The organism is Actinophytocola oryzae, assembly GCF_004364325.1.
In the GTDB taxonomy this organism is placed as follows: Bacteria; Actinomycetota; Actinomycetes; order Mycobacteriales; family Pseudonocardiaceae; genus Actinophytocola; species Actinophytocola oryzae.
This window is the reverse complement of the sequence record NZ_SOCP01000005.1, coordinates 53488-108596: the sequence shown is the minus strand read 5'-3', so window position 1 is coordinate 108596 and position 55109 is coordinate 53488. Positions and strand designations below refer to the sequence as shown.

The 55109-nt window shown below is 69.6% G+C and carries 56 protein-coding genes and 1 pseudogene (2 of these 57 only partly in view); 27 read left to right on the top strand and 30 right to left on the bottom strand.

Annotation, left to right across the window (positions count from 1 at the left end):
- On the top strand, positions 1-165 hold the final stretch of the coding sequence (locus CLV71_RS15185; protein WP_133903405.1) for an NPP1 family protein. The gene continues 591 nt to the left of window position 1, outside the view; the window shows 165 of its 756 coding nt (coding positions 592-756); its start codon lies off the left edge, out of view; the stop codon is at positions 163-165.
- Positions 166-208: 43 nt separating this feature from the next.
- Here the strand turns inward: CLV71_RS15185 and CLV71_RS15180 are convergent, their stop codons facing one another.
- Together CLV71_RS15180 and CLV71_RS15175 are read right to left on the bottom strand one after the other, a co-directional pair.
- On the bottom strand, positions 209-985 hold the full coding sequence (locus tag CLV71_RS15180) for an ABC transporter permease (RefSeq protein ID WP_243866474.1): 777 nt from the start codon (positions 983-985) through the stop codon (positions 209-211).
- Complete coding sequence (locus CLV71_RS15175; RefSeq protein ID WP_133903404.1) at positions 978-1940, bottom strand: ATP-binding cassette domain-containing protein; 963 nt, start codon at positions 1938-1940, stop codon at positions 978-980. Before CLV71_RS15175 ends, CLV71_RS15180 begins: the two co-directional genes overlap by 8 nt.
- A gap of 106 nt (positions 1941-2046) precedes the next feature.
- Here CLV71_RS15175 and CLV71_RS15170 point away from each other — a divergent pair, with 106 nt between their 5' ends.
- Genes CLV71_RS15170 through CLV71_RS15160 form a run of 3 tightly spaced genes read left to right on the top strand, consistent with a single transcriptional unit; the run spans position 2047 to position 4145 of the window.
- The gene (locus CLV71_RS15170; protein ID WP_243866473.1) at positions 2047-2793 is read left to right on the top strand and encodes a TetR/AcrR family transcriptional regulator; all 747 of its coding nucleotides are present in this window, start codon (positions 2047-2049) and stop codon (positions 2791-2793) included.
- Between the two features lie 51 nt (positions 2794-2844).
- The gene (locus tag CLV71_RS15165) at positions 2845-3507 is read left to right on the top strand and encodes a DUF998 domain-containing protein (RefSeq protein ID WP_133903403.1); all 663 of its coding nucleotides are present in this window, start codon (positions 2845-2847) and stop codon (positions 3505-3507) included.
- On the top strand, positions 3504-4145 hold the full coding sequence (locus CLV71_RS15160; RefSeq protein ID WP_133903402.1) for a LysE family translocator: 642 nt from the start codon (positions 3504-3506) through the stop codon (positions 4143-4145). Before CLV71_RS15165 ends, CLV71_RS15160 begins: the two co-directional genes overlap by 4 nt.
- On the opposite strand, the gene CLV71_RS15155 is transcribed toward CLV71_RS15160, so the two are convergent.
- Positions 4142-4348, bottom strand: coding sequence for a hypothetical protein (locus tag CLV71_RS15155; RefSeq protein ID WP_133903401.1), 207 nt, complete (start codon positions 4346-4348; stop codon positions 4142-4144). The genes CLV71_RS15160 and CLV71_RS15155 overlap by 4 nt on opposite strands.
- Before the next feature lie 203 nt (positions 4349-4551).
- On the opposite strand from CLV71_RS15155, the gene CLV71_RS15150 reads away from it, so the two are divergent.
- Positions 4552-4911 carry a DUF6319 family protein gene (locus CLV71_RS15150; protein WP_243866472.1) on the top strand — a complete coding sequence of 120 codons (360 nt, stop codon included), beginning with the start codon at positions 4552-4554 and terminating at the stop codon, positions 4909-4911.
- Here CLV71_RS15150 and CLV71_RS15145 read toward each other — a convergent pair.
- A complete protein-coding gene (locus tag CLV71_RS15145) occupies positions 4908-5594 on the bottom strand; it encodes a DUF1361 domain-containing protein (RefSeq protein WP_133903399.1) in 687 nt (228 codons plus the stop codon). The genes CLV71_RS15150 and CLV71_RS15145 overlap by 4 nt on opposite strands.
- Before the next feature lie 45 nt (positions 5595-5639).
- Here CLV71_RS15145 and mgrA point away from each other — a divergent pair, with 45 nt between their 5' ends.
- Both mgrA and rbsK read left to right on the top strand, forming a co-directional pair.
- Positions 5640-6683: an L-glyceraldehyde 3-phosphate reductase gene (mgrA, locus tag CLV71_RS15140; protein ID WP_133903398.1), complete on the top strand. Its 1044-nt coding sequence runs from the start codon at positions 5640-5642 to the stop codon at positions 6681-6683.
- Positions 6680-7558: a ribokinase gene (rbsK, locus tag CLV71_RS15135; RefSeq protein WP_133903397.1), complete on the top strand. Its 879-nt coding sequence runs from the start codon at positions 6680-6682 to the stop codon at positions 7556-7558. The genes mgrA and rbsK overlap by 4 nt, the downstream gene beginning before the upstream one ends.
- Here the strand turns inward: rbsK and CLV71_RS15130 are convergent.
- From CLV71_RS15130 to CLV71_RS15095, 8 genes are all read right to left on the bottom strand, one after another.
- Positions 7551-8537: an o-succinylbenzoate synthase gene (locus CLV71_RS15130; RefSeq protein ID WP_133903396.1), complete on the bottom strand. Its 987-nt coding sequence runs from the start codon at positions 8535-8537 to the stop codon at positions 7551-7553. The two genes, rbsK and CLV71_RS15130, sit on opposite strands and share 8 nt — an antisense overlap.
- A 12-nt stretch (positions 8538-8549) precedes the next feature.
- Positions 8550-9029 (bottom strand): gluconokinase, encoded by a 480-nt coding sequence (locus tag CLV71_RS15125; protein ID WP_133903395.1) that lies wholly within the window; start codon positions 9027-9029, stop codon positions 8550-8552.
- A 96-nt stretch (positions 9030-9125) separates the two neighbouring features.
- The gene (locus CLV71_RS15120) at positions 9126-11591 is read right to left on the bottom strand and encodes a LamG-like jellyroll fold domain-containing protein (RefSeq protein ID WP_243866471.1); all 2466 of its coding nucleotides are present in this window, start codon (positions 11589-11591) and stop codon (positions 9126-9128) included.
- A 12-nt stretch (positions 11592-11603) separates the two neighbouring features.
- Entirely contained in the window at positions 11604-12605 is a 1002-nt protein-coding gene (locus CLV71_RS15115; RefSeq protein ID WP_133903394.1) for an ABC transporter permease, read from the bottom strand.
- Positions 12602-13543, bottom strand: a complete 942-nt coding sequence (locus tag CLV71_RS15110; RefSeq protein ID WP_133903393.1) for an ABC transporter permease — start codon at positions 13541-13543, stop codon at positions 12602-12604. Before CLV71_RS15110 ends, CLV71_RS15115 begins: the two co-directional genes overlap by 4 nt.
- Positions 13540-15048, bottom strand: coding sequence for a sugar ABC transporter ATP-binding protein (locus tag CLV71_RS15105; protein WP_133903392.1), 1509 nt, complete (start codon positions 15046-15048; stop codon positions 13540-13542). Before CLV71_RS15105 ends, CLV71_RS15110 begins: the two co-directional genes overlap by 4 nt.
- Entirely contained in the window at positions 15048-16130 is a 1083-nt protein-coding gene (locus CLV71_RS15100; protein WP_133903391.1) for an ABC transporter substrate-binding protein, read from the bottom strand. Before CLV71_RS15100 ends, CLV71_RS15105 begins: the two co-directional genes overlap by 1 nt.
- Positions 16131-16379: 249 nt before the next feature.
- Complete coding sequence (locus tag CLV71_RS15095; RefSeq protein ID WP_208297574.1) at positions 16380-17162, bottom strand: DeoR/GlpR family DNA-binding transcription regulator; 783 nt, start codon at positions 17160-17162, stop codon at positions 16380-16382.
- A gap of 191 nt (positions 17163-17353) precedes the next feature.
- On the opposite strand from CLV71_RS15095, the gene CLV71_RS15090 reads away from it, so the two are divergent.
- Both CLV71_RS15090 and CLV71_RS15085 read left to right on the top strand, forming a co-directional pair.
- Complete coding sequence (locus tag CLV71_RS15090; protein ID WP_133903389.1) at positions 17354-19405, top strand: PQQ-dependent sugar dehydrogenase; 2052 nt, start codon at positions 17354-17356, stop codon at positions 19403-19405.
- Between the two features lie 5 nt (positions 19406-19410).
- The gene (locus tag CLV71_RS15085) at positions 19411-20331 is read left to right on the top strand and encodes a LamG-like jellyroll fold domain-containing protein (RefSeq protein WP_243866470.1); all 921 of its coding nucleotides are present in this window, start codon (positions 19411-19413) and stop codon (positions 20329-20331) included.
- 59 nt (positions 20332-20390) lie between these two features.
- On the opposite strand, the gene CLV71_RS15080 is transcribed toward CLV71_RS15085, so the two are convergent.
- The 5 genes from CLV71_RS15080 to CLV71_RS15060 all read right to left on the bottom strand — a co-directional run bounded on the left by CLV71_RS15080 (position 20391) and on the right by CLV71_RS15060 (position 23126).
- On the bottom strand, positions 20391-20840 hold the full coding sequence (locus CLV71_RS15080) for a YybH family protein (protein ID WP_133903387.1): 450 nt from the start codon (positions 20838-20840) through the stop codon (positions 20391-20393).
- Between the two features lie 35 nt (positions 20841-20875).
- On the bottom strand, positions 20876-21325 hold the full coding sequence (locus tag CLV71_RS15075) for an SRPBCC family protein (protein WP_133903386.1): 450 nt from the start codon (positions 21323-21325) through the stop codon (positions 20876-20878).
- Complete coding sequence (locus CLV71_RS15070; RefSeq protein ID WP_133903385.1) at positions 21322-21687, bottom strand: ArsR/SmtB family transcription factor; 366 nt, start codon at positions 21685-21687, stop codon at positions 21322-21324. Before CLV71_RS15070 ends, CLV71_RS15075 begins: the two co-directional genes overlap by 4 nt.
- Before the next feature lie 188 nt (positions 21688-21875).
- Complete coding sequence (locus tag CLV71_RS15065) at positions 21876-22157, bottom strand: hypothetical protein (RefSeq protein WP_133903384.1); 282 nt, start codon at positions 22155-22157, stop codon at positions 21876-21878.
- Positions 22158-22421: 264 nt separating this feature from the next.
- Positions 22422-23126, bottom strand: coding sequence for a histidine phosphatase family protein (locus tag CLV71_RS15060; protein ID WP_133903383.1), 705 nt, complete (start codon positions 23124-23126; stop codon positions 22422-22424).
- A 58-nt stretch (positions 23127-23184) separates the two neighbouring features.
- Between CLV71_RS15060 and CLV71_RS15055 the strand changes: the two genes are divergently transcribed.
- The 6 genes from CLV71_RS15055 to CLV71_RS15030 all read left to right on the top strand — a co-directional run bounded on the left by CLV71_RS15055 (position 23185) and on the right by CLV71_RS15030 (position 29927).
- On the top strand, positions 23185-23850 hold the full coding sequence (locus CLV71_RS15055) for a PadR family transcriptional regulator (RefSeq protein ID WP_133903382.1): 666 nt from the start codon (positions 23185-23187) through the stop codon (positions 23848-23850).
- Between the two features lie 225 nt (positions 23851-24075).
- Positions 24076-25056, top strand: a complete 981-nt coding sequence (locus CLV71_RS15050; protein ID WP_133903381.1) for an ABC transporter ATP-binding protein — start codon at positions 24076-24078, stop codon at positions 25054-25056.
- A 94-nt stretch (positions 25057-25150) separates the two neighbouring features.
- Positions 25151-25927 (top strand): ABC transporter permease, encoded by a 777-nt coding sequence (locus CLV71_RS15045; RefSeq protein ID WP_133903380.1) that lies wholly within the window; start codon positions 25151-25153, stop codon positions 25925-25927.
- Between the two features lie 18 nt (positions 25928-25945).
- Positions 25946-27124 (top strand): methyltransferase, FxLD system, encoded by a 1179-nt coding sequence (fxlM, locus tag CLV71_RS15040; protein ID WP_166664105.1) that lies wholly within the window; start codon positions 25946-25948, stop codon positions 27122-27124.
- Between the two features lie 41 nt (positions 27125-27165).
- Positions 27166-28491, top strand: coding sequence for an MFS transporter (locus tag CLV71_RS15035; RefSeq protein ID WP_133903378.1), 1326 nt, complete (start codon positions 27166-27168; stop codon positions 28489-28491).
- A gap of 17 nt (positions 28492-28508) precedes the next feature.
- Complete coding sequence (locus CLV71_RS15030; protein WP_133903863.1) at positions 28509-29927, top strand: pyridoxal phosphate-dependent decarboxylase family protein; 1419 nt, start codon at positions 28509-28511, stop codon at positions 29925-29927.
- Here the strand turns inward: CLV71_RS15030 and CLV71_RS15025 are convergent.
- Positions 29924-30433, bottom strand: a complete 510-nt coding sequence (locus CLV71_RS15025; RefSeq protein WP_133903377.1) for an Lrp/AsnC family transcriptional regulator — start codon at positions 30431-30433, stop codon at positions 29924-29926. The two genes, CLV71_RS15030 and CLV71_RS15025, sit on opposite strands and share 4 nt — an antisense overlap.
- 95 nt (positions 30434-30528) lie before the next feature.
- Here CLV71_RS15025 and CLV71_RS15020 point away from each other — a divergent pair, with 95 nt between their 5' ends.
- On the top strand, positions 30529-31710 hold the full coding sequence (locus CLV71_RS15020) for an MFS transporter (protein ID WP_243866467.1): 1182 nt from the start codon (positions 30529-30531) through the stop codon (positions 31708-31710).
- On the opposite strand, the gene CLV71_RS15015 is transcribed toward CLV71_RS15020, so the two are convergent.
- The gene (locus CLV71_RS15015; RefSeq protein ID WP_133903375.1) at positions 31622-32596 is read right to left on the bottom strand and encodes a transcriptional regulator; all 975 of its coding nucleotides are present in this window, start codon (positions 32594-32596) and stop codon (positions 31622-31624) included. The two genes, CLV71_RS15020 and CLV71_RS15015, sit on opposite strands and share 89 nt — an antisense overlap.
- A gap of 129 nt (positions 32597-32725) precedes the next feature.
- On the opposite strand from CLV71_RS15015, the gene CLV71_RS15010 reads away from it, so the two are divergent.
- The gene (locus tag CLV71_RS15010; RefSeq protein WP_133903374.1) at positions 32726-33514 is read left to right on the top strand and encodes an IclR family transcriptional regulator; all 789 of its coding nucleotides are present in this window, start codon (positions 32726-32728) and stop codon (positions 33512-33514) included.
- On the opposite strand, the gene CLV71_RS15005 is transcribed toward CLV71_RS15010, so the two are convergent.
- On the bottom strand, positions 33511-37365 hold the full coding sequence (locus tag CLV71_RS15005; protein WP_133903373.1) for a leucine-rich repeat domain-containing protein: 3855 nt from the start codon (positions 37363-37365) through the stop codon (positions 33511-33513). The genes CLV71_RS15010 and CLV71_RS15005 overlap by 4 nt on opposite strands.
- A gap of 27 nt (positions 37366-37392) precedes the next feature.
- Positions 37393-39072 (bottom strand): leucine-rich repeat domain-containing protein, encoded by a 1680-nt coding sequence (locus CLV71_RS15000; RefSeq protein WP_166664104.1) that lies wholly within the window; start codon positions 39070-39072, stop codon positions 37393-37395.
- A 578-nt stretch (positions 39073-39650) separates the two neighbouring features.
- On the opposite strand from CLV71_RS15000, the gene CLV71_RS14995 reads away from it, so the two are divergent.
- Complete coding sequence (locus CLV71_RS14995) at positions 39651-39926, top strand: hypothetical protein (RefSeq protein ID WP_133903371.1); 276 nt, start codon at positions 39651-39653, stop codon at positions 39924-39926.
- A 5-nt stretch (positions 39927-39931) separates the two neighbouring features.
- Here CLV71_RS14995 and CLV71_RS14990 read toward each other — a convergent pair whose 3' ends face one another.
- A complete protein-coding gene (locus CLV71_RS14990; protein ID WP_208297573.1) occupies positions 39932-40804 on the bottom strand; it encodes an NmrA/HSCARG family protein in 873 nt (290 codons plus the stop codon).
- A gap of 55 nt (positions 40805-40859) precedes the next feature.
- Between CLV71_RS14990 and CLV71_RS14985 the strand changes: the two genes are divergently transcribed.
- Complete coding sequence (locus CLV71_RS14985) at positions 40860-41321, top strand: MarR family winged helix-turn-helix transcriptional regulator (RefSeq protein ID WP_133903370.1); 462 nt, start codon at positions 40860-40862, stop codon at positions 41319-41321.
- Here the strand turns inward: CLV71_RS14985 and CLV71_RS14980 are convergent.
- Positions 41318-42490 carry an alginate lyase family protein gene (locus CLV71_RS14980; protein ID WP_208297572.1) on the bottom strand — a complete coding sequence of 391 codons (1173 nt, stop codon included), beginning with the start codon at positions 42488-42490 and terminating at the stop codon, positions 41318-41320. The genes CLV71_RS14985 and CLV71_RS14980 overlap by 4 nt on opposite strands.
- Positions 42491-42634: 144 nt before the next feature.
- Between CLV71_RS14980 and CLV71_RS14975 the strand changes: the two genes are divergently transcribed.
- The gene (locus CLV71_RS14975) at positions 42635-43117 is read left to right on the top strand and encodes a hypothetical protein (RefSeq protein ID WP_133903368.1); all 483 of its coding nucleotides are present in this window, start codon (positions 42635-42637) and stop codon (positions 43115-43117) included.
- A 98-nt stretch (positions 43118-43215) separates the two neighbouring features.
- On the opposite strand, the gene CLV71_RS14970 is transcribed toward CLV71_RS14975, so the two are convergent.
- Entirely contained in the window at positions 43216-43743 is a 528-nt protein-coding gene (locus CLV71_RS14970) for an RNA 2'-phosphotransferase (protein WP_133903367.1), read from the bottom strand.
- A gap of 32 nt (positions 43744-43775) precedes the next feature.
- Here CLV71_RS14970 and CLV71_RS14965 point away from each other — a divergent pair, with 32 nt between their 5' ends.
- Together CLV71_RS14965 and CLV71_RS14960 are read left to right on the top strand one after the other, a co-directional pair.
- The gene (locus CLV71_RS14965; RefSeq protein ID WP_166664103.1) at positions 43776-44627 is read left to right on the top strand and encodes a class I SAM-dependent methyltransferase; all 852 of its coding nucleotides are present in this window, start codon (positions 43776-43778) and stop codon (positions 44625-44627) included.
- On the top strand, positions 44624-45355 hold the full coding sequence (locus CLV71_RS14960; protein WP_133903365.1) for a dienelactone hydrolase family protein: 732 nt from the start codon (positions 44624-44626) through the stop codon (positions 45353-45355). The genes CLV71_RS14965 and CLV71_RS14960 overlap by 4 nt, the downstream gene beginning before the upstream one ends.
- A gap of 342 nt (positions 45356-45697) precedes the next feature.
- Here the strand turns inward: CLV71_RS14960 and CLV71_RS14955 are convergent, their stop codons facing one another.
- A complete protein-coding gene (locus CLV71_RS14955; RefSeq protein ID WP_133903364.1) occupies positions 45698-46099 on the bottom strand; it encodes a histone-like nucleoid-structuring protein Lsr2 in 402 nt (133 codons plus the stop codon).
- A 348-nt stretch (positions 46100-46447) separates the two neighbouring features.
- Here CLV71_RS14955 and CLV71_RS14950 point away from each other — a divergent pair, with 348 nt between their 5' ends.
- A complete protein-coding gene (locus CLV71_RS14950; protein WP_133903363.1) occupies positions 46448-47389 on the top strand; it encodes an acyl-CoA desaturase in 942 nt (313 codons plus the stop codon).
- Positions 47386-48504 carry a glycosyltransferase gene (locus tag CLV71_RS14945; RefSeq protein ID WP_133903362.1) on the top strand — a complete coding sequence of 373 codons (1119 nt, stop codon included), beginning with the start codon at positions 47386-47388 and terminating at the stop codon, positions 48502-48504. Before CLV71_RS14950 ends, CLV71_RS14945 begins: the two co-directional genes overlap by 4 nt.
- On the opposite strand, the gene CLV71_RS14940 is transcribed toward CLV71_RS14945, so the two are convergent.
- Both CLV71_RS14940 and CLV71_RS14935 read right to left on the bottom strand, forming a co-directional pair.
- Entirely contained in the window at positions 48471-49241 is a 771-nt protein-coding gene (locus tag CLV71_RS14940; protein ID WP_133903361.1) for an SGNH/GDSL hydrolase family protein, read from the bottom strand. The genes CLV71_RS14945 and CLV71_RS14940 overlap by 34 nt on opposite strands.
- A gap of 78 nt (positions 49242-49319) precedes the next feature.
- Entirely contained in the window at positions 49320-50096 is a 777-nt protein-coding gene (locus CLV71_RS14935) for a pentapeptide repeat-containing protein (RefSeq protein WP_133903360.1), read from the bottom strand.
- Between the two features lie 150 nt (positions 50097-50246).
- On the opposite strand from CLV71_RS14935, the gene CLV71_RS14930 reads away from it, so the two are divergent.
- Positions 50247-51143 carry a serine hydrolase gene (locus CLV71_RS14930; protein WP_243866464.1) on the top strand — a complete coding sequence of 299 codons (897 nt, stop codon included), beginning with the start codon at positions 50247-50249 and terminating at the stop codon, positions 51141-51143.
- 61 nt (positions 51144-51204) lie between these two features.
- On the opposite strand, the gene CLV71_RS14925 is transcribed toward CLV71_RS14930, so the two are convergent.
- Entirely contained in the window at positions 51205-51993 is a 789-nt protein-coding gene (locus CLV71_RS14925) for an SGNH/GDSL hydrolase family protein (protein WP_133903358.1), read from the bottom strand.
- Between the two features lie 95 nt (positions 51994-52088).
- Here CLV71_RS14925 and CLV71_RS49290 point away from each other — a divergent pair.
- Both CLV71_RS49290 and CLV71_RS49285 read left to right on the top strand, forming a co-directional pair.
- Positions 52089-53120 (top strand): annotated as a pseudogene (locus CLV71_RS49290) (glycerophosphodiester phosphodiesterase family protein); the annotation flags it as partial.
- The gene (locus tag CLV71_RS49285) at positions 53106-54110 is read left to right on the top strand and encodes a glycerophosphodiester phosphodiesterase family protein (protein WP_279588738.1); all 1005 of its coding nucleotides are present in this window, start codon (positions 53106-53108) and stop codon (positions 54108-54110) included. The pseudogene CLV71_RS49290 and the gene CLV71_RS49285, both read left to right, overlap by 15 nt.
- Here CLV71_RS49285 and CLV71_RS14915 read toward each other — a convergent pair.
- A complete protein-coding gene (locus CLV71_RS14915) occupies positions 54088-54597 on the bottom strand; it encodes an HdeD family acid-resistance protein (protein ID WP_208297571.1) in 510 nt (169 codons plus the stop codon). The two genes, CLV71_RS49285 and CLV71_RS14915, sit on opposite strands and share 23 nt — an antisense overlap.
- 145 nt (positions 54598-54742) lie before the next feature.
- Positions 54743-55109: the 3' portion of a response regulator transcription factor gene (locus CLV71_RS14910; RefSeq protein WP_133903355.1), read on the bottom strand. The gene runs 278 nt beyond the window's last position; 367 of the gene's 645 nt are visible here — the last part of the coding sequence; its start codon lies off the right edge, out of view — the gene reads right to left on this strand; its stop codon occupies positions 54743-54745.

Below are 55109 nucleotides of genomic sequence, written 5' to 3'. Positions count from 1 at the left end.
CAGTACCCGGACCTGGTCAGCTGGGACAACTTCCCCGCCGGCATCCGTGACCGGCTCGTGGCCGCCAACTTCGGCAGCGCGAGCCTGGCCATCAAGGACGGTGCCTTCGCCGACAACCTCACCAAGGCCAAGCCTGCCGGCATCACGTTCAACCCGAACGCCTGACCCGAGAAAGGGGGCGGCCCCTCGTCCGCCCCCTTTCCCTTCCTCACCTGGTCCGGCGACGGAACAGGCGACCGGTCGCCGCGACGGCCACCCCGAGGATCCCGACGCACCAGGCGAGGGCGATCCACGGGCTGTCGCCGACCGGCGTGCCGAGCAGGAACCCGCGCAGCGACTCGATGAGCGGGGTGAACGGCTGGTTGTCCGCGAAGCCGTGGATCCACGACGGCATGGTCTCCACCGGCACGAACGCGCTGCTCGGGTAGGGCAGGAACATCACGAAGAACGTGAACCCGCCCGCCGCCTCCGGGGTCCTCGCCAGCAGCCCGACCGCCGCTGCCGCCCACGACAGCGCCACGATCGCGACGACGAGCAGCCCGACGGCGGCCAGCCAGTCCACGAAGGACGCCGACGGCCGGAAGCCGATCAGGAACGCTACGCCGAGCACGATCGCCGTCGAGACGAGGTTGCGGGCGGTGCTCGCGGCGACGTGCCCTCCCAACACGGCCGCGCCCCGCACGTCCAGCGACCGGAACCGGTCGATGATCCCGCCTGTCATGTCGTTCGTGACGGCCACCGCGGTGAGCGAGGCGCCGAACGACGCGCACAGCATGATCACGCCGGGCACGACGTAGGTCACGTACTCGGTGCCGGTGTCGATGGCGCCGCCGAACAGGTAGACGAACAGCAGCATCAGCATGATCGGCAACGCGAGCGAGGTCAGCAGGGCGTCCCCGTTGCGCATGGTCAGCCGGGTCGACCGGCGCACCATGACGAGCAGGTCGCCGACCGGCGAGGCCGGCCGCAGGGCGAGGTCAGACACCGGCGGGCTCCTTGTGCGCGGTGGTCGCGTGCCCGGTCAGCGCCAGGAACACGTCGTCGAGGGTCGCGGAGTGCACGGCGAACCGGTCGATCACGCGCCGAGCGGGGTCCAGGTCGTCGAGCAGCGCGCGGACGTGCGCGGCGCTGCCGTCCGTGGCGACCGACAGCGTGAGCCGGTCGCGGTCGGGCACCAGGGCCCGCTCGCCGAGGTAGCGGGTCATCATGTCGAAGCCGGTGACGTCGGTGAGCGAGAGGTCGAGGCGGTGCTCGGCCACGCGCTGCTTGAGCTGCGCGGACGTGCCCTCCGCGACGATCCGGCCGCCGTCGACCAGGGCGATCCGGTCGGCCAGCCGGTCGGCCTCCTCCAGGTACTGCGTGGTGAGGAAGATCGTCACGCCGGAACGGGTCAGCTCGGTGATCACCCGCCACATCTCGGCGCGGCTGCGTGGGTCCAGGCCCGTGGTCGGCTCGTCGAGGAAGATCACGGCAGGCGGCACGATCAGGCTCGCGGCCAGGTCCAGCCTCCTGCGCATGCCGCCGGAGTACGTGCCGACCCGCCGCGTGCCCGCCTCGACCAGGTCGAACCGCTCCAGCAGCTCGTCGGCGCGCCTGGCCGCCACCCGGCTCGACAGCCGGCACAGCCTGCCCATCATCTGCAGGTTCTCCCTGCCGGACTGCAGCTCGTCGAGTGCCGTGTCCTGGCCCGTGAGGCTGATGGCCCGGCGGACCAGGCCCCGCTCCCGCACGATGTCGTGCCCGGCCACCCGTGCCGTGCCCCCGTCCGGCGCGATCAGGGTGGTGAGGATGCGGACCGTGGTGGTCTTGCCCGCGCCGTTCGGGCCGAGCAGCGAGAACACGCTGCCCCGCGGGACGTGCAGGTCGACACCGGCCAGCACCCGCACCTCCCCGTATGACTTCGTGAGGCCGGTAGCCTCGATCGTTGGTTCCTCGGGCATGGGTTCTCCCTGAGAAGGTCGAGGAGCTTCTGCGTACGAGATAAACCGTATTGCGTAGGACATAAACAGTAAATCAGGGATGTCCCTGGTTGAGGGGTCAGGGTTGATGACCGACGACACGGGTCTGCCGGCCAGCTTCGAGATGGCGTGGGGCATCCGCGACCGGCCGAGGAAGGGGCCGAGGCGCGGGCTGTCGCTGGAGCAGATCGTCGACGCCGGTATCCGGGTCGCGAATGCCGAGGGCATCGGCGGTGTCTCGATGAGCCGGGTCGCGAACGAGCTGGGCACGTCGGCGATGTCGCTCTACCGGTACGTGGCGGCGAAGGACGAGCTGCTGTGGCTGATGATCGACGGCGCGTTCGGCCAGGTCGAGTTCGAGGTGCCGGTCGAGGGCACCTGGCGGGAGCGGCTGGAGGAGTGGGCCGCGATCGAGCTGCGCGCGTACCGCCAGTTCCCGTGGGTCGTGCGCATCCCGGTCAGCGGCGCGCCGATCATGCCCAACCAGCTGCGGTTCATGGAGTGGGGCCTGCGCGCGCTCGGTGACACGAAGCTGGCGGAGGGCGAGAAGCTGTCGGTGATCCTGCTGCTCACGAGCTTCACCAGGAGCTTCGCACTGCTCAGCGGTGATCTCGCCGCCGCGTTCGAGGCAGGCGACCCCCTGGCGCGCGCCGCGGCGGGTTACGGCAGGTTGATCAAGACATTGACCACCGTCGAGGAGTTCCCGGCACTGCACGCGGTCGTCGACTCGGGTGTCTTCGAGGACGACGAGTTCGACGGCCTCGACAGCGACTTCCACTTCGGGCTGGAACGCATCCTCGACGGCGTCGCGGCACTCGTCGCGCTCCGCGAATGACCGGTATGTCTTCTTACGCTGTTCATAGGTTCGCTCGCTAGCCTCGGTCGTATGCACTCCAGAACCGCGCTGGCCGGCGTCGTCGCGCTGGTGGCGGGCTGCGTGTTGATGCTGGTACTGCACGTGATCCCGCCGACGAACGAGATCAGCCCGCTGCGCAGGACGCTGTCCCAGTACGCGCTGACCTCCAACAAGTGGCTGTTCGACGTCGCGGTGCTGCTGGTGGCGCTCGGTTCGGTGCTCGTGTTCGTCGCGGTGGTGCGTGCCCGCGAGGTGCCGCTCTACTCCGGCGCGGTCCTGCTCGGCGTGCTGTGGGTCGCGAGCCTGCTGGCGATCGTCACGTTCACCAAGACGAACTGGACGGTCGGCCCCAGCATCGGTGGCATCGTCCACCGGTACGCGAGCGCGGTGGGGTTCGTGTCGCTGCCGCTCGCGGTGCTTCTCCTGGCGGGCAAGGCATTGCCTGATCGTCCGCTGTGGCGGACGGCGTCGCGCGGGTTCGCCGTGGTGTCGCTGGCGTGGTTCGGCGTGATCGTCGTCGGGGTGGTCCGGATGGCCGCCGGCTACGGGCCGTGGTGGCTGTTCGCGCCGCTCGGCCTGGTCGAACGCGCGATCGCGTTGACCGCCGTGGCCGCGATCACGACGCTCGCGCTGGGCCTGGCCCATAAACCACGCGACGAGGCACGGACGGGAGACCTAGTCTCGGCGGCATGATGTCGCTCGGTCAGGTCCTCGCCTTCACACTGCTGTCGGTGGCCGTCATCGCGGTGCCGGGGCCGAGCGTGCTGTTCACCGTCGGCCGCGCGCTGACCGTCGGGCGCAGGCAGGCGCTGCTGTCCGTCCTCGGGAACGCGCTGGGGGCGTACGTGCAGGCGGTGGCCGTCGCGGTGGGTGTCGGCGTGGTCGTCGAGCGGTCCGTCGCCGTGTTCACGGTGATCAAGCTGGTCGGCGCCGCGTACCTGGTGTTCCTCGGCGTGCAGGCGATCCGCCACCGCCGCAAGGTGACCGAGGCGCTGTCGGCCGGCATCCCGACCGTCATCCCGTCGCGGCGCGCGCTGCGTGACGGCTTCGTCGTCGGCGTGACCAACCCGAAGGTGATCGTGTTCTTCGTGGTGGCGCTGCCGCAGTTCACGAACCCCGTCGCGGGAAACGTGCCGATGCAGATGCTGGTGCTCGCCGCGGTGTTCCCGGTCATCGCGCTGGTGATGGACAGCATGTGGGCACTGCTCGCGTCGACGGCGAGGACCTGGTTCTCCCGTTCGCCCCGACGGCTGGAGATGGTCGGCGGCACCGGCGGCCTGATGATGATCGGGCTGGGCGCCACGATCGCGGTCACCGGCCGCAAGGACTAGACAGCCGGCAGGAGTTCCCACGCGGCCGCGGCGAGGTCGCGGGCCTTGGGGCCGTGCGGCTCGTAGGCGGCCTGGCCGGTGAGGCTGCACGGGTCGACCTCGTCGCGGACGTTGGTCTGGCTGTCGAGGCTGACCGGCTTCTCGTCCGCCGGCACGGCCGACCGCTGCACGCACGCCGTCAATACCAGGGCGGCTGCCAGCACGCACAGGCCGACCCGAAGACGAGGCCCGACGGCCAGCCGCGATGATGACTGACGCGTGTCGTGGACCGGCTCCCGGAGCGGTCGGCGAACGCATGTTCTAATATGCCCGCCCAGCGGCGTCCCCATGACGAAGGAGCGTAACGGTGTCCCCAACTACCGAGGACAAGCCGGCGGACCAGCCTGTCGAGGCGGCTGAGAAGGCTGTGCCAGCAGAGACCGCCGCCGCCCCGACGGAGTCCACCCCCGCACCGGCCAAGCGTGGCCGCAAGCCGGGCAGCACGGCACGCAAGACCCGCACGGTCGAGCTGACCCTGACGGTCACCGGCACGTTGGACGGTGAGTGGCAGGCAGAGCTGTCGCACTCCGGCAGCCGTGTGGTCCAGGGTCTGGCGATCCCGGCCGCCGCGGTGTCCCGCGCGGCCGCCGAGCTGCACGAGGACATCTCCAAGGCCATCGAGTCGGTGCTCGACGTGGCCCGCGAGCAGCACCAGGCCCGCCTGGCCGAGCTGGAGGAGGAGCTGACCAAGGTCAAGCAGGCCCTGGCGGACCTGCAGGAGGGCTAATCCCGGTTTTTGTGTGAAGTCTGCGCCTGAGCAACAGTCAGCTCAGGGGAACGTGACGGCACCCAGCCACAACCCACCTCGGCAGCTGGACCTGCGCCGGGACGCAGCCCACACATGAAATTTCGGAGAGGCGGACTAGTTCTGGCCAGGGCCGCGCCGCCCGCCAGGATCGCGAACAGGATGAAGAGCACGGCGAACGTCCTCGGCTGGGGGACGCGGACCAGGTCGAGCAGCCCACCGGGGTTGGTGACCAGGTCCCACGAGTTGAACCGGAACACCCGGCCGAGGACGATGCCGACCGCGCACAGCGCGTGCAGGGACAGGTCCGTGAACAGGACCGCCCGCCGTGACACGCCGTGATCGGCCAGCCAGCGTTCGAACCGGACGAGTGACAGCACGTAGGCGGCGAACCCGGCCGCGAACAGGCACACGTACTGGCCGACGAGAGCGGCCGCGAGCCACTGGTGGCCGTGTGCCACGGACAGTTCCCTCGGCAGGTGGAGGACGTCCGTCAGCACGTATGGCGCGTTCGGCAGGAACGCGACGAACACGGCGCCACCCGAGACCAGCACCCATCTGGGGCGGTCGTGCCGGCCGAACAGGACGCGGGCGAGCGCCAGCGGAACCAGGGCCAGCACCAGGTTCCAGCCCATCCATCCGACGTTGTTCACCAGCGCGGACATAACATCACGGTACCCGCGATCACAGATCACAGGAGGCCGAAGAGCATGAGCGTCCCGCCCGCATACGAGGCAGCGCAGGACCGCTACGACACGAACATGTCCTACCGCAGGTCCGGGGACTCCGGGCTGCGGCTGCCGGCGATCTCGCTGGGCCTGTGGCAGAACTTCGGCACCGAGGTGCCCCTGGAGCAGTGCCGGGCGATCCTGCGCCGCGCGTTCGACCGGGGCGTCACGCACTTCGACCTCGCCAACAACTACGGCCCGCCCTACGGCTCCGCCGAGTCCAACTTCGGCGCGCTCTTCGCCCAGGACTTCCGCCCGTACCGGGACGAGCTGGTCATCTCCACCAAGGCCGGCTACGACATGTGGCCCGGCCCGTACGGCCAGGGCGGCGGCTCCCGCAAGTACGTGCTCGCGAGCCTCGACCAGAGCCTGTCCCGCATGGGGCTGGACTACGTCGACATCTTCTACTCGCACCGCTTCGACCCCGACACGCCGCTCGAGGAGACGATGAGCGCGCTCGCGTCCGCGGTGACGCAGGGCAAGGCGCTCTACGTCGGCATCTCCTCGTACTCGCCGACCAAGACCCGCGAGGCCCACGCGTTGCTCGCGGGCATGGGTGTGCGGCTGCTCATCCACCAGCCGTCCTACTCGATGCTGAACCGCTGGATCGAGCCCGACCTGCTCGACACGCTCGGTGAGCTGGGCGTCGGCTGCATCGGCTTCTCCCCGCTCGCGCAGGGCATGCTGACCAGCCGCTACCTCGACGGCGTCCCTGCCGACTCCCGCGCCGCCCGTGAGGGGTCGCTGTCGCAGTCGATGCTCTCGGAGGACAACCTCGGCCGCATCCGCGCGCTGAACGAGATCGCCGGCGGCCGTGGCCAGACCCTCGCCCAACTCGCGCTGGCCTGGACGCTGCGGGACAGCCGGATGACCTCGACCCTGATCGGCGCGTCGAGCGTGCGTCAGCTCGACGACAACCTGGGCGCCCTGGACAACGCGGAGCTGACCGACTCCGAGCTGGCCGAGATCGACAAGTACGCGGTCGAGAGCGGCATCAACCTGTGGGCGAGGTCGAGCGCGGAGTGACCATCACGGTCATTGGGAGCTGCAACGTCGACTTCGTGGTCCCGGTGGCGGAGCTGCCGGGGCCGGGGGAGACGGTGCTGGGCCGTGACCACCTGAAGACGCCCGGCGGTAAGGGCGCCAACCAGGCGGTCGCGGCGGCCAGGCTCGGCTCGCGGGTCGTCTTCGTGGGCTGCGTGGGCGATGACGACCTCGCCACCACCATCCGTACCGCCCTCACCGACGCGGGTGTCGAGCTGACCTGGCTGCACACGGCCGAGGACACGCCGAGCGGCATCGCGTTGATCACGGTGGCCGACGGCGGCGAGAACACGATCGCGGTCAGCCCCGGCGCGAACGCCCGGCTGAGCCCCGAGCACCTCAACACGTCGCTGCTGGAGTCGACCGACGTGCTGCTGGCCCAGCTGGAGATCCCCCTCGAGGCCGTGCAGGCGGCGGTCGAGGCGGCCCACGGCCGGGTGCTGCTCAACCCGGCCCCGGCGCGGGAGCTGCCACCCGAGCTGCTGGCGCGGGTGGACGTCCTGATCCCGAACCGGTCGGAGCTCGGCGTGCTGGCGGGCGCGCCGGAACCCACCACCACCGACGAGGCCGCGGCCCTGGCACGGTCGCTGACCGGCCCGTCCGCCGTCGTCGTCACCCTCGGCGCGGACGGCGCGCTCGTGGTGGCAGACGACGAGGTCACACACGTCCCGGCCGTCGAGGTGGACGCCGTCGACGCCACCGGCGCGGGTGACGCCTTCTGCGGTGCCCTCGCCGACGCACTGGACCGGGGCTCGACGCTGGTCGAGGCGACGCGGTGGGCGGTACGCGTGGCCGGCATCTCGACCACGCGACAGGGCGCGCAGACGGGCATGCCCCGTCGCGAGGACGTCAGTTGAGCACGCGGCCCTGCTCGACCAGCCGCGCGAGCCGGTCCCGCCACCACTGAACCTGTGCCGGGTCCCGCAGCTCGTAACGGTCGAGCAGCGCGGGGTCCGGCGTGGGGGTGACGGGCGCGACGGGCAGGTACCCGTCGACGGGGGTCAGCGCACGCGCGGGCCCGACCACGTCCCCGGCGAACAGCGACAGCGTCCCGAGCCCACAGGCGAAGTCCAGCTCCGGCAGGGCCCCGGCGAGCGCGAGCCCGGCACTGAGCCCGACCGACGTCTCCAACGCCGAGGACACCACGACCGGCAGCCCGCAGGCCTCGGCGACCCGCAACGCGCGTCGCACCCCGCCGAGCGGCGTGCACTTGATCACGGCCACGTCAGCGGCCCCGGCGACCGCGACCTTCATGGGGTCCTCGGCCCGCCGGATCGACTCGTCGGCGGCGATCCGCACCGAGGTCCGCCGCCGCACCAGGGCCAGCTCCTCGATCGTGGCGCAGGGCTGCTCGACGTACTCGAGCCCACCGGCGGCCCGGTCCAGCAGGGGAATCGTCCTGACGGCCGTGTCGACGTCCCACAGCCCGTTGGCGTCGACCCGCACCTGCCCGTCCGGCAGGGCGTCCCGCACGGCCTCGAGCCGCGCGATGTCCTCGTCCAGCGAGCCGGGGTGGTCGGCGACCTTGACCTTGACCGTCCCGCAGCCGGACGCGGCGACGATCTCGTGCGCCACCTGCGGCCCCACCGCGGGAACGGTGGCGTTGACGGGGATCCGCCCACGCACGGGGTCGGGCCAGCCGACGGTGCACGCCTCGATCGCGGTGGTCAGCCAGGACGCGGACTCGCGGTCGTCGTACTCGGGGAACGCGCAGAAGTCGCCCCACCCGGCGGGGCCCTCGATGAGCATGCCCTCGCGCACGTCGATGCCGCGGAACCGCGTGACCATGGGGATCGCGTAGGCCCTGGCCTGGTCGAAATCGATCATCGTCTTCATCAGTGACCGAAGCTACTCCAGAAACCGCGCCACGATGTCATCGACCGGCAGTGCGAGGTCGACCACGACGCCGCGCTCGTCGTCGCCGAGGGGTTCCAGCGCGTCGAACTGCGACCGCACGAGCGACTCGGGCATGAAGTGCCCCTCCCGGGAGGCCACCCGCTGCCGCACGGTCTCCTCGTCACCATCCAGGTGCAGGAACGTGACGTCCGGCGCCCTGTCCCGCAGGGTGTCGCGGTAGACGCGCTTGAGTGCCGAGCAGGTGACCACGCCGCCCATCTGCCGGTGGGCACGCAGCCAGTCCCCGATGGCCCGCAGCCACGGCAGGCGGTCCGTGTCGTCGAGGGGCGTCCCCGCCCGCATCTTCGCCACGTTCTCGAGGCTGTGGAAGTCGTCGGCGTCGGCGTACGGCACGCGTAACCGCTCCGCCAGCGCCATGCCCACTGTGGACTTTCCCGACCCCGTAACCCCCATCACCACAACAAGCGCCATGCGCCCATGCTGTCATCCCGAGGGCCGCAGCCCTACCCCTCGGCCCAAGTCCGGCGAGGGTCGGGCAGCACCCGTGGCACTGCCCGACCCCGTTCGTCACCTGCCGGAGGAGTACAGCTCGGTCACCTCCGCGTCGGTCAGCGCCCGGTCGTACACGTGGACCTGGTCGATGGCGCCACGCCAGAAGTCGACCTGGCCGCCGTTGTACTTCGCCCTGCCGATCACCGTGTCACCCGTCGCGGGCGAGCCGACGCAGCCCGACGCCGATCCGGCCGGCGTGCCGTCCACGTACAGCTCCAGCGTGCCTGCCGCGGCGTCGCGGACACCCACGAGGTGGTACCACTGGCCGGGGTTGGGCGGGGTGGATGCCAGCGCGCGGACTCCCACGAAGCTGAAGGCGAACCGGTTGTCCGAGCCCGAGTACTGCAGGAAGTAACCGCTGTTGACGTCACCGTCCTGGCTCACGGCCGTCTGGAACCCGCCGAGCGCGTCCATCCTGACCCACGCCGACACCGTGTAGTTGCCCTCGGCCGTGTCCACCAGCGACGCACCGGTGTCGACGAACGAGCTGCCGTCGAACTGCAGTGCGTTCCCGTTGTGGCCAGGTGTCCACACGGGACCGTTCACGAGCGTGCCGTCGTGGTCGCCGACCTCGTCGGCGGTCGTCGTGCCGGTGCCCTCGCTGAACGGGTAGTACGCGATCCCGTCCGGACCCGGCGTGCCAGGCGGCGGCTCGACACCGCTGCCCGTCCCGTCCGCGCCGCGGATGATGTCCTGGTTCACGGCCTTGACCTGCGCGAAGTCCATCTTGCGAACTTGTCGGTCATAGGTGAAGAAGCCGTTGACCTCGTGCTCGACATCGGTGATCTGCGTGTAGATCGCGCCCGAGATGCCGCACCGTTGCGCCGAGGTGAGCACGTCACGCTGGTTCTCGACGTACCTGCGCGTGAGCGTGGTCGAGTCGGGCTCCATCTCGTACGCGTGGCCGTCGCCGAACCACATGTGGTCCTCGACCTCGAGACCGAAGCCGCCGTGCTCGCCGTCGGCCGAGACCCTGGTGCCTTCCGGTGTCGGTGTCGCGGGCCCGACGTACGCGTGGTGGTCGATGATGTCGCCGCGCCCCGAGTCTCCCTTGGAGGCACAGCAGTTCACGCCGCTGTGCGCGTTCACCAGCCGGCTCGGGTCCTGCGCCTTGACGCTGTCGGCGATGCGGCCGGTGTCCTCCCGCGCCCACTCGCCCCAGCCCTCGTTGAACGGCACCCACACCACGACCGAGGTCCAGCTGTTGTGCTGGTCCACGATGCGGTGCAGCTGGCGCTCGAACTCGGCGCGGGCGTCGGGCGGCGGCAGCTCGCTGGACGTCTTCATCGCGGGCATGTCCTGCCACACCAGGAGTCCGAGCTTGTCCGCGTGGTAGTACCAGCGGTCCGGCTCGACCTTGATGTGCTTGCGGACCGCGTTGAAGCCGAGCACCTTGTGCTGCTCCAGGTCGAACCGCAGCGCGGCGTCCGTGGGCGCCGTGTGGATGCCGTCCGGCCAGAAACCCTGGTCCAGGGTGGCCATGTGGAAGAGGATCTTGCCGTTCAACGTCATGCGCAGCTTGCCGTCGGCACCCGGCGCGGTGCCGATCTCCCGCATGCCGAAGTAGGAACCCACCTTGTCCACGGTCCTGTTGCGGTCCAACAGGGTCACGCGCAGGTCGTAGAGGAACGGCGAGTCCGGTGACCACAGCTTCGCGTGCGGCACGGGCAGCGCCAGCTCCTGGTTCGCGGGGCCGCGGACCCGGCCGACGACACGGCCCTTGTCGTAGGCCACGGCCTCGACCGTGCCCTCGATCGACGACCGCGCGGTCAGCCGCAACGTGCTGTCGGCCAGCCGAGGTGTCATGTCGAGCTTCGTGATGTGCCTGGCCTGCACGGGTTCCAGCCACACCGTCTGCCAGATCCCCGACGTGGCCGTGTAGAAGATGCCCCGGTCGGGGACCTGCCGCTGCTTGCCGACCGGTTGCCACGTCGCGTCGGTGAGGTCCTCGACGCCGACGATGATCTCCTGCTTGCCGTGTGCCTTGAGCGCGGAGGTGATGTCGGCGGAGAAGGCGTCGTAGCCGCCTCGGTGGGTGGTGACGAGCTTTCCGTTGACCCACACGCGGGTGTCGTAGTCGACCGCGCCGAAGTTGAGCACCAGCCGGTCCTTGCGCCAGGCGGCGGGCAGGTCGAAGGTGCGCCGGTACCACATGCGCGGCTCGCTGCGCATGATCCCGGACAGGGCCGACTCCACCGGGTACGGCACGAGGATGCGTTCCGGCAGCGACTCGCCTACCGGCGGCTCCGCACCGGCCGTCGCGCCCGCGAACTCCCAGACCCCGTTGAGGTTCTTCCAGTCCGGCCGCGTGAGCTGCGGTCGCGGGTACTCCGGCAGGGCGTTGGTCGGGCTGACCAGGTGGGTCCACGGGGTCGTCAGCGGGGGTGTCTTGGCGTGCCACTCAGGCGCGGCCGCCGCAGGCAGCGCGGGTGCGAGACCCGCCACCACCATGGCCACGACAGCCAGCGTTCTTCGGAACATCGACCAACCTCCTCATCGAGACGCTCGACTGAGATATGCCTGCACGGCGACGACGACGGCGAGGAACGCGCCACTGACCACGGTCTGGTAGTTGGCGTTCAGGGTGCCGACCTGGTTGATCACGTTCTGGATGACGCGCAGCAGCAGTACACCGGCGAGCGTGCCGCCGACGGTACCGGCACCGCCGGTGAGCAGGGTGCCGCCGATGACGACCGCCGCGATGGCGTCCAGCTCGAGGCCCTCGCCGACGATCGTGACGCCGGACGCCGAGTAGGCGGCGGCCAGCGCACCCGCGAGGCCCGCGGTCAGGCCGCTCACCAGGTACACCACCCACGTGTTGCGCACGACCGGCAGGCCCATGAGCGTCGCCGCCTCGCGGTTGCCGCCGACCGCGAGGATCGAGTGGCCGAAACCCGTGCGCTGCAACACGACGACGCCGATCGCGAACAGCACCAGTGTGATCCAGACCGGGATGCCGAGGCCGAGGAACGTGCCCTGGCCGATCCTGGTGAGCAGGTCGTCGCGCGGCATCAGGCGGGTGGTCGAACCCTCGTCGGTGATCGCGAGCACCACCCCTCGGGCGCCGAGGAGCGTGGCGAGGGTGACGATGAACGGCGCGAGACGGCCGTACGCGACCAGGAGGCCGTTGACCAGCCCGATCAGGCCGCACCCCACCAGCGGCAGCAGCAGGCCGACCAGGCTGCCCCACTGGATCCCGTACGCGGCGAGGACCCCGCCGAGCGCGAACACCGACCCGACGGACAGGTCGATGCCGCCGGAGATGATCACGAACGTCATGCCGAGCGCGACGATCGCGAGGAAGCTGCTCTGGATCGCGATGTTCCGCACGTTCCCGACGGTGGCGAACCGGTCGAACGCGAAGGACGCGATGACCACGAGAAGCACGAGCACGACGACGGAACCACGCCGTTGTGCGAGCCCGGCCAGCCGTTCCCGGCCGGTCGTGCGGTTGGCCGCGACGGAAGGGGTCCGGGTCTCCGCGGTCGTCGTCATGCCGTCGCCCTCGATCGCTGCAGGTACACGGCGACCACGATGATGGCCGCCTGGACGATCTGTGCCGTCGAGTCCGGCAGGTTGTGCTTGATGAGTGTCGCGGTGATGAGCTGCATCAGCAACGCGCCCGCGACCGTGCCGAGAACCCGCACCCGCCCACCGGACAGCGGCGTCCCGCCGACCACGACGGCCGTGATCGCGGCCAGCTCGTACAGGCTCCCGACCGACGACGGGTCCGACGCGGTCAGCCTGGCCGTCGCCACCACCCCGGCGATGGCCGCGAGCACGCCGGACAGCACGTACGTGGTCATCAACACGCGCCGCACAGGTAGTCCGGCGAGCCCGCTCGCCGAGCGGTTGCCGCCGACCGCGACAAGCTGACGGCCGAACGTCGTGTAGCGGACCAGCAGGAACACCAGCACCGTCAGCACGATCGCGATGAGCACCACGTACGGCACGCCGAGTGCCTTGCCCGCCCCCAGGTCCAGCAGCGCGGGGTTGCGGATGTCCTTGAGCTGCCCGTCCGCGAGCACCAGCGCGAGCCCGCGCCCGCCGACCAGCAACGCGAGCGTCGCGACGATCGGCTGGATGCCGACGACGGCGACGAGCGTGCCGTTGACCAGCCCGCACAACGCGCCGGCGACCAGTCCGAGCCCGATCGCGGGCAGTAGGCCGTAGCCCAGGTACAGCGGGAGGATCGCGGCGGCGATGGCCATCACCGAGCCGACCGACAGGTCCACGCCCTCGGTGCCGATCACCAGCGCCATGCCCAGCGCCACGATCAGGATCGGCGCGACCTGCACGAGCTGGGTGTTGAGGTTCGCGACGGTCGCGAAGTTGTCGGTGAACGCCAGGTTGTAGCCGAGGAGCACGACGATCGCGGCATAGACCCCGTTGTCCCGCAACCACACCCTCGGCACGGCCGATGTCGTCGTCATGTCTCGTCCACCAGGGCGTCGAGCAGGGCTGCCTCGTTCACGTCCGCGCCACGCAACGTCGTGACCACCCGTCCCTCCCGCAGCACCACGATCGCGTCCGAGCCCTCGACCACCTCGTCGAACTCCGACGAGATCAGCACGACGCCGAGCCCCTCGGCGGCCAGCTCGTCGACGAGCCCCTGGACCTCGGCCTTCGCGCCGACGTCGATGCCGCGCGTCGGCTCGTCGAGGAGCAGCACCTTCGGCTGCGTGCACAGCAGCCGCGCCAGCAGCACCTTCTGCTGGTTCCCACCCGACAGGTCGCCGACCCGCTGGTCCGGGGAGGAAGCTTTGATGCGCAGGCGTTTCATGAACGTGTCGACGATCGCGTCCTGCCGCTTCCTCGACACCAGACCGGTGCGCGAGAGCCGGGGGAGCGCGGCCAGCACGATGTTCTCCCGCACCGACAGGTCCGGCAGGATCCCGTCGGCCTTGCGGTCCTCCGGCAGCATCACGACCCCAGCCCGCATGGCGACCGCCACCGACCCGGTACGCATCCGCCTGCCCGCGACGAACACCTCGCCGCCGTCGAGCGGCAGCGCACCGGCGATGGCCATGGCCGTCTCACTGCGGCCCGCGCCAAGCAGTCCGCCGAGCCCGACGATCTCACCCGGCCGCACGGTGACCGACACGTCGTCCAGGCGGTGCTTGCTGGTCAGCCCGGTCGCGGTGAGCACCGGCTTCTCGTCCGCGGTGTGCTCGCCCTCGAACTTCGTCGCGCCGTCACGGCGGACCTCCTCGAGGTCGCGGCCGAGCATGGTGGCGACGAGCCGCAGCCTCGGCAGCTCGGCGAGAAGTCCACTGTGGACAAGTCGGCCGTCGCGCAGCACGGTGACCCGGTCGCAGATCCGGTACAGCTCGTCCAGCCGGTGGCTGACGTAGAGCACGGCAACACCGTCGGACCGCAGGCGCTCGATGATCCCGAACAGCGTGTCGACCTCGCGTGGCTCCAGCGACGAGGTCGGCTCGTCGAGGATCACGACCCGCGTCTGCGTCGCCGCGGCCCGTGCCACCGCGACCATCTGCTGGACACCCATGCCGAGTGTCCTGAGTGGACGTGTCACGTCGACGTCGACGCCGTAGGAGGAGAGCAGCTCACGCGCCTGCCTGTTCATGGCGCGGAAGTCCAGCAACCCGAGCCTGTTCCTCGGCTCGCGGCCGAGGAACAGGTTGCTCGCCACCGACCGCAGCGGCACCAGGTTGACCTCCTGGTACACGGTCGCGATGCCCGCCTGCTGCGCCGCCATGGGCGAGGCGAAGGTGGCGGGCTCGCCACGGTAGGTCAGTGTGCCGTCGTCGGGCTGGTAGACGCCGGTGAGGATCTTGATGAGCGTGGACTTCCCGGCGCCGTTCTCACCGACCAGGGCGTGCACCTCGCCCGCGGCGAGCGCGAGGTCGACCTCGGACAGTGCGACGACGCCGGGAAACCGCTTGCCGACGCTCGTTGCGACAAGGATCGGGTCCATCAATACGCCGACGAGACCTCGGCCGGCGCGTTGTCCTTGCCGTACAGCTTGTCGTCGATGACGACGTTCTGCGGCACGGCCTCGCCGTTCAGGAACTTCTGCAGTGTGTCGAACGCCAGCGGTCCGAAGCGCGGGTTGGACTCGACGACCGCGGCCATCTCGCCGTCGACGACCTTCTGCACGGCGTTGCGGGTGCCGTCGATCGACACGACCTGCACGTCCGTGCCCGGCGTCTTGCCTGCGCTCTTCAACGCGACCAGCGCGCCGAGGCCCATCTCGTCGTTCTCCGCGTACACGCCGGTGATGTCGGGCTGGGCCTGGATGATCTGCTCCATCACCTGCTGGCCCTTCTCCCGGGTGAACTCACCGGTCTGCTGCGCGACGATCTCGATGTCCGGCGCGACGTTCTTCATCTCGTCGACGAACCCGTTGGTCCGGTCGGTGGTCACGTTGTTGCCCGACGAGCCGAGCAGGATCGCGACCTTGCCCTTGTTGCCCATGGCCTTGGCCATCTCCTGGGCGGCGCGCTTGCCCTGCTCGACGAAGTTCGAGCCGAGGAAGGCCACGTAGTCCTTGCAGGGCTCGGAGTTGACCTTGCGGTCGACGGTCAGCACCGGGATGTCCTTGGCGCGGGCGGCGGCCAGCGCGGGCTCGAGCCCGTCGGAGTTCAGCGGCGCCACGACCAGTGCCTGGGCACCCTGGTTGATCATGTCCTGGATGTCGCTGATCTGCTTGCTGAGCTGGGAGTTCGCGTTCGTGGTCAGCAGCTGCTTGACCCCGAGCTTCGCGGCCTCGTCCTTGATCGACTGGGTCTCCGCGATGCGGAACGGGTTGGCTTCCTTCTCCGACTGGGAGAACCCGACCACCGCGGTCTTGAGGTCGATCTTGTCGCCGCCGTAGGTCTTCAGGTCGCACGTCGGGCCGCTGATGTCGTCCTTCGCGACCTGCTCGCCGCCGGTGCTCTTGCCCGAGTCGCTCGCGCCGGAGTCCTCGGACTTGGTGCAGCCCGCCAGCGTGAGCGCCGCGGACAGGACCGCGATACCGGCGAGCTGAACAGGGCGAAGTGAACGTGATGCCGTCATTGGCACTCCCGCCGATCAGGGAGGCCACGCCCTCGCCGGTGGCCTCACCGATCAAATTCAGTCACATACGAAAGATATCTGTCAAGACTCAACAGTTTCGTTCATCGGGTGAACAAAACCTCACGATTGGGTGATGACTTCGCGCAGTGTGCGCGCGGCAGGCCCCGACCACTGGTCCACCAGTGGTGGAAGTCCCCGTTCGGGGTAGAACCCTCACGAAGTGGTGGCGGTGGGTTCAGGTCGCGACCCTCACGACGTCGTGGTCGGCACCGACGCCACGTGCACCGTGATGCCCAGCTCGCGCAACGCGTCCAGCTCGGCGGCGTCCGAGGCGTCGTCGGTCACCAGGTGCTGGATGTCCTCCGTCGCGACCGTCTGGAGCAACGCCTCGGTGCCGATCTTCGTGTGGTCGGCGAGTACGACCACCTCCCGTGCCGCGCCCGCGAGTGCCCGGTCGACCCCGGCGACGGTCAGGTTCGGCGTGGACAGCCCGCGTGCCGCCGTCAGGCCGTTGCCGGAGATGAACGCACGGGTGCCCCTGATGGAGGAAAGCGCTTGCTCCGTGGTGCCCCCGACGAGCGCGTGGATGGAGCCCCGCAGAGTGCCGCCGGTCATCACCACGTCCACCCCGCGCGCGCCGGCAAGGTCGGTCGCCACCAGCAGGGAGTTGGTCACGACGGTCAGCTCGTTGTGCCTGGTCAGCCGTGCGGCAAACGCTTGCGTCGTAGTGCCCGCCCCCACGACGATCGCGTCCCCGTCGCTCACCAGGTCGGCGGCCAGGGTGGCGATCGCGGCCTTGGCGTCCGAGGCGACGAGTGCCTTCTCGGAGTAGGTGGGCTCGTGCGACAACCCGCCCGGCAGTGCGGCGCCGCCGTGGTGGCGGTCGAGCAGGCCCTGCGCGGCGAGCGCACGGAGGTCCCGACGCACGGTCACCTCGGACGTCTGCACCTGCCTTGCCAACTCGCGCAGGGAGATGGCCCCACTGGAACGGACAAGCTCGACGATCCGTTGACGACGCTCGGCGGCGAACACGCGACTGACCATAACTCGCGATCAGACCGCCGCCGGGAACTCCTCCGGTTACCTCCCGGTTCCGCCGGACGCTGCCGCCGGGGGCCGCCGGTCGGCTCTTGCATATCGGTCGAACCCGTCTGTAGGGTCAGGAAAGCGCTTGCCGGAAAGCGCTTTCCTGACCACGTCAACCCACAGGGAAGTGGGCGGATATGTCGAAACCCAGACGGTGGCTGGTAGCGGTCGCCGGTGCGGTGGTCGCGGCCGGCCTGGCTGTGCCGGCATCCGCGGCGGCACAGGCCGACGAACCAATCCAGGACCCGTTACCCGACCCAGTGCCGTCGAGCCTCGGGCTCACGGTCGCCGAGTTCGCGCAGTTCCCCAAGAGCGAGCCCGTACCGGCGCCGACCGACCCCAGGCTCATGCGGTGGGCCCGCATCAACCACCTCGGTGAGATACCGGACGGCTCCGGCAGGCTGTACGTGCCGGACCTCAACGGCAACATGTACCTGCTGGACCACGGCACCCAGCACGTCTACCTCGACGTGCGTGCGCAGTTCCCGGACTTCTTCTCCGGTCGCGGCCTCGGCACCGGCGCCGGGTTCATCACCTTCCACCCCGACTTCGCGCGCAACGGCAAGTTCTACACGGTGCACAGCGAGAACGGCGCCGCGCTGAGCAAGCCGACGACCTTCCCGGTGGAGACCGACCCGCCGTTCCTGCACTCGATCATCACCGAGTGGACCGCGACCAACCCGGCCGCGGACACGTTCAGCGGCACGCACCGCGAGATCCTGCGGCTCGGTGAGCACGGGCAGATCCACGCGATCCAGCAGATCGACTTCAACCCGTACGCCCGCAGGGGCAGCCGTGACTACGGCGTCCTCTACATCGCCTCCGGCGACGGCGGCAAGGGCGCGATCTCGACCGTGCCGCAGGAGCTGACCAACCCGTTCGGCAAGGTCCTGCGGATCAACCCGCTCGGCACGAACGGCACGGGCGGTCAGTACGGCATTCCGCCGGACAACCCGTACGCGGGCCAGACCGGTGTGGTGCGGGAGATCTACGCACGCGGCTTCCGCGACCCGCACCGGTTCAGCTGGGACCCCAACACCGGCAGGATGTACCTCGGCCACATCGGCGAGCACCGCATCGAGCAGGTCGACGAGGTCAGGGCCGGTGACAACTTCGGTTGGAGCGAACGGGAAGGGCCGTTCGTCTACAAGCGCGGCGACCCGCAGTGCGGTGTGTACCCGCTGCCCGCCGACGACGCGCAGTACGGCTACACCTATCCGGTGGCCGCGTTCGACCACAACCCGCCGCCGGGGTCGAACCTGTGCTCCGACTCGGGGCACGCGGTCGACGGTGGTTTCGTCTACCGGGGCACCATTCCCGAGCTGCGTGGCAAGTACCTGTTCACCGACCTGGTCGACGGCCGGATCTTCTACACCGAGGCGAACCAGATGCGCCGGGGTGGCCCGCTGGCGCAGATCTACCAGGCGCAGGTGTACTTCAACGGTCAGCGGACGACGTTCCAGGAACTCGTCGGCGACCCACGGGTCGACCTGCGCTTCGGCCAGGACGGCAAGGGCGAGCTGTACCTGATCGCCAAGGCCAACGGGAAGATCTGGAAGGTGACGGGTACGCAGCGCTTCGCGAGCTGCAGTACCGGCCACACGACCGTCGGTGCCACCGGTGCGAGCTCGTGGACCCCGGTCACGCCGGCGAAGTGGGAGTTCCGCCACGGCGAGGCGATCCTGGCCGAGGCGGGTGCCGAGCGACCCGGCCCGAGGCGTCCGTTCGAGTACGCGGTCATGTCGAAGGGGCCGGCATTCTCGAACGTCCGCGTGGACGCGAAGGTCCGCCTGGACACGCCGGTCGACGTGACGAACCGGGACGTGATCGTCGTCTTCGGCTACGAGTCGGACACGCAGTTCTACTACGCACACGTGTCGACCGACAACACGATCTATCCGCACAACGGGATCTTCCTGGTGAACAACGCGGACAGGTTGCGGCTGGACGACCAGTGGAGCGAGCAGATGTCGCGCGGCGCGCCACCGACCATCGTCGACAGCGAGTGGCACGACGTGAGCGTCACGCACTGTGCGAGCACCGGCGAGATCTCGGTGAAGGTGGACGGAAAACTGGTGATGACGGCGGTGGACACCACGCTGGCGTCGGGTAGGACGGGCTTCGGCTCGTTCGACAACATCGGCCGGACACGCGGTTTCCGCGCCACCGGCAAGGTCGCACAGGGATGACCCGGATGCGTCGACTGGTGATCGCACTGTGCTGTGCGACCCTGGCGGCGCTGTCCGGCACGGTGCCCGCCTCCGCGACGGGGGCGGGCCACCGGCTGGGCGGCGTCTTCCCGCCGTTGAAGCAGAACCTGGTCGCGTACTACGACTTCGAACACCCCGCCACGGGTGGTGTCGAACGTGACCAGGGCAGATCCCACACGGACATCAACCTGATCAACGGCGCGCCCCGGGTCCGGGACGGTTTCCGCCACGCGGTCCAGCTGGGCCAGGTCGGCACGGTGACCGGCAACGACGACTGGAAGGCAGGCATCTACGCGCAGACCGGTCTCCAGTCGCTGCACGCGTTCAACGCCACCCGCGAGGCGACGGTCATGGGCTGGTTCAAGATGACCGGCACGAACCCGAGCCCGAACACCGTCACCCCGAACCCCACGGACCTGTACAACGCGATCGGCCTCGCCGGCGTCCTGACCGGCGACTCGGACGGCCACGCCGTGCGGGCACTGCTGGAGATCATCGACGTCAACGGTGAGCTGAAGGTGGTGGCGCTGGGCCGCCGGATCGACGGCGGCGCGTCCCAGACCTTCGCGGCAAGCCTGCCGTGGCAGGAGATCCTGCCCCAGAACGAATGGGTCTTCCTCGCGGCGACGTACAACTACGACACCGGAAAGATGGTGCTGTACCGGGACGGCAGGCCACTGGACGGCTTCTACACGGTGACCGGCGATCCCTGGCTGCTGACGGGTGATCCGGAACCGGACGTGACGACGGCCTCGGACCCCAGGGGCATCAAGATCGGCGGCAGCTTCCCCCAGAACACGGTGGAACGCAACCCGTGCAACTGCCGCATGGACGAGCTGATGTTCTACAACCGTTCCCTGACGCCGAACGAGGTGTGGCTCCAGTACCTCTGGGCGCGCCTCTGACCCGTCAGCGGAAGGCGAAGCGTGGTGGAGGTGCCTGCCTTCACCACGCTTCGCCGATCTCACAGCTCGCCGGTCACCACCGCGTCGCCGGTCTCGGCGTCGAAGGGCACCGAGGCGTGCTCGTGGACGATCTTCCAGCCGTCGTCGCGCCTGCGGAGACAACTGGTCGCCCGTACCCACATGCCGACTTCGGTGCCGTCGACCATGGTGCCGCTGATCCGGACCAGGAAGTGGCAGAACGCGAGGTCGGCGGCCGCGGTGATCTCCAGGTCACGGATCTCGTGGCCGATGCCGGTGCGGTACGCGGCGAGCCACTCCTGCTTGCGCGCGGTCGTCTCGTCGCCGCGGCGGACGAAGGGCGCGACGGCGTCGAACACCACGACAGCGGGGTCGTTGGCGGCGGCCAGCGTGGCGGCGTCCTTGGCGGCGAGTGCCCGGGTGCGAGTCTCGAACAGCTCGCGGATCTCGGCTTCGGGGCTCGCTTCGTTCGTTGTCCGTGCGGTGGGCATGGTGGACTCCCTTCGGGTGAGGTCGGGGGTGGCCGTCAGGGCCGCCCGAGTTCGCGGCCGAGCGCGTCCAGCCAGTCGGCGGTGCCCTGTTCGCGCCACTGGGGCTGTTCCTGGTCGTCGAGGAAGGTGCCCTGCTCGGTGAGCACCAGCCGCGTGCCGGAGCCGTCGGGGACGAGTTCGACGGTCGTCACCGACACGGTCGCCAGCACGCCGCGGCCGTACAGCAGGGTGGTGTAGACGATGCGCTCGTCGGTGACGATGTCGCGGTAGACCGACTCGACGACGATCTCCGCACCGTCGTCCGTGCGTCCGTGGACGGCCTCGGCGCCACCGACTCGGAAGTCCAGTGTGTAGGCGGTGTCGTTCGCCGCGAACCACTTCGCCTTCGTGTCGCGGTCGGCCCATGCCGCGAACACCTGGGCGGGGTTGGCGGAGTAGGTCCGTTCCAGCGTGAACGTGCTGTGCTTCACCGAGTGCTCGGTCATGATCTGTGCTCCTTGGAGGGGTGCCCCGGGTCCGTGTGGCTCTCGCCGAGGACGTCGCCGAGGCGGTCGAGGCGGTGCTCCCACGTGGTTCGCCGCCGGCGCAGCCACTCCTCGGCGCGCCGCAGCCCGGATGGGTCGATCTGGCAGGTGCGGACGCGTCCGGCCTTCTCCGACCGGACCAGCTCGCTCGCCTGCAACACCTGTAGATGCTGGACCGTCGCCGCGACCGTTACGCCGAGCAGACGCGCCAGCTCGCTCACCGTGGCCGGACCGCTGGTCAGGCGCTCGATCATCGCCCGCCGGTTGGCGTCGGCGAGGGCGTGGAACACCCGGTCCGCGGCCTGCGACTCATGGTTAAGCATGCACTTAACTGTAGCCGCCTCCGCTGCAAAGTCAAGCACGCGCTTAAGTGTTGCCGCACTCACTGGCCGCCACCGACGCAATGAAGGCGTCCTTCGTGACGCCGGGCGTAACGAAGGCGTCCTTCGTGACGCCGGGCGTTAGGAAGGCGTCCTTCAGTGCGGTGGGTCCGGGGCTTCTCGGGACGCACTCACTCGGGCAGTTGGACCAATTCCTGGATAACTCGATCAATCCGCCCGGCACAATGCCAAACCTGCTCCTCGTGACGTCCGCATTTGCGCAGCCGAGAAGCGGTCGCCCACCCCTCCCATATCTGCACGTTGTCCTCGAGATCACCAAAGGTGCGAAGGCCGAACAAGGCGTCGACGGTCCGCTGCGGAGTGGGTGCGGCGAGGGTGGTGCGCAGGAAAACCCAGCCGAGAGCACGCAATGGCGTTGCCAGCGCCAGGAGGCGCTCGTGCTCGGCGGTCACTTTCCTACCCCTCGGACATGTTCCGACAATAGAAGGCGGGCGGCGCGTCGGAGCGCAGAAGGGGAGGACCGCTCGACGACGCGCCGCCCGACGCCCGACCCCCGTCTGGAAGCGTGGGATGAAAGACAGGGGCTGGGTGTGAGAACAAGACTGAGGGACGGCGGACAAAGCCGCAACCGCAGAATGCAGGATTACCTGATCGGGTGGGCTGTGTAACTTTCGGAAAAATGCGTGTGAATGCCGTGCCTCCACCACGGGATACGGCTACTCCAGCGGCTCGGCACGCATCGTGAAGCGGGTGTCGAGGTGGGCCGTGTCGTTGAAGCGCCGCACGAGCCACCGCGGGCCCCACACGACGAGCTGCGTGATCGACGCGTTGTCGGCGTCGGTGAACGCGAACGGCCGTGCGCCGGTGGCCATCGACACGACCTGGCCGATCACGCCGCCGTGGGTGAAGACCGCAATCCGCCGGTCGGTGTGCCTGGCGGCCAGCCGTTCGATCGACTCCCTGAGCCGGTCGGCGAGCGCCTCGGTCGACTCGGCGCCGGGGATCACGTCCCAGCGTTCCTTCTCGAACATCTCCACCGCGACCGGATGGTGCTCGGCGACGCGGATGCGGAACAGGCCGCCCTCCCACTCGCCGAGCATGACCTCCCTCAGCGCCGGTTCGACGACCGGCGTGATGCCGAGCCGCGCGGCCAGCGGCGCCGCCGTCTGCTGCGTGCGCACCAGGTTCGTCACGTAGATGCCGTCGAGCTTCTCGTGGGCCAGCCGTTCGGCGACCCGCACGGCCTGCTCCTCGCCGAACGGTGCGAGCGGCGGGTCGCCCTGTCCGTCCACGAGGGCGAAGGGCCGGTCCTCGCGGGCGGGCTGGGACTCGCCGTGCCTGACCAGCAGGATCTCGGTGGCGCCTTCCGGGAGGGAGAAACGGTGCTGTCGGTACTCGGGTGGGTTGCTCACAACCCCCATTGAACACGTGCGCCGGGGCGAATACTTGGCCTCGAATATTTGAGCTAAGCTCACGGGCATGGGCAAGCGAAAGGTGGCCAACCCGCTCGCGCTCGCCGTGCTCGCCTTGCTCGCCGAGAAGCCGATGCACCCCTACGAGATGTCGAGCACGCTGCGGGAACGGGCCAAGGAGCAGAGCATCAAGCTCAACTACGGCTCGCTGTACTCGGTGGTCGAATCGCTGGTGCGGCACAAGCTCATCGAGGTGCGGGAGACCGTCCGCGACGGCCGCAGGCCGGAGCGCACGGTCTACGCGATCACCGAGCCCGGCCGGATCGAGCTGGTCGACTGGATGAGCGAGCTGCTCGCCGTGCCGGTCAAGGAGTACCACCAGTTCGAGGCCGCGCTGTCGCTGATGCCGGTGCTCTCGCCGGACGAGGTCGTGCGGCTGCTGGAGACCCGTCGCACCCGGCTGGACGCCGAGATCGCCGCCAACGACGGCATTTTCGCCCAGATGGCCGCACGCGGCATGCCCTACCTGTGGATGATCGAGGCCGACTACGCGCAGGTGCTCAGGCGGGCCGAGCGCGAGTTCGTCGTGAGCACGATCGAGCGCCTGAAGAAGGCGGAGATGCCCGAGATCCAGGCGTGGAGGCGCGCGCACGAGATCTCGGACGGCGTGCCCGGCGAGGCCGACTGGAGCCGCGCCTTCGACGAGTTGGGCGTCAACTGGCACCTCGACTGACACCACTATTGACGTCACGCTGACGCCACGAGCATACTCGACTTCGGATATACGAGGGGAGACCCGAAACACGACACTGGCCGGGTGCGCCAACACCCGGCCAGTGACAGAAACCCAGGCTCGGCTGCACACCGGCTCCAGGTGCCCTCTTGCGACAGGCACTGTCCAGGATAGCCGTGCGTGCGGACCGGCCTGGTTTGTCCACAACCAGGAGGAGAGCGTCCGATGACGCATGCGATCGAGGCCATGGACCTCGTGAAGAAGTACGGGCAGGTCACGGCCCTCGACGGGCTGAGTTTCACCGTGCCCGCCGGCACCGTGTTCGGCCTGCTCGGGCCCAACGGCGCCGGCAAGTCCACCACCATCAGGATCCTCACCACGCTGTCCACGCCGACCAGCGGCACCGCCACGGTGGCAGGCATCGACGTGCTCGGCCACCCGAACGAGGTGCGTCGCGCGATCGGTGTCGTGACGCAGGCGTCGGGCACGGACCCGCAGGCCACCGGCAGGGAGAACCTGCTGCTGGTGGCACAGATCCACGGCATGCGCGGCCGCGCCGCGAAGTCGCGGGTCGACGAGCTGCTGGCCCTGTTCGGCCTGACCGACGCCGCGAACCGGCTGGCCAAGCAGTACTCCGGGGGCATGCAGCGCAAGCTCGACGTCGCCATGGGGCTGGTCCACCGCCCCTCGGTCCTGTTCCTCGACGAGCCGACGACCGGCCTCGACCCGCAGGCCCGCAGCGAGATGTGGGCGGAGATCGCGCGGCTGGCCAGGCACGAGCGCCTGACGATCCTGCTGACCACGCACTACCTCGAGGAGGCCGACCACCTCGCCGACCACCTGGTGATCGTCGACAGGGGCCGCCTGGTGGCCCAGGGTAGCCCGGAGGAGCTGAAGAGCGAGCTGCGTGGCGACGCCGTCGTGATCGACCTGTCCCCGGACGCGTCGGTCGACGCGGCGCGCACCGCGATCGAGGGGATGGCGGGCACGAGGGAGATCACGGTCTCGGGCCGCTCGATCCGCACGCGGGTCGACCACGGCGCGAGCGCCGTCCCCGCGGCGCTCGCGGCACTGGAGCGCTCGTCGGTGCCGGTGGCGGCCGTCACGGTGGCGAGGCCGGCCCTCGACGACGTGTACCTGCGTTACACGGGCCGCACCTTCGCCTCGGCCGACGCGGCCCAGGAGAAGGTGGAGGCGGCCAGGTGACCACTTTCACGCTCTCGCTCCGGCTGGTCGGCGCACTCGTCGCCACCAGGGAGCCCGCCACCAGGACCGAAGCCACGCCGAAGGAGCAGACCCGATGACGACCCTCGCGCCGCACAGCGGGTACCTCACCCAACGGCTCGTCAGGGGCATGCTGCGGCAGCCCGCGTTCGTGGTGATCATGCTGATCCAGCCGATGATCTGGCTGCTCCTGTTCGGGCAGCTGTTCAAGCGGATCGTCGAGCTGCCGGGGTTCGCCACCGGGTCCTACATCGACTTCCTCACGCCGGGGGTCGTGATCATGACCGTGCTGTTCACGAGCGGCTGGTCCGGCATGGCTTTCATCGACGACATGGACCGCGGGGTCATGGACCGGATGCTCTCCTCGCCGGTCAGCAGGGGCGCGATGATGCTCGCCTCGGTGCTCAACCAGGCGGTCACGATCCTCGTGCAGGGGGTCGTCGTCGTGCTCGTCGGGCTCGCGCTCGGCGCCGAGTTCGCCGGGGGGATCGTCGGCATCCTCGTGATGTTCCTCGCCGCCATCCTGCTCGCGGCCTCGTTCTCCTGTCTGTCCAACGGGATGGCGTTGATCGTCCGGACGGGTGAGTCCCTGATCGGGTTCTCCACCATGCTCACCCTGCCGCTGTCGTTCCTGTCCTCGGCGATGATGGCCCGCGAGGCGGCACCGGCCTGGATCCAGACCGTGTCCTCGTACAACCCGGTCGACTGGGCGGTGGTTGCCGCAAGGCAAGCGCTGTCCACGGATCCTGACTGGTCAGCCGTCTTCCTGCGGCTCGGCGGCCTGTTCGCCGTCGCGGTCGTCACCGGCTTCATCGCGACCCGGGCGTTTCGGTCCTACCAGAGATCCCTCTGACGCTGGCAGCATTGGCTGGTGCCCGTTGAGCTGAACGCCCTGCGGCAACACCTGGTCGACCAGGTGCGCGAGCAGGGCGCCGCGACCGACCCCATCGTTCTCGACGCGTTGCGAACCGTGCCGAGACACCTCTTCCTCCCGGACCTGCCACCCGAGCAGGCCTACCGGGACGAGGCGATCGTCACCAAACGCGACGAGGGTGGGCGGCCGATCAGCTCGTCCTCCCAGCCGACGATCATGGCGATCATGCTCGACCAGCTGGCCGTCCGGCGCGGCCAGCGCGTGCTGGAGATCGGTGCGGGCACCGGCTTCAACGCGGCCCTGCTCGCCCACATGGTCGGCGAGCAGGGCCGCGTCACGAGCGTCGACCTCGACGAGGACACCGTCGAGCGAGCCCGTGAGAACCTCGACGCCGCCGGTTGCCAGGACGTTGTCCTGGTGACCGGCGACGGCTCGCTCGGCCACGCGGACGGCGCGCCGTACGACCGGATCATCGCCACCGTGGGCGTGTGGGATCTCGCCCCGGCCTGGCGGGACCAGCTGGCGCCCGGTGGGCGGCTGGTGGTCCCGCTGGACCTGCGTGGCGTGCAGCGCACGGTCGCGTTCGAAGTGGACGGCGACCACTGGACCAGCCTGTCCGCGCAGCCGTGCGGGTTCATGCGCATGCGTGGCCCCTTCGCCGGGCCGGAGCGCAGCTTCCTGGTCGGCGAGACGGTCACGCTCAGCCTGCCGGAGGACCGCGACGTCGACGCCGCCGCGCTCGCGGACGTCCTCGCCGAGGCGCCCGCGGTCGCGGGCACCGGCACGGCACCGAGTGCGAACGACCTGTTCGACGGGTTCAGCCTGTGGCTGGCCGTCCGCGAGCCCCGCTGGTGCTCGCTGTCCGAAGTGGCCGGCGCGGACTCCCCGCTGCTGCGTGCCGCGCCGCTGACCGCGCCGGAGTCGAGGGTGACGGCCGGGATCCTCGGCGACGACGGCGTCGCGCTGCTCAGCAGGACCGACGGCGAGCTGACCGTGCTCGGCTACGGCAACGAGGCCGTCGCGAACGACCTCCTCGTCCACGTGCGTGCCTGGGAGAGCGCGGGCAGGCCGGGCACCGGCAGCCTGCGCGTCGACGCCTACCCGGCCGGCGTGTCCGTTCCGGACGGGGGAACCGTGTTGGAAAAGGGGGAGTGCCGTCTCATCCTGACGTGGTAGGGCTGGACGCCGTCCGGCACTGACCGTAGGGTTTGCGGGCAATGACGAATACCTCTCACGTTCCGGTCGGGGACCGGCTGACCGGACGCCTTCGGTTCGGTTACTCGCTCGGGTCGTTGGCGACCGGTGCGTTCGGCACGGTGCCGGGACTACTGCTCCTGCCGTACCTGACCGACACGCTCGGCGTGCCCGCGTCGGTGGCGGGGCTGCTCGTGCTGCTGCCGAAGGCGTGGGACGTCGTGTTCAACCCGGTCGCCGGGCGGATCAGCGACCGCACCACGGGCAGGCTCGGCGCCCGCAGGCCCTACCTCATCTATGGCGGCGTCGCGCTCGCGATCTGTTTCGCGGCGCTGTTCGCCGGCCCGGACACCGGTTCGGCCACGGTGGACGCGCTGTACGTGGCGGTCGTGTTCCTGTTGTGCGCCACGGCGTTCGCGTTCTTCCAGGTGCCCTACAACGCGTTGCCCGCCGAGCTGACGACGAGCCCGACCGAGCGGACGAGCCTCACCGCGTGGCGGATCGCCGTGCTCGCCGTCGCCATCCTGATCAGCGGCGCCGGCGCACCCGCCGTGCGCGACGCGTTCGGTGGTCTGGCCGGCTACCGGGTCATGGGCATCGGGGTCGGCGTGCTGATCCTGCTCGGCTCGGTCGCCGTGTTCGTCGGCACCGCGCGGGCGAGGGTCGTGCCGCCGCTGCCGTCGGTGGCCGGCTGGCGCGAGACCGTCGCCGCCGTACGGGACTGCCGCCCCTTCCGCGTGCTGCTGACCGCGTTCGTGATCCAAGCGGTCGGCATCGGCACGCTGCTGGCGGGTGTGGACTACCTCGCCAGGGTCGCGCTCGGCGACAAGTCGTGGCAGCCGCTGCTGTTCGCCGCCTTCGTGGCGCCCGCGCTGCTCGTGATGCCGGTGTGGCAACGGTTCGCGGCCAGGCACGGCAAGCGCCTCGGTTACGTGGTCTCGACGTTCGTGTTCGCGGTCGGGATGTGCGGCGCGTTGTTCGCGCGGGTGCTGCCGCCGGTCGCGATCGTGGTGTTCGTGGCGGCGGCCGGGGTCGGCTACGCGGGGCTGCAGGTGTTCCCGCTGTCGCTCCTGCCGGACGTCATCAGCGCGGAGGAGAAGCGCACCGGCCAGGTCCGCGCGGGCGTGTTCGCCGGCGTGTGGACGGCCGGGGAGACGCTCGGCCTCGCGCTGGGACCAGGGTTGTACGGGTTGGTCCTGTCCCTCGGCGGGTACGTCTCGTCGGCAGGCGAGGAAGTCGCCCAGCCGTCGAGTGCTGTCACCGCCGTCGTCGTCGGGGTCGGCCTGATCCCGGCCGTGTTCGCGCTCGCGGCGCTGCCGTTGTTGCGGCGCAAGGAGTTGTTCGCGTGAGCCTGCCCACCGCCGGTCTGCCGGCCGACCGGATCCTCGACGACCTGCGTGCCTTACGCGCGGGCGACCTGCCGACGCACGGCGGCAGGACGCTCGCGTACGTGTACGACAGTGGTCTGTCCGGTCTGGACGAACTCGCCGCGGGCGCGCACGCGCTCGCCAGCTCCACCAACGGCCTCGACCCGACGGCGTTCCCCAGCCTGCTGCGGATGGAGAACGACATCGTGGCGGCGGCGTCGGCGCTGCTCGGTGGCGGCCCGGCCACCGTGGGCACCGTGACCTCCGGCGGCACCGAGAGCTGCATGCTCGCGGTGCACGCGGCCCGCGCGTCCCGCGGGGACGTCACGCGGCCGAGGATCGTCGTGCCCTCGACCGCGCACGCCGCGTTCCACAAGGCGGCGCACTACTTCCACGTCGAGGTGGCGACCGTGCCGGTGTCGCCGGACACGTTCACCGCGGACCCCGAGGCGATGGCGGCGGCCATCGACGACCGGACGGTCCTGGTCGTGGTGAGCGCCCCCTCGTACGCGCACGGCGTGGTCGACCCGGTGGTCCCGGTCGCGGCGGCGGCGAGGGAGCGGGGCGTCCGGTGCCACGTGGACGCGTGCATCGGCGGCTGGGTGCTGCCGTACTTCCGCGCCCTCGGCGAGGACGTGCCGGACTTCGACCTCTCGGTGCCCGGCGTCACCAGCCTGTCGGTCGACCTGCACAAGTACGCCTACTGTCCGAAGGGGACGTCGGTGCTCCTGCACGCCGATGCGGACCTGCGGCGGCCACAGTTCTTCGCGAGCGCGTCGTGGCCGGGTTACACGATGCTGAACTCGACGCTCCAGTCGACACGGTCCGGCGGCCCGCTGGCGGCGGCGTGGGCGGTGCTGAACCACCTCGGCGACGACGGGTACCGGTCGCTTGCCTCGACCGTGCTGTCGGCGACCCGCACGCTGCGTGCCGGCATCGCCACCATGGACGGCCTGCGGCTGCAGGGCGATCCCCGCTCGACACTGCTGTCGGTCGCGGCGGACGCCGACGACTTCGACGTGTTCACGGTCGCCGACGAGATGACCGAGCGGGGCTGGTACCTGCAGCCGCAGTTCGGCTTCGAGTCGTCCGCGCCGAACCTGCACCTGACGGTGACGGCCGCGAACCACGGCACCGAGGAGCTGCTGCTTGCCGACCTCGCGGCGGCGGTGGCGTCGGCTCGGCGGTCCGGCCCGGTGACGATGGGCCCCGAGGTGACGTCGACCATCGCGGGCCTCGACCCTGCCGAGCTGACCCCGGAGGCATTCGGCGCACTGCTGGCGATGGCAGGCATGACGAAGGTGGCCGCACCGAAGCGGATGGCCGAGGTGAACGCCATGCTGGCCGTGGCGCCCCCACCTCTGCGGGAACGGCTACTGGTGGAGTTCCTGAGCGTCCTGTACACGCCAGGCTCCTAGGGGCGTCTGGCCCAGCCTTCTGCCGGGGTGGCGTGCGGGAAGTTCTCGTCAGGCGGCTCCACGGGCCCGCCATCGTACTGGGTGGACAGGACCACAGAGGTACGCGTCTCGCCGTGTTTGTCGAGGCGTTCGAACAGGCCCTCCAGATGGGCCAGGGTCGCGGCCCTGACCTTGATCATCGTGCAGTGGTCGCCGCTCAGCTTGTGGACCTCGACGATCTCGGGGTAGTCGGTCGGCGCGCTGGTCCTCAGCAGGCAGCTGCCGAGGCTGCACTGCAGCTGCACGAACGCCATGATCGGGTACCCGGCCTGCCGCGCGTCCACCTCGGCCCGGTAGCCGGTGATCACGCCGCTCTCCTCCATGCGCCGCACCCGCTCGGCCACCGCGGGCGCCGACAGGTTCACCCGGCGACCCAGCTCCTTGAACGACAGGCGCCCGTCGGACTGCAGTTCCGCGAGCAGGCGCCAGTCGAGGGTGTCCAGGGGCTTTTCCGAACGAAAGGTCATCCCGCCCATCTTCCTTTCGATTCGTTGGTCAGGCGGCCAGTATGCCTGCCGAAAGCCGTTCAGGAAGTGCTCCTTCGACGCCTAGCGTCAGACGCATGAGATCCCTGTTCGCCGGTGTCGCGGCGGTCAACACGGCCATGGCGGGCGCCAGCACGGCCGCCACCCTCATCGCCAACGATGCCGCGGGCCCCGGCTGGAGCGGTGTCCCCAACGCGTTCAGCGTCCTCGGTACCGCCGCGGGCACGCTCACCGCGGGCCAGCTCATCGCCAGGCACGGCAGCCGCACCGTCGTCCGCGGCCTCTACGGCGCGGCGGTGGTCGGCGCGCTCGTCGCCTTCGCCGCGGCCACCACGCACACGATGGTCGTGCTCATCGTCGGGATGTTCCTGCTGGGCCTGGGAAACGGCGCCGCGCAGCTGTCCCGCTACCTCGCGGCGGAGGGGGTTCCCACGCACCGCAAGGGGTTCGCCATCGCCATGATCGTCTGGGCCGGCACGGTCGGTGCCGTCGTCGGGCCGACGCTCATCGCCCCCGGCGCCGGACTCGCCACCACGCTCGGGTTTCCGGCACTCGCCGGGCCGGTGCTCGTCGCCGTCGTGATGACCGCCGTCGCGTTCGGCGCGGCCACCACCCTCCGGCGCACCCCCGCACCGCCCGCCCGGCGGACGTCACTGTCCGCGCTCAGGACCCCGGTCGTGCTGGCCCCGCTCGTCTCGATGGTGTGCGCCCAGCTCACCATGGTCGCGATCATGTCCATGACCTCGCTGCACATGGCCGCCCACGGGCTCGAGGTGCTCGGCGTCGTGCTCTCCGTGCACATGATCGGCATGTTCGCGCTGGCCCCGCTGTCCGGCAGGCTCACCGACCGCTTCGGTGGCCGCGCGGTGATCTACCTCGGCATCGGGTGCCTCGCCGTCGCTGCCGTCGCGGCGTTCGGGGCCGGTGACGTCGCCGGGTTGTCGGTCGCGATGTTCCTGCTCGGGTACGGCTGGAACCTCGTGTTCGTCGGCGGTTCGGCGATCCTGTCCCGTGAGCTGCCCGAGGACCAGCGCATCCAGCTGCAGGGCGCGGTCGACGGCGTGGTGTGGGGCACCTCCGCGCTCGCGAGCCTCGGCGCGGGTCTCCTTTTCGGCGTCGGCGGCTACCAGCTGGTCGCGGTCGTCGGCGGGCTGCTGGCGCTGGTGCCGGTCACCGTGCTGGCCCGGCGGCCAGCGCCAGCCGAACCAGTGCCGCTCCCGCGGCCTGCATCGGCAGCCCCTCGATCGAGTCCTGAGTGAACGGTCGCATCGAGACAGCGCCCTCGTCGTTGACCGCCACCCTCGACCCGAAGATCTCGTCGAACACGGCCGTTTCGACGACCACCCGCACGAGCAGGTCGGTCGCGAACGTCAGGGGGTCGACGCCGAGGCCGAGCACGTCGGCCGTGACGGAGCCGTCGGCGAGTGCCTCGGTCATCGCGACCGCGAACGGCCAGGTCCCGTAGTCCGGCGCCGTGACCTCCGGCTCGCCGAGCAGTTCTTCGGCGTACTCACGCAGCAGGAACCGCCACAGGTCGAAGTCGCCGGGTCCCGAGGACTGGAACACCCCGACCGGCACGACCTGGTAGAGCCCGCCCGCGTGCCCGACCTTCGCCGGGTCGCGCCAGTGGAGCAGGAACTGGTCGTCGCCGCGGCGCGTCAGGGCGGAGACGGCCAGGTTGGCGGGCCGCCCGCGGAGATCGGTCGGATCGCCGACGGCGTCACGCAGCGGGGTGGGTGTGCCGGCGAGCAGGGCCGAGGCGTACTCGTGCGCGGCGGCCTCCCCGGTGTCGATGGAGTCGAAGTACCGGCCGTCGCCGAACACCAGTGAGGCGGTCCCGGCCAGGTCGGCGTCGAGCAACCGCCAGGTCGGCCGGTTCTCGAACACGGTCGGCGCGTCCATCGCCGTCATCGCCGCCGAGTAGCTGGGGTAGGCGGGGTCACCGGAGGCCGGAGGCAGGTCCCACGGCGGTGCCTGCGTGAACGAGATCCGCACCGAGGACAGCGGCACCGGCTCGGGCGGCACCCACGCAGGGCGGGACAGCAGCGGCGTCCCGGCGAGGCCGGGCGGGAACCCGGCCGCCAGCTCGTAGCGGTGCGCCCGCAGGTGGGACCGCACCGCCTCCCACGCCGGCTGGCTGTGCATACCGGCCATTGTGCCGTCGGCGGTCCCGCAACCGGAGGTGAGTCTCCGACCTGCCGTGGTGCGTGAACCTGACGTAGTGTCGCTGGGGGGCACGCGGACCAGGTGTGCCGTCCCGGGGAGGTGCGTCGGTTGACCGAACCGAGTGGGTTGATCGGATCGGCGCAGCGTGCGCTGCGGGTGCTGGACATCGTCGGCTCGGCGGGCGACGGCATCACCGCGAAGGCGGTCGCGCGGCAGGCCGGTTACAACCTGTCCACCACCTACCACCTGCTGAACACACTGGTCCACGAGGGCTACCTGGTCAGGCTCGGCCACGGGCGCGGCTTCGGCCTCGGCTACAAGGTCGGGGTCCTCTACCAGAGCCTGTGCGCCGAGCTGGACGTCGGCCAGGAGCTGCGCGACGAGCTGCACCACCTGCACCTGCGGGCCGAGGCGGCCGCCTACTACACGGTCTTCCGCGAGACGGACATCGTGGTCGCCGCGGTGGCCGACTCCCCGGCCCACCCGCGCGCGACCCCACTGGACTTCGGCTTCCACGAGGCCGCGCACGCCACCGCCTTCGGCAAGGTCCTGCTGGCGTCCCTGCCCCGTCGGGACCGCCGCGAGTACCTGGCGGGCGCGGGCATGCCCCGGCTCACCGCGAGGACGACGGTCCGGGCGGTCGACCTGGACACCGAGCTGGAACACGTGTCGCGCACCGGCATGGCCGCCGAGATCGAGGAGTTCCGACCGGAGCTGGCCTGCCTGTCGGCCCCGGTCACGGACGCGACGGGCCGCGTGACCGGCGCGGTGGCGTTCTCGGTCCCGTCGACGAACTTCGCCTCCCGGCGCCTGCACCTCGAACGTGCGGTCAGGTCAGGCGCCGCCCGCTTCGCCGACCTGCTGGCGAAGCGGCCGTCACTCATCTCCGGTCTCTAACCACGCGGCCGGTACCCGGCGACGTGCTGGTCGCACAGGTAGAGCGTGAGTCCTTCCGGCGTCATCGTCCGGGAAAGCCCACCCCAGCGCTGGTCGGGATCGAGCTTGGTCAGATTCGCCAGGAGCGCGCGGTAGTCAGCGTCGTTGACGGCCCGTGCGGCGGGCGCCGGGTCCGTGTCGTCCGCCTTGGTCAGCTCCGGTTTGTGGGACACCTCGTCCGGCAGCTGGCCGACCAGCTCCTTCATGAGGTCCACGTCGGCCTTGACCTGCTCGTCCAGCTTGTCCACCGCCACCCCGAGCACCGGCCCGAACAGCGGGCCGACGTGCTTGAGCACCTTCAGCAAGTGCTGGACGTACGGGCCGAGTTTGCGCAGCCACTCGGCGGGCTGGGTGATCGGGTAGCACCCGGCGGGTTCGGGAAGCCGGTGCCACGCACCGGGCTCCTCGCAGTAGAGCCGCAGCTCGTAGGCGCTCCCGGTGACTCTCTTCCTGGTCGACACGATCGCGAACACGCTGGGGCAGCGTGTTTCCTGCTGCGCCTGGAGCTGGCGCTGCATCTTCAGGAAGATTCGCTGGGCGTAGGCGCCCTGCTCCTCGATCCTCGTGAGCGCGGACGCCATCTGGTCGAGGCTCATCCGGGTGGCGTCGCGTTCGGACGGCGCCAGCCCGTACAGCAGCTCCGTCACGGACACATCCTCGCCGGACCGGTGACACTCGATGGTGTCCTTGGGTGGCGTCCGCGCCATCCGGTTACTCAGGTTCTCGTAGTCGAACAGCTCCTGGCACCCGGTCGTGCACCGGCAGGGCACCTGACGGGTGATCTGCAGACCGGGAAACCGCTCGAGGGTCAGGTTGAGCCCGTCGTCCAGCACGGAGAAGAACGCGGCGGGCATCGGCCCACGCACCGCCAGCTCGACGACGTTGCGGTGCGTGTCGGCACGGACGAGCGCGAGGTGTTGTCCATCGCCGTGCCCGAGCAGCGCCCCGGTCCGCCAGTGCTTCCGCTTGCTGAACCGGTGCTCGCGCGCGATGAACCAGGTGGGGATCCCGGGTGGCATCGTGTTGAGCCGGTAGAGGACCTGGATCTCCCGGGTGTTCTCCCGGAGTCCGATCTCGGCCCACTCCGCCTCGTACTCGGGTGGGTTCCACTGCAGACGCTCCACCACGAGGCTGAGGTCGTCGGCCTGGCCGCCCTGGATGCGGTACGACAGGTCGTACTTGTCCATCATGCGTAGGAAGTGGTCCCGCAGGCCCGGGTCGAGGTCGGCCCACAGCTCGTTGAGGTGGCGCCTGGTCAGCAACCCGTGCGCGTCGGCGACCTCGTCGCTGTCGAGCACCATGCTGATGTAGTCGTTGACCCAGCCAGGTTGCAGCACCACTGTTTCCGACAGCTCGGGGTCGTCGCTGTAGTGGAGGATGTCACCAAGCTCGTGCAGGGCGGTCGCGATGAAGCGTTGCAGGGCACCGTCCCGAACGCCTGCCTCGGCCATGATCTTCCACATTCGCGCCGGGGTCACGTGGTTCTCTGGCGTCCTGCGTACGGCGTCCGCCGCGTCCAGCCAGGACGTCGGCCACTCCGAGCCCATGAGTGGCAGTTCGGCGGCCTCTTCCGCGAGCCGCATGCGCAGCTCCCCGAGCCCCTCGCGGGTGGCGTTGTCCACCGTGAGACTGGCGACGATCTTCGGGTACTCCCGTTGCAGCTCGTGGAGCGGCAGGTCGACGGGCCGGTCGCCGACGTGCGTGGCCACCAGCAGGATCGGCGACTTGGGCGCCCGTGCGGTGATGATGTCGAGCCAGTAGCGCAGCTTGCCCTGCTCCCAGCCGGCCCGGGAGCTCCACAGCAGCAGGAACAGTGACCGGTTGGTCAGGAAGAACTGGTGTGTGGCGTGGTAGATCTGCTGGCCACCGAAGTCCCACGCGGACAGTCGCATGTCGACCGGCAGGCGCGGATGTTCGACGGGAAGCCCCTTGATCATCAGCCCGTGCGTGGACTTCTCGTCGGGGTCGTGGGGTTCGCCGTTGAGCGCCCGCACCAGGGAGGTCTTCCCGACACCGCCCTCGCCGACGATCAACAGCTTCGAGAGCCACTGCGTGGAGCTGGACACCTTGCGGTCCCGGATGAACGCCATCAGCGACTCGGACCCCGCTGCCGCGATCTCCGGGGGCGGGTTGACGAGTGGGTTGGCGCTGACGGAGATCTCGGTCAGGTTCGGCAGCTCGGTCAGCCAGTCGGGCAGCGCGGTGAGCCGGTTGTTGTTGGCCTCCAACGTCTTCAGTTCGGTGAGTGCACTCATACCGTCCGGCAGCGCGGTGAGCTCGTTGTTGTCGAGGTACACCTCGGTCAGCTCAAGGAGCCCGGTGATGCTGTCCGGGAGGCCCGTCAGGTCGTTGTCGCTGGCTTCCAGCGTGGTCAACCGGCTCAGAGCGCCGAGATTCTCCGGCAGCTCGGTGAGCCGGTTGTTCTCGAGCCGCAGTTGGTGGAGGCGGGTGAGCCTGGTGAGGCTGTCCGGCAGTGTCGTCAGGTCGTTGCCGTTGAGCCAGAGCATGTCGAGCCGCGTCAGCTCGGCGATCCAGTCCGGCAGGACTGTGAGCTCGTTGTCCGACAAGAAGAGCCTTCTCAGGCTGGTCAGGCTGCCGAGCCACGGCGGCAGCTCGGTCAGCAGGCACTGCTCGAGGCTCAACGACGTGAGTCGTGTCAGGTTGCCGAGGGCGCCGGGCAACTCGCCGAGTGGGTTGTCGTCGATCCACAGCGTCTCAAGGTTGCTGAGCCGTGAGATCCACTCCGGCAGCTCGGTCAGAGAGTTGCGGTTGAGGTAGAGGGTGGTGAGGCCGGTCAGGGTGGCCAGTTCCGTCGGCAGCACGACGACCTCGCAGCCGTTGAGGCTCAGCTTGGTCAGCGTCCTGAGTCCGCCGATGAACTTGGGCAGTCCGTCCAACGGGTTCTCGTCGAGCAGCAGGTCGGTGAGGCGCGAGAGTGAACGGACGGATCGTGGTAGGGCAGTGAGTTGGCAGAAGGCGAGGTTCAGCTCGCGAAGTCTCGTTAGCGATGACAGCTCGTCCGGCAGTGTGGTGATGAAGTTGCCGTTCAGGCTCAACTGCCCGAGTTCGGACAGTTCCCCCAGCCACGGCGGCACCTCCTTCAGGAGATTGTTACCGAGATTCAGCTTTGTCAGACCGGTGAGTCCTGCCAGCTGCGAGGGGATCACGGCAAAGCGACAGTTGTTGAGATCCAGGTGGTCGAGTCCAAGGAGACCGCCGAAGTGACGTGGCAGGGTCACGACCTTGTTGCCACCGAGGTCGAGGCTCACCAGACTGGTGAGAGTCGCGACCGCGTCCGGCACGGTGGTGAGCTGGTTGTCGGCGATGTCCAGCGCGGACAGAACGGCGAGGTTCGCGATGCTGGGCGGCAGGTTCGTGAGCCGGTTGCCTCGGACCTTCAGGTCGGTCAGCCCGGTCAGTTCGCCGAGCCAGCCGGGTAGCTCGGTGATCGCGTTGTCGTGAAGATGCAGGCCGGTGAGGCCGGTCAGGCGGGCGATCCACGCTGGCGCCGAGTCGAGACCGCACTCGCCAAGGGAGAGTCTGGTGAGCCGGTGGAGGTTGCCCAACTCGGCAGGCAGGTCGGCCTTGATGTGGCTCAGTTGCAGCTCGGTGAGACCGTTCAGCTCCCCGAACCAGCGAGGGATCTCGAGAATCTCGTTGTCGACGAGGCTGATGCCTGCCAGGCGCGTCATCCGGGCCAGCTCCGCGGGCACCTCGGTGAGCTTGTTGCTGTCCAGGTACAGGTGCGTGAGGCACACGAGGCGGGGGAACCACGTCGGCAGCCCGGTCAGCTCGTTGCTTTCGAGCCACAATCGCTCAAGGCCAGTCAGGGCGGCGACTCAGTCTGGGAGCGTGCGCAGGCGGGCGTTGCGGATGCCCAGCTTGGTGAGGCCCGTGAGCGCTCCCAGCTCGTCCGGCAGTTCACGCAGGCTGTTGTTGTTCAGGTGCAGCACTGTCAGCTCGGTGAAGTCGCCGAGCCAGCGGGGCACCTCGATCAGCTGGTTGTTGCCGAGCCACAGCTCGGTGAGACCGGTCAGGCGGGCGAGCCACGTTGGTACCTCGGTGAGCCCGCAACCGCCGATGCCCAGCACCTCGAGGCCCGTCAAGTTCCCGAGCCAGTCGGGCAGGCCACGGAGGTTGTTGGAGTCCAGGTCGAGGCGGGTCAGCTCTGTCGCCGTCGCGAGCCAGTTGGGCAGTGTCTTGAACCTGTTCAGCCCTAGCCTCAGCTTGGCTACAGGTGGCAGCGGCGGCAGGTCAGTGAGGCAGTTACCGGTTAGATCGAGCGTCGTGAGGTTGGTGAGCCGAGGAAGCCAGTCTGGCAGCTCGTTCAGCTGGTTGGCATTGAGGTACAGATGCCGCAGCTCGGTGAGGCGGCCTACCCAGGCGGGTACGGTCGTGAGCTGGCATGCGCCGAGATTCAGGTGGGTCAGGTTCGACAGTTCGCCCAGCCTGCCCGGTAGTTCGGTGAACCTGTTCTTGTGCAACCACAGCTGGGTCAAACCGGTCAGATCGGCCATCCAGTCGGGTAGCTCGGTGAGCCAGTTGTGGTTGAGCCACAGGTCGGTCAGGCTGGTCAGGTTCGCGATCCAGTCCGGCACGGCGGTCAGTCGGCAGCCGCCGACGGCGAGTATCCGCAGATTTGGGAGGTCGCCCAGGCTGCTCGGCAACTCGGTGAACCTGTTGTCGTGCAGGTAGAGCTTTGTCAGTCCGGTCAGGCCGCCGAGCCAGTCGGGTAGTTCGGTGAACCGATTGCTGTCCAGCTGCAGTTCGGTCAGCTCTGCCAGGTTCCGCATCCGCTCCGGTAATCGGGTGAGGCGGTTGGCGCTGAGGCGCAGTTTGGCCAGCGCGATGAGGTCCCCGAGCCAGTCAGGTAACTCGGTGAGCCCGTTGCCGCGCAGGGTGAGCTCGGTGAGGCTCGTGAGGTTGGCGAGCTGGTCGGGCACCCGGCCGAGGGCCCAGCCGCCGATGTTCAGGCCGGTCAGCTCCGTCAGCCCGCCGAGCCAGACGGGTAACTCACCGAGGCGGACACCCTCCAGGAGCAACTTTGTCATGCCGGTCCGCTCGCCGAGCCAGTCCGGCAGTTCGCTGAGTGGGTTGGCGTCGAGGTTCAGCTCGGTCAGCTCGGTGAGCGCACACAGTCCTGGCGGCAGCGTGGTCAGGCGGTTCGCGTCGATGTCGAGGCGGCGCAGGTTCGTCAGGGTGCCGAGCCAGTCCGGTAGTGCGGCGAGACGGTTGCTGCCCAGGCGGAGGTCGGTCAGCTCGCCCAGGCCGGCCAGCCACTCCGGCACCCGCTCCAGGCGGCAGGCGTCCAGGTTGAGGGTCGTCAGGCCGGTGAGGGTGCCCAGCCAGTCGGGCAGTTCGGTGAAGCGGTTGCCGTCGAGGTTCAGCTCGGTCAGGTTCCTGAGCGTGGCGAGCTGAGAGGGGACCTCGCGCAGCTTCAGGTCACTCAGATCCAGCTTCCCGGTGGTGGCTGCTTCCTCGACGCGACGGACGACTTCTTCGTGAGCGTCGAATGGCATGCGGCTCCCCAGGCTGGATTTGTGCCAACCAGCGTAGTGGAGGCCACGTTCCGAAAGCTGACAAAAACGTGACGGAAAGTGAAGGTCCTCGGCGGCAACGGTGGATACGTTCCTGTATCCCCGGGCGGCTGGCGTTGGGCCGTTCGAGGGAGAAGCAATATTCACCCTGTCGGGGGCCCTCGTAAGTGAATTGCACATGAACACACACGGTTCGTATGCATGTGCAGTGGCATCGGCCACATGGCCCAGCTGACTGGGTGTAGTCGTCCATTCAGCGATTTATACGGACCGTTCATCGTTCGAGTCAGTGGGTCACGGGCATGTAACAAGATCAATAAGAGAAGATGGATGAGCGCCTGGGGACACAAGCCGATCTACCCCGAACGTGGCCCCCGACAAAGGGACCGCGTAACCGTCTCGTGCGCCAGGCGTTATCACCGAAACCACCGACCGGGAGAAGCGAGGGGACGCACGAAACGGTGACCAGGACGAGGCCCGAGAGCACCATGACACCAGAAGAGAACAGAACCACGGACGCAGGACAACAACCGCAGACGCGCAGGTCCGTTCGGCTTCCCGTGCCAGAGGAGCCGGCGCAGCCGAGTATCCCGCCAGCGCGCCGTGAGACAACGCCACCGCGCACCACGCTGCGGGACCGGGTGCTGCGTGTCGCGGAGCAGGTGGTCGGTGACACTGCCCCCACCCTGCGTGCGGCAGCCGTGCGAGTCGTCTTGTTCACGCTCGTGCTGATCGCCGTCGGTATCGCGCTCGGGGCCGGGGTGGCCCTGGTCGGCGCCGCAGTCGGCTTCCTCATGTTCCTCGCGGGTCGTCGCCGCGCCGGGTCCGCCGGCTGACGTCCTCACGGACGCCGCGTCTCGGGTGCGCGGCGTGCTGACAGGCACACCGCCCAGTCGGCGAGGCGGTGCCAGCCGATCATCGGGTACTCGCGCCGCAGTGCGGCCACGTCGACGGACATGCCCACCTCGCCGAAGTAGCGGAACATCGCCGCCAGGTCCGGCGAGTACCGCTCCGCCACGGAGATGGGTGCCTCCTCGAACCGCAGCGGCCTGCCGAGCGCCACGCCCAGTACCGAGGCGATCGACGGTCCGGTCAGCTCGTCCGACGCGAGGTCGATCCGGCGGCCCGCGAAGTCCTCCGGGTGTGTCAGCACGTGTGCCGCGAACGCGCCGATGTCCTCGGTCGCGACCAACGCCAGCGGCCGGTCCGGTGGCAACGGCACGCTCAACACCCCTCGTGCGTACGAGGACCGGTGCCACGGCTCCGCGTACTGGTCCATGAAGGCGGCAGGACCCAGCACCGTCCACGGCACGTCCTGTTCCACAAGGAACCGCTCGATCCGGAACTTGCTGTCGAAATGCGGTATCCCGGTCGCGCGGTCGGCGTTCGTCGCCGACGTGAACGCGATGTGCCGCAGGTGTGCGGCGGCGGAGACCAGCGTGGCGCCGTCCTCGACCTCCTGCTCGACGCTCGACCCGAACGGCGTGGTCACCGCGAACAACGTGTCGACGTCCTTCAGCGCCGCCTCGACCGACGACCGGTCGCGGAAGTCCGCGTACACCACGTCCGCCCCCGACGCCGCGAGCTGGGTGGCCGCGGCCGGACGCCGGGTCAGGGCCCGGACCCGCTGCCCGGCCGCCAGCAACGCGCGGGCGGTCGCGCCACCCTGCGCACCCGTCGCGCCGGTGACTGCGTGATAAAGTATCTGTGTCATGCAGACAACGTACGACGCAATGTCTGCGTCACGCAACTAATCTCCGGGAGTGCGAATGGACCGGCTGGCCGAGCTGAGACAGGTCTCCCGGCAGTACCTGGCGGCCTACGTCCTGTTCAACCAGGCCGTCGCCGACCGGCTCGGCATGCACCCCACCGACGTGCAGTGCCTCAACCTGCTCACCCTCGAGCCGGAACCCCTGACCACCGGCCAGATCGCCGACCTGACCGGCCTCACGAGCGGCTCCGCGACGCGCCTCGTCGACCGCCTCGAACGCGGCGGCTACGTGCGCCGCGAGCGGGACACGCGGGACCGCCGCCGGGTGCTCGTGCTGCTCGACGAGGAGAGGCTCGGCGAGTTCGGCCGCATGTGGGCCGAACTCAGCGAGGGCTGGGACGAGATGTTCACCGGCTACACCGACGGGGAGCTTTCCCTGCTGGCGCGCCACATGCGCCGCACCATCGACCTCGGTGCGGCGCAGCGGGCTCGGCTCCGTGCGGAGCGGGAGTCGTCCTAGTTCGGGTTCTGCGCGTGGGTGAGGGTCTGCCACGCGACGAACAGGTTGTTCGTGCCCTGCGGGCGGTGCCCCTCCGTGTAGATCTTGCTGTTCGGCATGGTGATGCCCAGGCGCGTGTTGAGGTGGTTGTAGCCGACCTCGGTCACCGGGCCGAGTCCTCGGTTGACCGCCCCGCCGCACAGCCATGACGGCGGCGACTCCAGCTCGTACCGGGACTGGAACCCGATCGCCGTGCGCAGCCGGTCCTGGATCTCCGGGTACAGGCTCTGCCCCTGGATCCTCGTGGTCTCGGCGAAGTCGGCGATCGACGCGATGCCGTAGCCGGTGTGCGTGAAGTCCCGGCACGTCTCCTGGGTCAGGCCCTCGGAGAACGTGCTCTGGTTCTGCCAGTACCGGATGATCTCGTCGCGCGTGTCGATGCCGCTGCCGGGTGGCGCCTTCGGCAGTGCGCCGTCGCTCGCGAGGTAGACGAACGCGGGCACCCGCGTGCGGTACTTCGCCACCGCGCGGTCGTAGGTCGTCCGGTCCTCGAGGAACACCGAGATGCCGAGCGTCGCCTCCATCATCACCAGCTCCCAGTTGCCGTTGCTGGTGGCGTTGCCGCCTGCGATCTTCGGCAGGTACACGTTGCGCAGCATCGTGCCGAACCGGCCGGAGTTGGGCCAGTTCCCGTACGCGTACTTGATCAGCTCGGCGGCCTGGGCCCACGAGACACCGGACCAGGCGGTCTGCAGTGGCGCGTTGCTGTTGGTGTGGTCGGCGATCGTGGCCGACCACGCGTCCATGATCTGGATCGCCTTGGTGGCGTAGCGGGTGTCCTGGTTGAGGTACCACATCAGCGCGAGCGTGTACGCGGCGATCGCGTCCTCGCGCTCGTCGGTGCAGCCGAGGTTGGGGTCCGAGTACGGGCCGCACTCGACGACCGCGCGTGGCTTCGGCGTCCTGGACAGGGACGCGTACCTCGACGCGGCCATCTGGTCGTAGGCGGCGCGCCACGGCTGTGCTTTCGCGGTGACCTTGCCTCTGACGAAGTCGAGCATCGGCCTGCTGACGAGCACGCCGGGGTGGGTGAAGGACGGGGGAGCGGCGGTCGCGGGCACGGACTGGGTGCTGAACACCAGCAGCAGAGCGAGGACACCGGTGACAAGCCGCTTGCAGGGTGCGGGCATGTCAACCATGTTGTGTGGTCTAGACCACACTGTCAATAGATAGGTTGTCTGCCTATTCGACACGTCGCGTGACAAAAGATGGTTGAGGTCCACCCGATTGGGTAACCGAGCGGCAACAGGGTGGAACAAGGAGGTGCGGGAAGCATGCTGATCCTCGGTTTGCTGCTTCTGGTGGTGAGTGGCGCCGCAGGCGTACTGCTGATCGCCTACAACAACGGCGGTGCTGAGCAGACCGTCACGATGTTCGGCAGGGACTGGACGAACGCGACCATGATGGAGGCGTTCGTGGCGGGCATGGTGGTGGCCGTCGTGTTCCTGCTCGGACTGTGGATGATCGCGGGTGCCAGCAGGCGGGCACGGGAGAACCGCGCGCGTTACCGCGAGGTGCGGAACGAGGCCAAGGTCGCTTCACGTGAGCGCGACCAGCTCGCCGAGCAGCTGCGCAGGGAAGAGGACCGGCGCGAGTCGGTCAACGAAACCACGGTGACACAGCCGGTGGCAGAGCCGGTCGGCACTCCGGTGTCGTCGAGGACTGCCGGGGCCCCGCCGACGCCGAGGCACGCCGCTCCGGCGGGCCAGCAGCCGGTGATCACCAACATCAAGCCCGGAGACTCCCCCACCAAGTAGCCGGGCGGCGAAAGCGGCCGGCCACGACCCATCAGTCGCGTCAGAGGTTTCCTCCCCCCAGTGGACCGATGACGCAAGGGACGTGGCCGGTCGCACCCCTATGTCAGGAACGCGGCGGGCACGTGCTCGGCCAGCCAGACGAACTCGTTGCCCCGCAGGAACTCCACACCCGCGGCCCGGGCAGCCGCCGTGTCCACGGTCAGGACCCTGACCCGCGTGCCCTTGCGCCGTCCGACGGATTCCGCCATCTCGCGGGTCACCGACAGGTGCACGTACTGCCGCCTCATCGGCCGCAGGCCCTCGGTCAGTACCAGTGACGCGGTCACCGCCGAGGTGCCGTGGAAGAGCGTCACGGGCGGTAGCGCGGGAACACGCACGATCCTTCCTGGCACGCTGTGCCCGTAGCGTGCCCTGACCCGGTCGCCCGACAGCTCGAACCGCTGCTTCGGGTTGTCGCGCACCACGACCTCGAGCTGCTCCCGGCTCACGTCCAGCGCCGCCAGCAGGTCGGCGACCGGTGTCCAGCCCTCGTCGTCCAGCTCCAGCTCGTAGAGCCAGGGCTCGTGCCGCAGTGCGTGCGACATCGTCCTGCTGAGCCGAGCCTCGCGCCACGATGAGTCCCGCATGGACGGCGACCCTATCGGGCAGACTCGGGCCCATGAGCGAGATCGGCCTGTCCTTCGACGCGGTGGCGGACGTGTACGACCGGGTGCGGCCCCGGTATCCGGCGGAGCTGTACGACGACGTGGCGGCGCTGACCGGTGCCCCGCCGGACGCGAGCGTGCTGGAGGTCGGCTGCGGTTCCGGCCAGGCGACCCGTGGCCTGCTCGCGCGGGGGTGGCACGTGCACGCCGTCGAACCCGGGCCCGCCATGGCCGCCAGGGCCCGGGCGAACCTCGACGCCGGCTTCACCGTCGACGTGACGCGCTTCGAGGACTGGGACCCGGCCGGTCGGACCTTCGACCTGCTCTTCTCGGCCACCGCGTACCACTGGGTGGCGCCGGAGGTGCGGTGGAAGAAGGCCGCGGCCGTCCTGCGACCCGGCGCGTCGATCGTGCTGGCCACCAACCGCACGGTCGCGGGTGCCACCTTCGACGACGTCTACCGCGCCTCGGCCGATCTGCACGCCCGGTATGCCCCGGAGATCGACTTCGGCCTGCCGGTGTCGGCCGCGTCGATCCTCGCCGAGGTGACCGCGTCCGCGCACGACATCGGCACGCTGTGGGCCGAGGCGGAGACGAAGGCCGGGCCGAGTGACGCCGGCGAGCTGTTCACGCCGCCGGGCATCCGGTCCTACGAGTGGACGGTCGACTACGACGCGGCGGACGGCGCCGCACTGCTGGCGACCTACTCGATGTACCTGCGGGTGCCGCCCGAGCGCCGTGCGAAGCTGCTGGACGGCATCGCCGACATCATCCGCACCGACCTCGGCGGCACGGTCACGCGTCGCTACCTCGCGGTGTTGGCGGTGGCAGAGCGCGTCGATCCGGAGCAGGATCGCCGAGTATGACGATGATCGAGATCACCCCTGAGCCGGGCGGTTCGCGGCCGCTGCGTGGATACCTCGCCACTCCGGCGGGAGAGGGGCCGTGGCCGGGCGTGTTGCTGATCCACGAGGCGTTCGGCCTGGACGACAACATGCGCAGGCACGCGGACCGACTGGCCGGCGCCGGATATCTGACCATCGGACCGGACCTGTACAGCCAGGGCGGTGCGCGGAAATGCCTGGTTTCCACGATGCGGGCCATGCAGACCGGCAGGGGCAGGGCGTTCGCCGATCTCGAGGCCGCCCGAAAGTGGCTCGCGTCGTCCGACCAATGCACCGGCAAGATCGGCGCGATCGGTTTCTGCATGGGGGGCGGCTTCGCCTTGCTGACCGTCCACACGCACGACGCGGTATCGGCGAACTACGGCTTCCTGCCGAAGAACGTGGACGAGGTAATGGCGGGCGCGTGCCCGGTCGTCGGGAGTTACGGCGGGTTGGACACCCCGCTGCGCACGGCCCCGGCGAAACTGGAAGCCGCACTGACCAAAGCAGGTGTCGTCCACGACGTCAAGCAGTACCCGAAGGCGGGTCACGCATTCCTGAACGAGGCCGAAGGTGGGCCGGGGTGGCTGCGGCCGTTGCTGCGTGCGACGCACAACGGGCCGAACCCGGATGCCGCGGCCGACGCGTGGCGGCGAATCGAGACCTTCTTCGCCGAACACCTCGGCGGCGGCCGGGCGGCGAATTCCTGACAGCCCCACCGGCCGGTATCCGCCGGCATTTCACCCGTCGGGGTGATAGGAGGCCCGCCCGAGAGGGGTGAGTGTGACGGTCGACACTCCGTGAAACGTGCTGTCGAAACCCCGTGACCAGCCTCGACGGGCCGGTGGCGCCTCCGGTACGACCTGCGGACTGCTCGTGGGCACGGCCGCACCGGGCGTGCTCGCCGTGCGCGGTGGTCACGGCGGACAGGCCCGGCACTCGCCGGTCGTCGGAGGCGCGGTCCCGGCGGGTGTGGTCATCCCCGGACCAGAAAGTTCCCCCCGTCACCCGCGAGTCCCGCGCTCCCACATACGCGGGACCCGCGAAGGCGATCAGGCCTTCTTCGCCCGCGGGCGGCGCTTCGCGGCCGGCTTGGCGGCCTTCTGCTCCTCGGCAACCTGCGCTTCCTTGTAGGCCTCGACCACGTGCGAGGGGATTCGGCCGCGTCCCGAGAGACCGAATCCGTTCTCGTTCGCCCACGCGCGGATCAATCCCGCGTCATGGGACGAGCCGGAGCCGTTCTGCGCCGACTTGCTGCCTCGCTTGAGCCGGCCGCCGACGCGCCGCGCCGACTCGACATACTCGGCGAGACTTCCACGCAGCCGTTCCGCGTTCGTCTCCGACAGGTCGATCTCGTAGGTCACCCCGTCGAGGCTGAACGAGACGGTGGAAACGTCGGTGGACGCCGTCCCGTCCAGATCATCGACGAGTTGAACCAATACCTGCTGTGCCATCTACCTGCTCCTGACCCGTGCACGATTCGTGCATACCCGCTGGTTTGTTGCTCGCAACTGAGCAAATAATCTGCTGAATCCTCCATAAGCGCAAGTGAGAACGCCTATGTTTTGTCGTGTGTCCAGAGTGGAACCCTGTGTAAGGGTGCTGCGTAACCGCCCTACGGGGTCCGTCAAATGAGAGGCATGTCTCCGAACCGTTCCCGGATCACCCGGTCTGGACCACTCACGGTAGTTCCGTTACGACCCGTCACGTAACATAGCGGAACGGGAGTTCGTCCTCGTGTGAGGTCCCATTTGTCCCCGAGGTAGTGCGTTGTTCAGCGAGGTCTGACTTACTTGTCCACCATGGAGCTGACGGCAGACGTCGCGAGCCCGAACCGCCAGGTGCGCCCCATCCACGGCGCGCCCCGCGGGTTGTGGCCGCAGATCGGGACATACATCTTCATCCTCGGACCGTTCCTCGCCCTGCTCGCGGCGGTCCCGCTGACATGGGGTTGGGGGCTGGCGTGGCTCGACCTCGTGCTCGCCGCCCTCTTCTACACCGCCACCTGCCTGGGGGTGACGGTCGGCTTCCACCGCTACTTCACCCACCGCGCGTTCAAGGCGACACGCGCGCTGCGGGTCGGGCTCGCGATCGCCGGTAGCATGGCGTTGCAGGGACCCATCACGCACTGGGTCGCCGACCACCGCCGTCACCACGCGTTCTCCGACCGTGACGGCGACCCGCACTCGCCGTGGGCGTTCGGCACCTCGCCGGTCGCGGTGGTCCGCGGGTTCTGGCACGCGCACATGGGGTGGGTCTTCGACCGCAACCTCACCAACGCCGAGCGGTTCGCCCCCGACCTGCTGGCGGACCGGGACATCGTGCGGGTGCACCGCCAGTTCGGCCTGTGGACGGCGGTGACGCTGATCGCACCCGCGGTGCTCGGCGGGCTGCTGTCGTGGTCGCTGTGGGGTGCGGTGACCGCGTTCTTCTGGGCCGGGCTCGTCCGCGTGTCGTTCCTGCACCACGTGACCTGGTCGGTGAACTCGATCTGCCACATGATCGGCTCGCGCCCGTTCGCCGCACGTGACCGGTCGGCCAACTTCTGGCCGCTCGCGGTCCTGTCCATGGGCGAGTCGTGGCACAACCTGCACCACGCCGACCCGACGTGTGCGCGGCACGGTGTCGGCCGGGGCCAGATCGACGTCTCGGCACGCATGATCTGGTTCTTCGAGAAGTTCGGCTGGGCGACCGACGTCCGCTGGCCGACGTCGAAGAGGCTCGCCTCGCTGCGCAAGTCATGAAGATCGTTCAGCTGGCCAACTTCTACAGCCCCACCTCCGGCGGTCTGCGCACGGTGGTGGACACGCTCGGCCGGGGGTACGTCGAGTCCGGGTTCGAGCGGGTGCTCGTGGTGCCCGGTCAGCACCGCGCACGCGTGCGCACCGACGCCGGGCTCGTCATCACGCTGCCCGGCCTGCCGGTCAGCGGCGGCTACCGGGTGATGCCGCGTTCGGCGTCGGTCCTCCGTGAGCTGGACGAGCTCGGCGACGACCTCTCGATCGAGGTCAACGACAAGACGACGCTGCTCGCGGTCGGCGCCTGGGCGCGGGAGCGCGGCGTGCGGACGGTGCTGCTGTCGCACGAGCGGCTGGACCGGTGGATCGAGGCCCGCGTGCCCCGGCTGTGGCGCGCGGGGGCCGGGCGCGTGCTCACGCCGGTGGTGCGGGGCTGGAACAAGGGCATCGCGAACCGCTTCGACACGGTCGTGGTGACCTCCGCGTACGGGGCGGGCGAGTTCACCGACCTCCCGGTGGCACTGCACCGGATCCCGCTCGGGGTCGACCTGGACACGTTCCGGCCCTCACGCGCCGCGTCGTCGGGTGTCGCGCGGCTCGTGTACGCGGGGCGGCTCTCGCACGAGAAGAACCCGCGCGCGGTGATCGGCGCGGTCCGGACGCTCCTGGACGCGGGGGTGCCGGTGCGGCTGGACGTCTACGGCGACGGCCCGGAGCACCCGGCGCTGCGCAGGCTGGCGCGGGGGCTGCCGGTGGAGTTCCACGGCCACGTGTCCGACCGGGCGGCGCTGGCGCGCGCACTGTCCGGTGCGGACGTGGCGTTCGCGCCGAGCGTCGCCGAGACGTTCGGACTGTCCATCCTGGAGGCCATGGCCTGCGGCACCCCCGTGGTCACGTCGACGACCGGTGGCGCGCCGGAGCTGCTGGCGCCCGGCGCCGGCGTGGCGGTCGAGGCGACCCCGACCGGCCTGGCGGACGGGGTGCGCACGGTGCTGTCGTGGCCGGTCCGCTCGCGCCGTGCCGCCGCCCGTGCGCGGGCCGAGCAGTTCCCGTGGTCGGCCACCATCAACGCGATGGTCGACCTGCACTACCCGCGCCTGAGGAAGGTCGACAACGCGTAGGGCACGAGGTCCCTGCCGCGCCGCACGAGCCAGGGCAGGCCCTTGAACAGCAGCCACCCCCAGCGCGCGATCTTCCCGGGGTCCCGCCCGCCCGCGCACCGCAGCGACACTTCCTTCTGGACGATCGTGCCCCTGGTCGCCAGCTGGGCGGCGATCGCCCTCGCGAGCAGGCGGTGTCCCAGCTCGGAGGGGTGCAGGCGGTCGACGGCCCACGCCCGGGTGTCGTAGATCCCCGGCACCTGGCCGAGGTCGATGACGCCTATCCCGTGCCGCTGCCCGACCTGGTCGAGGATGTCGTTGAGCGCCCCGATCCGGTTGGCCAGCGCCCGCCTGATGGGGCCCGGCAGCCGGAAGACCCGGTGGTGCTCGTGGTACTTGGCGGTGATCACGGTGGACCCGACCGCGACGAGCGCCCCGACCACGTGGTCGAGGTCCGCGTGCAGCCGGACGGGGTCGAAGTCCGACCGCATGGTGTCGTTCATGCCCACCACGAGCACCGCCACGTCCGGCCGCGCCACGAGCGCGGCAGGCAGCTGGTCGGTCAGCACGCCACCGACCCTGGACCCGCTGACGGACAGGTTCGTCAGCCGTGCCCCGCCGAGCGCCTCGGCCAGCATCGGCCCGAAGCCCCGCCATCCCCCGCCGAGTGCGGGATCTCCGATGCCGAGCCCGACCGAGTCGCCGAGCACGGCCAACACAAGCCCCGTGGGCGCCGCTTCTACCAGCACAGATGGCATCTTCCGCGCGAACTTCGCACAGCGTGTGAGAACGCGGTGAGCACCCGGTATCGACTTGGGGAACCTTCGAGGCGAGCCCTACCAGTGCGCCGGGCGCGTGAGTACCTCGGGATACCGGGTCGTCGCGTCGCCTCGGGCCGCGTTCAGCTGGAACTGGGTCAGGAACAGCGCGCCGGTCAGGTCGGCGCCCCGGACGTCCGCGTTCCGGAGGTCGGCGCCGAGCAGGTCGGCCGTGCGGAGGTCCGCCTCGCGCAGGTCGGCGCCGATCAGGTACGCGCCACGCAGGTCCGCGCCACGCAGGGCGGCCTTGCGCAGCTTCGCGCCGACGAGGTCCGCCCCGGCGCGGTCCCTGCCGCGTAGCCCGGCGCGGATCTTCTTGCTGGTACGGGAAAGCAGTGGGCGGACGCGGTCCCGCACCGCCTCGACGTCAAGGGAAACCAGGGCTTTCGCATCGCGATGCGTCAGGGACTCCACCTCGGCCAGCAGTTCCGACACATCGGACTCCCGCGTGCGCAGCGAAGCTTCCCCGAGGTACCACAGCATCTCGTGCAGCTGGCGCATCACGCCGAAGACCTCGAACATCTCCGGGCCGGTCTCGGGGGCGTCGTGCCAGCTCACACCGTGGTAGGTCACCTGTGCGACCTTCTGGCCCGCGCCGAGACAGTCGAACACCGAGCAACCCGGGAAGCCGGTTTGGCGTAATACATCGTGAACACCGCAGCGGAAGTCGACGAGCAGGTTGGGGCACGGCGTCCCGGCCGGTTTGTCCACGGCGAAATCGGAGGACCGCGTGAAGGCGGAAGCCACACAGCACAAGCCGAAACAGCTCGTGCAGTCAGCTCGCAACGTGTCCATGGTCGACCACGGTAGCGTGTGCGAGTGAAACTCAACCGTAGGTCTGCGCTCGGCTTCGGGACCGTCGCCACGGCATCCGCCGTGTTCGGCGCTTCCGCCACGCAAGCCAGCGCAGCGGAATCTCCAGGGGCAGAAACCGACCGCAACCCGGTGAACCGGGTCGCGCGGGTCTACGCGCGGGAGGTCGCGAAGGCCCAGGGGGTCTGGTCCTCGCTCATCTCGGTCGGTGGCGCCACGGCTGTCGAGGCCGACGCGGACGCCGTCGTCGAGGCGGCCAGCGTCAACAAGCTCGCCGTCGCGACCGCCGTGCTGGACAAGATCGACCGGGGGCTGCTCACGCTCGACCAACGGGTCGACGTCACGGCGGACATCGTCATCCAGGACATCGACGGGATCTTCGCCCTGGACGGCGCCTACCCGAGCTCCATCACCCTCGGGCACGCCATGGCGAACCTGTTGACCGTTTCGGACAACACCGCCGTCCGCCTGTGCGGCCTGGTCTGCCCGTCCGCCGAGCTGAACCAGATCCTGCGCGACAAGGGCTTCGTGCACACGCAGGTCGTGCCCGTGGCGAACCCCAACCGGTTCTTCCTCGGTCAGACCACCGCGCGGGAGACACACACGCTGCTGACGCGTCTGGTGGCCGGCGACCTGCTGTCACCGGCGTCGACGGGCTACCTGCTCAACGTCATCCGCTCCACGTCGGCCTTCACCGACGGCATGCGGTTGCGCCTGAGCACCCCCGAGCGCCTGCGTGTCGCCACCAAGGCCGGCTGGCTGGACGACATCCGCAACGAGGCCGGCGTCATGTTCACCGCGGACGGCACGCCCGGCGCGGTCTACGCGTTGTTCGCACACGGCCCGTTCGTGGGTGACGCCGCGACCAACGACGCCGACTTCGGCGCGCCCCACCCGGCGCTCAAGGCCCGCCAGGCGCTCGGCCGCGCGATGTTCGACGTGGTCGACGAGACCGCGGCGGCGCCGACGACGAAGGCCGCGACCCGGAAGTACCCGGCCCCGCCGATCGTCCACACCAACGGCGGCTGACCCCCCCTCCCGACCGCACTGAAGGACGCCTTCCTAACGCCCAGCGTTACGAAGGCGTCCTTCAGTGCACGGGCCGCTGGAACCTGGTGACGGGCGTCAGCTCGGGGCGTTTCGGCAGGAAGCCGTCGCCCGGCTGGCGCCCGACCAGCTTGTTGCGCACAGTGGAGTGCACGGCCGGGTAGACGAAGTGCCGCAGCCACGACCACTGCGCGTATGCCTTGTGCCACAACGGGTCCCGCACGGCGGGCGGCAGCGGCGCCAGCCAGTCCGGTTCGGCGGGCACGTCGAGCAGGCCGAGGAGGTGTGCCGCCACCCGCTGGTGGCCGAGTGCGCCGAGGTGCAGCCGGTCGGGCCCGTACAGGCGCTCGTCGTTGCAGTACGGGTCCTCGCGGACGTCCAGGACCAACGCGCCGTGGCGCGCACCCGCCGCGACGATCTCGTCGTTGAGCCGCTCGACGCGGGGCCGCAGCCGCCACAGGCCGGGCAGCCGGGCGATGTCAGGCAGTGTGAACAGCACCACGGTCCGCGCGACCTCGGCCATTGTGGACACGATCTCGTCCAGTGACCGGGCCGTGGTCTGCCAGCGGCCCTGCAGCAGGTCGTTGCCGCCGCCGAAGAGCGTCACCAGGTCGGGTTCCTGTGCGACGGCGATCGGCACCTGCTCGGTGAGGATCTGGTCGAGCCTGCGGCCGCGCACGGCCAGGTTCGCGTACTCCAGCCGGGGCGACACGGCCGCGAGCCCGGTAGCGGTGAGGTCGGTCCAGCCCCGGTACATGGTGCCGTCCGGGTACGGGTCGTCCAGTCCTTCTGCACAGCTGTCGCCGAGGGCGACGTATCGGCGATAGCGCATCGTTCCAGGTTAACCCCCCGCGTACACCACCTGTTCACGTCCGGGCAATCTCACACACCCCGGGTCGCCCGGACCCCGAACCACGATGTGCGCTCATGAGAAGGCACACAGCCGGCGTACTCGCCGGCCTGCTTCTGTTCAGCGGGACAGCCGTCGCGACCGCCGACCGCGGCCACGGCGATCGCGCGTTCGACCTCCAGGCGCACCGCGGCGGCATCGGGCTGCGGTCGGAGAACACCCTCAGCTCCTTCGGCAACGCACTGCGGCTCGGCGTCACCACGCTCGAGCTGGACATCCAGATCACCGAGGACGGACAGGCGGTCGTCACCCACGACCGGCGCGTGACGGGGGGCAAGTGCCGCGACACCGCGCCCGCGACCGCCGGTGACACCGAGTTCCCGTACGTGAACAAGTACGTCAAGGACCTGACACTCGCCCAGGTCCGCACACTCGACTGCGGTTCGATCAAGCAGCCCGAGTTCCCCCAGCAGGAGACCACCCCCGGCTCGCGGATGCCGCTGCTGAGCGAGGTGTTCGCCCTGGTCAAGCGCTATCACGCGGACGACGTCCACTTCAACCTCGAGACGAAGGTCGAGGCGGGCGCGCCGCAGGAGACCGCGCCGCGCGAACAGTTCGTGCAGGTCGCGGCCAACGAGATCCGCAGGGCAGGCATGCTGCGCAGGGTCACCATCCAGAGCTTCGACTGGGGCGCGCTGATGCGGATGCGCCAGGTCGAGCCGCGCCTGCCGCTGGTGGCACTGACCAACTTCGACTTCCTCCAGACCGGACAGCCGGGCAGGTCGCCGTGGCTGGGCGGCCTGGACATCGACGACTTCGCGGGCAACCCGATCAGGGCCATCAGGACGTTCGGCGCCACCACGTTCTCGCCGGTGCACGGTTTCCCGCAGAACGGCAAGGTGACCGACCCGGACTACCGGCCGTACGTGACCGCCGACATGGTCCGCGAGGCGCACCGCAACGGGATCAAGGTCGTGCCGTGGACAGTCGACGACCAGCCCACCATGCGCAAGCTGGTGGCGGACGGCGTCGACGGCCTCATCACCGACTACCCCGACCGGCTGCGCCAGGTCGCGGCGGAGAACCACTTCAGGCTGCCGCGTGCGTACGCGTCGCCGTTCGACATCCAGGCCCACCGAGGTGGCCGGGCCGTGCGGCCGGAGAACACGCTCGCGGCGTTCCGCAACGCGGTCGGCATGCCCGACGTGTCCACTCTTGAGCTGGACACGGGCGTGACGCGCGACGGTGTGCTCCTGGTGAGCCACGACCGCGCGGTCAACGGCGCGCACTGCGTCGACACCGCACCGGTCCGGCCGGGCGATCCCGCCTTTCCCTACGTGGGCAAGCTGATCAGGGACCTGTCGTTCGCGCAGCTGCGCACGATCGACTGCGGAAGCAAGACGTTGCCCGAGTTCCCGAACCAGCAGGCGGTGCCGGGGGAGAAGATCCCGACGCTGCGGGAGGTCCTGGACGTGGCGAGGACCCGAGGCGACATCCGCCTGAACATCGAGACGAAGATCAGCCCGCTCGTCCAGGACACAGTGGACTACCGCACGTTCACGCGGAAGCTCGTATCCGCGTTGCGGGGCTGGGAGAAGCGGACGACGATCCAGTCGTTCGACTGGCGGACCATCCGGTACGCGCGTGCGCTGAACCCGAGGATCGAGACGGTCGCGCTGGTCTGGCAGTACGGTCCGGCGGAGTGCCGGACACTGGCGGACGAGTGCTCACTGCAGGCCGAGTACGGCGACCCGTCGGTGAAGAGCCCGTGGACGGGCGGCCTCGACTGGTGGCGGTTCAGGGATCTGGGTGCGCTGACCCGTGCCGCGGGCGCGTCGACGGTGTCGTCGAACTGGCAGGTGCACGACCCGGCGCAGACCGCGGTCGCCAACGCCGACTGGTACCTGCGCACGGACCCCGCGTACTACCACGGCCCGTCGGTTTCCGTGCTGCAGCAGCGGTACGGCCTGAAGGTCGTCCCGTACACGGTCGACGACGAGCCGACCATGGACCGCGTGATCGCACTGGGGGTCGACGGCCTGATCTCCGACGACCCGGAACTGCTCGGGAAGGTGGCTAGGCGAGCGGGGCTGCGCTGACGGTTCGGCCGAGTGCGCGAAGCCGAAACCCGAGCACGACAAGAACGATTCCCCAAGCCAGGGCGAAGGTGGCGATCGCGACGATCAACGCGATCGCCCCTTCGGCCGGCTGCATGATCAGAAGGAAGCCCAGCACGAGGACGACGACCCCGGAGAGGGCGAGGAACCACTCGTTGCGAATGACCCGCCGCAACCGCACGGCGGCGGCGATCTGCGTGGCCCCGGCGACGATCGCCCACACAGCGATGATCACGAGCAACACGATCACCGTGATCTGCGGCCACGCGAGCGCCAGAATCCCAGCGACGACACCGAGTATCCCCAGGATGATCATGTACATCCGGTCGGCGCCGGGGGTTCGGTTGCCGAACCCCGTGCTCAGGGCGGCGATCCCGTCGATCAGCGTGTAGGCCCCGAACAGCAGGGCCAGCGACAGGACGGTGATCTCGGGCCACAGAATGGCGATGATCCCGAAGAGGATGGCCACGACACCACGCAGCACGACGAGCGGCCAGCGGCGCGAAAGTAGTTCCAGCACAACTAGATGGTCGACCCGAACCGTGCCCGCGGCAATGCGGTACCGACAGGTTCCGCCGTCCGGGTGGCGTGCTTGACCGCCCGGTACCAGCCGGTCAGACCAGGCCGGCGTCGTGGACCAGTAGGGCTATCTGGGTGCGGTTGCCGACGTCGAGCTTCGTCAGTACGCGGGTCACGTGGGCCTTCACCGTCGCCACGCTGACGTGTAGTTCCGTCGCTATCTCGGCGTTCGTCCTGCCTCGGCCCACGGCCACCGCCACGTCGTGCTCACGGGCCGACAGGCCGGCCAGCGCCGACCGGGCCTGCGAGTACGCACCCGCCTCCGTCGCGGCTCGGTCCATCAGGCGGCGGGTGATCCTCGGCGACAGGATCGGCTCGCCTGCCGCCACCCGGCGGATGGCCGACGCGATCTCGGCAGGCGGCGCGTCCTTCAGCAGGAACCCGCTCGCCCCCGCACGCAGG

Coding starts and splice junctions, on each gene's coding strand:
- CLV71_RS15175 (WP_133903404.1), bottom strand. CDS start 1,940: ATGCCCGAGGAACCAACGATCGAGGCTACCGGCCTCACGAAGTCATAC.
- CLV71_RS15170 (WP_243866473.1), top strand. CDS start 2,047: ATGACCGACGACACGGGTCTGCCGGCCAGCTTCGAGATGGCGTGGGGC.
- CLV71_RS15165 (WP_133903403.1), top strand. CDS start 2,845: ATGCACTCCAGAACCGCGCTGGCCGGCGTCGTCGCGCTGGTGGCGGGC.
- CLV71_RS15160 (WP_133903402.1), top strand. CDS start 3,504: ATGATGTCGCTCGGTCAGGTCCTCGCCTTCACACTGCTGTCGGTGGCC.
- CLV71_RS15145 (WP_133903399.1), bottom strand. CDS start 5,594: ATGTCCGCGCTGGTGAACAACGTCGGATGGATGGGCTGGAACCTGGTG.
- mgrA (WP_133903398.1), top strand. CDS start 5,640: ATGAGCGTCCCGCCCGCATACGAGGCAGCGCAGGACCGCTACGACACG.
- CLV71_RS15130 (WP_133903396.1), bottom strand. CDS start 8,537: ATGAAGACGATGATCGATTTCGACCAGGCCAGGGCCTACGCGATCCCC.
- CLV71_RS15125 (WP_133903395.1), bottom strand. CDS start 9,029: ATGGCGCTTGTTGTGGTGATGGGGGTTACGGGGTCGGGAAAGTCCACA.
- CLV71_RS15120 (WP_243866471.1), bottom strand. CDS start 11,591: ATGTTCCGAAGAACGCTGGCTGTCGTGGCCATGGTGGTGGCGGGTCTC.
- CLV71_RS15115 (WP_133903394.1), bottom strand. CDS start 12,605: ATGACGACGACCGCGGAGACCCGGACCCCTTCCGTCGCGGCCAACCGC.
- CLV71_RS15110 (WP_133903393.1), bottom strand. CDS start 13,543: ATGACGACGACATCGGCCGTGCCGAGGGTGTGGTTGCGGGACAACGGG.
- CLV71_RS15105 (WP_133903392.1), bottom strand. CDS start 15,048: ATGGACCCGATCCTTGTCGCAACGAGCGTCGGCAAGCGGTTTCCCGGC.
- CLV71_RS15100 (WP_133903391.1), bottom strand. CDS start 16,130: ATGACGGCATCACGTTCACTTCGCCCTGTTCAGCTCGCCGGTATCGCG.
- CLV71_RS15090 (WP_133903389.1), top strand. CDS start 17,354: ATGTCGAAACCCAGACGGTGGCTGGTAGCGGTCGCCGGTGCGGTGGTC.
- CLV71_RS15085 (WP_243866470.1), top strand. CDS start 19,411: ATGCGTCGACTGGTGATCGCACTGTGCTGTGCGACCCTGGCGGCGCTG.
- CLV71_RS15080 (WP_133903387.1), bottom strand. CDS start 20,840: ATGCCCACCGCACGGACAACGAACGAAGCGAGCCCCGAAGCCGAGATC.
- CLV71_RS15075 (WP_133903386.1), bottom strand. CDS start 21,325: ATGACCGAGCACTCGGTGAAGCACAGCACGTTCACGCTGGAACGGACC.
- CLV71_RS15070 (WP_133903385.1), bottom strand. CDS start 21,687: ATGCTTAACCATGAGTCGCAGGCCGCGGACCGGGTGTTCCACGCCCTC.
- CLV71_RS15060 (WP_133903383.1), bottom strand. CDS start 23,126: ATGGGGGTTGTGAGCAACCCACCCGAGTACCGACAGCACCGTTTCTCC.
- CLV71_RS15055 (WP_133903382.1), top strand. CDS start 23,185: ATGGGCAAGCGAAAGGTGGCCAACCCGCTCGCGCTCGCCGTGCTCGCC.
- CLV71_RS15050 (WP_133903381.1), top strand. CDS start 24,076: ATGACGCATGCGATCGAGGCCATGGACCTCGTGAAGAAGTACGGGCAG.
- CLV71_RS15045 (WP_133903380.1), top strand. CDS start 25,151: ATGACGACCCTCGCGCCGCACAGCGGGTACCTCACCCAACGGCTCGTC.
- CLV71_RS15035 (WP_133903378.1), top strand. CDS start 27,166: ATGACGAATACCTCTCACGTTCCGGTCGGGGACCGGCTGACCGGACGC.
- CLV71_RS15025 (WP_133903377.1), bottom strand. CDS start 30,433: ATGACCTTTCGTTCGGAAAAGCCCCTGGACACCCTCGACTGGCGCCTG.
- CLV71_RS15020 (WP_243866467.1), top strand. CDS start 30,529: ATGAGATCCCTGTTCGCCGGTGTCGCGGCGGTCAACACGGCCATGGCG.
- CLV71_RS15015 (WP_133903375.1), bottom strand. CDS start 32,596: ATGCACAGCCAGCCGGCGTGGGAGGCGGTGCGGTCCCACCTGCGGGCG.
- CLV71_RS15000 (WP_166664104.1), bottom strand. CDS start 39,072: ATGCCATTCGACGCTCACGAAGAAGTCGTCCGTCGCGTCGAGGAAGCA.
- CLV71_RS14990 (WP_208297573.1), bottom strand. CDS start 40,804: ATGACACAGATACTTTATCACGCAGTCACCGGCGCGACGGGTGCGCAG.
- CLV71_RS14985 (WP_133903370.1), top strand. CDS start 40,860: ATGGACCGGCTGGCCGAGCTGAGACAGGTCTCCCGGCAGTACCTGGCG.
- CLV71_RS14980 (WP_208297572.1), bottom strand. CDS start 42,490: ATGCCCGCACCCTGCAAGCGGCTTGTCACCGGTGTCCTCGCTCTGCTG.
- CLV71_RS14975 (WP_133903368.1), top strand. CDS start 42,635: ATGCTGATCCTCGGTTTGCTGCTTCTGGTGGTGAGTGGCGCCGCAGGC.
- CLV71_RS14970 (WP_133903367.1), bottom strand. CDS start 43,743: ATGCGGGACTCATCGTGGCGCGAGGCTCGGCTCAGCAGGACGATGTCG.
- CLV71_RS14965 (WP_166664103.1), top strand. CDS start 43,776: ATGAGCGAGATCGGCCTGTCCTTCGACGCGGTGGCGGACGTGTACGAC.
- CLV71_RS14960 (WP_133903365.1), top strand. CDS start 44,624: ATGACGATGATCGAGATCACCCCTGAGCCGGGCGGTTCGCGGCCGCTG.
- CLV71_RS14955 (WP_133903364.1), bottom strand. CDS start 46,099: ATGGCACAGCAGGTATTGGTTCAACTCGTCGATGATCTGGACGGGACG.
- CLV71_RS14950 (WP_133903363.1), top strand. CDS start 46,448: ATGGAGCTGACGGCAGACGTCGCGAGCCCGAACCGCCAGGTGCGCCCC.
- CLV71_RS14945 (WP_133903362.1), top strand. CDS start 47,386: ATGAAGATCGTTCAGCTGGCCAACTTCTACAGCCCCACCTCCGGCGGT.
- CLV71_RS14940 (WP_133903361.1), bottom strand. CDS start 49,241: ATGCCATCTGTGCTGGTAGAAGCGGCGCCCACGGGGCTTGTGTTGGCC.
- CLV71_RS14935 (WP_133903360.1), bottom strand. CDS start 50,096: ATGGACACGTTGCGAGCTGACTGCACGAGCTGTTTCGGCTTGTGCTGT.
- CLV71_RS14925 (WP_133903358.1), bottom strand. CDS start 51,993: ATGCGCTATCGCCGATACGTCGCCCTCGGCGACAGCTGTGCAGAAGGA.